This window comes from Streptomyces sp. E11-3 (assembly GCF_046540415.1).
Taxonomy (GTDB): domain Bacteria; phylum Actinomycetota; class Actinomycetes; order Streptomycetales; family Streptomycetaceae; genus Streptomyces.
Window position 1 is genome coordinate 210163 of record NZ_JAZGRL010000002.1, and the last position, 57671, is coordinate 267833.

A 57671-nucleotide genomic window follows, 5' to 3' on the forward strand; every position below is an offset into this window, starting at 1 on the left:
CTGACGTAGCTGGGGTGGCTGGGGGGAGAATCGGGATGTCGACGACGCGCACGGTTTCCGGGGGGTTCGGGGCTCTGCCGAGCGGTGAGGCGCTGCCCTGGTCGCGCAATGACGCGCTGGTCGCGGTCGGGGCGGCGGTGGTGGACCTGATCAGCTTCACGCTCGGCAGCCATGTCGAGCAGGGGTACGTCCCGATGGCCGGGTGCGTGCTGCTGGTGGTGTCCGCGCTGCCGCTGCTCGCCCGGCGCCGCGCCCCAGTGCTGACGCTCGCTGTCGTACTGCTGTTCGTCCTGGTGCTGTGCCTGGTCGTGCCGGTGACGCCGGGCTTCAACGCCACGGCCGTGGTCGCGCTGTACACGGTCGTACGGTTGCGGAGCGCGGCCGTGGCGGCCGTGGCCCTACTCGCGGCCGTGACGGTGCCGCTGGCGGGGGCGCTGTCGTGGCCGAGCCTGGTGGAGGTGCTGGGCAGCGGGTCGGCGGGGGTGCTCGTGGTGGTCGCCGGGGCCGTGGTGAACCACTGGCAACGGGACGCCGAGGCCAACCGTCAGCTGCTCGCCGACCGTGCGGTGGCCGACGAACGGCGGCGCATCGCACGGGAGTTGCACGACATCGTGGCGCACCACATCACGACCATGCAGCTGATGGCCGGGGGCGCCCGGGCCAACCTGGCTCGTGACCCGGAAGTGGCCAGGGACGCGCTGGTCACCCTGGAGGGGTCCGGGCGGATGGCGCTGCGCGAGATGCGACAGCTCCTTGACGTCCTGCGGGCAGGGGACGCGCCAGAGGAGACGGACGCACCGGCCGCGCCGCAGCCCGGGGTCGGGGACCTGGAGCGGATCGTCGCCGAGTCGTGCCGGGCCGGGTTGCCCACCGCACTCGACGTGGGGGGCGAGGAGCGTCCGCTGCCGCCGAGTGTGGGCCTGACCGTGTTCCGGATCGTGCAGGAGGCGCTGACGAACGCGCGCAAGTACGCCGGCGAGGCTCGGGCGTCCGTACGTCTGACGTACGAGCCGGACGGGCTGGCGGTGGAAGTGTCGGATGACGGCGCGGGTTTCGGGTCCGGTTCCGGGTCGGGGTCGGGGTCGGGGTCCGGTTACGGGCTGGTCGGGATGCGCGAGCGGGTCGTGCTGCACGGCGGGACGCTGCAGGTCGGTCCGGTGGACGGGGGCGGGTTCCGGGTGTCGGCCCGGCTGCCGCTGAAGGCCGACGCGGGGGCGCTTCGATGAGTGACGCGAAGGGCGACGCGAAGGGTGACGCAATGCGCGACGCGGAGGGGGACGCGACGGCCGGGCGGGCGATCAGGGTGCTGATCGCGGACGACCAGCCGCTGGTACGGCGCGGGCTCGCGCTGATCCTCGCGCCCGACCCGGCCTTCGATGTGGTCGGCGAGGCGGAGGACGGCGCGGAGGCGGTGGCCCTCGCGCACCAACTGCGGCCCGACGTCGTCGTGATGGACATCCGGATGCCGGTACTGGACGGGGTCGCCGCCACCGGGCAGCTCGCGCGGGAGCTGCCCGGGTGCCGGGTGCTGGCGCTGAGCACCTTCGACATGGACGAGTACGTGGTGGCCGCGCTGCGCGCGGGCGCCTGCGGCTTCCTGCCCAAGGACATCTCACCGGAGGAACTGGTCGCGGCGGTCCGGGTGGTGCACACCGGGGAGGCCGCGGTCGCGCCCCGGCTGCTGACCCGGCTGATCTCCGCGTACGTCAGGGCCCCGCACCGCCGGGAGACGCCCGTCGCGAACACCGGCGAGCTCACACCGCGTGAGCTGGAGGTGTGGCGGCTGATGGCCACGGGGCTCGACAACGGGGAGATCGCGGAGGCGATGGACATCAGTGTGTCGACCGTGAAGAACCACATCACCAGCGTCTTCGGGAAGCTCAGCGTCCGCGACCGGGCTCAGGCGGTGATCGCCGCGTACGAGTCGGGGCTGGTCGAGGTGGGCGGGCAGAGGTAGCGGTGCCTACGCCCAGCGGCGGCGCGTACGCCCGGCGGCGGGGACGCAGACGACATGAGCGACCGGGCGGCATGGGCGACCGGGCGACATGGGTGACCGGGCGGCATGGGCGACTGGGCGACATGGGCGACTGGGCGACATGGGTCAGGCCCGGAACGCCCCCGGCCGCTCTGGGGAGGCCGCGGCCAGGGCGTCGGTGACCTCCGCGACGCCTGCCCGCAGACCGTAGACGGGGGTGTCGGGCTGCTGGCGCCACGAGTCGTCGATGCCGCCCGCGTCGACCGAGTCGAAGCCGAGCTCGTCGATCAGGTCGCGAACCGTCTTCTTGGCGGCGGCATCGTCACCGGCCACGGGCAGGGCGATGCGCTCCGGGTCGCCCTGGGGGCGCGGCCTTTCCAGGATGTCCTGGGCGTAGGTGCCGTTGAACGCCTTGATGACCGGGTGGCCGATGTGCTGCTCGGTCCAGCGGCTCTCGGTCAGGCCGTCCTCGATGGCGGCGATCCTTCCGTCCCGCTCCTTCGGGTAGTAGTTGCCGGTGTCGATCACGACAAAGCCATCCGCGGCCTCGTCGAAGAGTCCGGAGGGCAGGTCGGGGACGTTCTTCAGCGGGATGGTCACCACGACGACCTCGGCGCCGCGCGCCGCATCGGCCACGGTGACGGCGGTGGCGCCGGTCTCATCGGCGAGCGCGGTCAGGGTGTGGGGGCCGCGCGAGTTGGCGACGGACACCTGGTGTCCCAGGGCGGTGAGGCGTCGGGTGAGGTTGCCGCCGATGTTGCCCGCGCCGATGATGCCGATCTTCATGGGGTGCCCTCCTGGTTCTGTGCGGCCGGGTGCCGCCTGCTGGCTGCAACCAACAGTCCGGCAGGGCTATTTCCCGAGGATGCGCCAACCGGGTGGCGCGCCGCGGTCTGTACGACCGCTCCGTGAGCGGATCAGCGCGGGGGCAGCAGACCGGCCAGGGTGACCGCGACCAGGCGGTGGACGGAGGCTTCGGAGGGCAGGTCGCCGGCCGCGGTGAGGGCGTGCAGGCAGTAGCGCGCGAGCTCTTCGGGGGCGACGTCGTCCCGTAGGCCTCCGGCAGCGGCGACCTCGGCCAGCAGGTCCCGGAACAGGTCGATGAGCTGCTGCTGTGCCTGGGCGACATGCTCGCCCCGGTGCAGGAGCGCCGAGAGTTCCTCGGTGCCGTGGCGCGCGCGGTGGTGGCAGATGAGGGCGTAGCGCTCAAGGACCGCTTCGAGCCTGGCTGCGGGGTCGCCTGGCTGGTCCCGGAGTTCGGTGAGGTGTGCGAGGTGGCGGGTGACGTGGCGTTCGTGATGGGCGGCCAGGATCGCTTCGACGTCCGGGAAGTACTTGTAGAGCGTCGCGCGTCCGATGCCGGCCCGCTCGGCGATCTGCGTCATCGTCACGGACATCAGCCCGTGTTCACGCACCAGCGCCCAGGTGGTTTCCAGGATCGCCTCGCGCACCGCGTGACGGTGCGCCTCGATGGTCTCGTCCCACAGTTTCGGCACCCCAGTAGTATACGTGACGTATGACACTGTGACACTTTGATTCCCTCCAGACAGAGTGTCTCGTAAACTGGTGGTGGTCGGTGTGACCCGTCGACCGCGTACCACCGCAGAGAGGAGGAACCTCATGACCGAGCCGCCGAAGGCGCCGCGCTGGGTGAAGGTGTCCGGACTCGTGGTCGGCACCCTGATCCTGCTGGTCCTGGTCCTGAAGCTCACCGGTCTGGGCGGCGATCACGGCCCCGGTAGGCACTCCGGTTCCGGCGGTACGCGGCAGATCGGCGTCACGGCGTTCCCGGCGCCCGCACCCGCGGCGCCCGCACCTGTACCCGCGCCCGGGGACGGCAACTGGTGATCATGCCCCCTCGCCTCCGCAAGACCGTGCTGACCACGCACATCGCCACCTCGGTCGGCTGGCTCGGCGCGCTCGTCGGCTATCTCGCGCTCGATGTCACCGCGGTGACCAGCCAGGACACAGCGACCGTGCGCGGCGCGTACGCGGCGATGGAGGTGCTGGTCCAGGTGGTCATCGTTCCGCTGGCCCTCGCCTCGGCGCTGGTCGGGATCGTCAACGCGCTGGGCACCCCTTGGGGCCTTTTCCGCTACTACTGGGTGCTGGTGAAGCTGCTGCTCACCGTCTTCGCCGCGACCATCCTGCTGATCGAGGCACAGACCGTGAGTCGCCTGGCGGACAGGGCGGTATCGGCCGCCGATCCCCGCGAGCTGCCCGGCACGCTGGCGCACTCCATAGGCGGTCTGCTGGTGCTGCTTCTCGTCGTCGCCCTGTCGGTGTTCAAGCCCCGGGGCATGACCCGGTACGGGTGGCGCCGCAAGACGCTGGCACAGTGAGCCACATGTCTGCTGAGCACACCGAGAACACCGACCACTCCACCCCCGGGCCGGACTTCTGGCAGGAGCGCCGCACCTGCTTCCTCACCACCCCGCGCCCTGACGGCACCCCGCACCTCGTGCCCGTCGGCGTCACCTACGACCCGACCACGCGTATCGCCCGCGTCATCAGCAGCGCGAGCAGCAAGAAGGTCCGCAACCTGCGTGCCGCTGCTCCCGGTACGGTCGTCGCCGTGAGCCAGGTCGAGGGGCGCCGATGGTCCACGCTGGAGGGCACCGCCGTCGTCAAGGACGACCCGGAGTCCGTGGCCGACGCCGAACAGCGCTACACCCAGCGGTACAAGCCCCCGCGCCCCAACCCGGAGCGGGTCGTCATCGAGATCACGGTCACCAGGGCGATGGGCACGGCGAAGCCGTCCGGTTGGTGAGGGCGGGCGGTGGTTCGCCGGGAAGTGATTGTTCGCCGACGGGTGATTGTTCGCCGGGGGTGATTGGCCGTGGCACCGTCGGCGCGACACAAGCTGTCGGTGATGTTCGCAGTTCTTGGGCCGTTGGAAGTACGCGATGCCGAGGGAAGGGCGCTCGACACCGGTGGGCCGCGGCAACGCGCCCTGCTCGGGCTGCTGTTGGCGAAGCCGGGGCGGGTGGTGAGCACCGAGCGGCTCCTGGACGGAATCTACGGCGAGGACCCTCCCACGGGTGCGCCCAGCGCTTCGAACGACTGGCTCTGGAAGGGCGGCAGGCGCTGGTGCCCGAGGTGGAGCAGCTGGTCGGCGAGCATCCACTGGGGGAGCGGCTGTGCGGGCAGTTGATGCGTGCCCTGCACGGCAGCGGGCGGCAGGCCGAGGCCCTGGCCGCGTACGCGCGGACGCGGACACTCCTCGCCGATGAGCTGGGGGTCGACCCTGCGGCCGATCTCGCGGAGATCCACCTGGCCCTGCTGCGGGCGGAGTCCTCACCCGCCGAGGCCGTGCCCCCGCGGCGTACCCACGCCGTTCACCAGCTTCGTGGGCCGGGGCAGCGAGTTGGAGCGGGTCGCCACGCCGCTCTCGCGTACGAGGCTGGCCACCCTCACCGGACCCGGAGGCGTGGGCAAGACCCGGCTCGCGGTCGAAGCGGCCGCCCGGCACGGCGGCGGCGTGTGCTTCGTGGAGCTGACGGGCGAGGCGCTTGTTCCGCTGCCGCCACGGCTTGGAGCTGGCCGCGGCCCGGTTGCGCGCCCTGTCGGCCGAGGAGGTGGCCGACCGGCTGGACGACCGGTTCCGGCTGCTCTCGCGCGGCGACCGTACGGCGGCCCCGCGCCACCGGCCGCTGCGCGCGGTGATCGACTGGAGCTGGGAGCTGCTCGACGAGGAGGAGCAGGCCCTGGCCCGGCGGCTGACGGTGTTCTCCGGTGGCGCGACGCTGGCGGCGGCCGAGGCGGTGTGCGTACTGTCCGGCACGGCGGAGCTCCTTGACTCGCTGGTGAGCAAGTCGCTGGTCGAATCCCGAGACGGGCGCGTGAAGATGTCCGGGACGGTCCGTGTGTACGGTGCGCGGCGGCTCGCGGACGCCGGCGGACAGGAGCGCTTCCGCCGCGCCCACGCCGAGTACTTCCTGGCCCTGGCCGAGGAGGCGGAACCGGATCCGCGCCGCGCCGCGCAGCGGCGGATCACCGAGCTCGGCAGCAGCCTCGGCCCGCTCTTCGCTCAGCTCGCCGAGTGGGCCACCGACCACCTCGGCAGCGTCGAGCGGGCCCGGCACGAGTACGACAACGTCGCCGCCCCGCCTGAGAGCCTGTTTCTGAACCCCGTCGTCCACGCGGGGCGCAGTCGGGGGGTCAGAAGCAGACCCTGAGGTCGGGTTCGGCGCGCTCAGTCCTTACAGGCGTGGCCTGGGGCGCAGCACCCCTTGCCCTGCCAGGCCGCGCGGCCTTCCTTGACCGCGATGGCGGCGATGACGAGGGCGGCGGCCGGGTCGGCCCAGGACCAGCCGAGGGCCAGGTTGGCCAGCAGGCCGAGCAGGAGGACCGCGGAGAGGTAGGTGCACAGCAGGGTCTGGCGGGAGTCCGCGACGGCGGAGGCGGAGCCGAGTTCGCGCCCGGCTCGGCGCTGGGCGGCGGACAGGAACGGCATGATCGCCAGCGAGAGGGCGGCGAGTACGACGCCCGGCACCGAGTGGTCGGCGGCTCCGGTGCCGGTCAGGGCGCGTACGGAGTCGACCGTGACGTAGAGCGCCAGGGCGTAGAAGGAGACGGCGACGATCCGCAGCGTGCGCTGCTCGCGGGCTTCGCGTACGGCGTGGTCACGGGCGGAGAACTGCCAGGCGACGGCCGCGGCCGAGAGGACCTCGACCAGGGAGTCGAGCCCGAAGCCGATCAGGGCTCGGGAGGAGGCCATGGCACCCGCGGTGAGGGCGACGACCGCCTCGATGACGTTGTAGGTGATGGTCGCGGCGACCAGCAGGCGTATGCGCCGGGCCAGCGCGTCACGGCGGGCCGGGCTGGGGCCGATGGACAGTGCAGCCATGTCAGCAGCAGTCCTTCTGGTCGGCGTCGGAGCAGTTGCGGTCCGCCTCGACGGCGACCACCGCGGTGCGCAGACTGTCCAGCGCGTGCCCGAAGCGCGCGTCGGCGAGTTCGTAGCGCGTACGTCGGCCGTCGGGCACGGTGACCACCAGGCCGCAGTCGCGCAGGCACGCCAGGTGGTTCGACAGCCGGGTGCGCGAGACTCCCAGGGCGTCGGCGAGGTCGGCGGGGTACGCCGGCGCCTCGCGCAGGGTGAGCAGGATGCGGCAGCGTATGGGGTCGGCGAGCGCGCGCCCGAACCGCGCCAGCACCTCGATGTCAGTGGCCAGAGTCAGCATGCTTCGAGAGTACACGGTATCCTGAATTCAGGAAATTGTGAATCCAGTGGTTCGTGTACTGGATCCATGCCCTACGAGCAGAGTCGAGCCAGGGAGGATCGGTGGACGAACAGCACTGGCGGCGCTTTCTCCGGCACTACCACGACACCCAGCCCGGCATCACGGAACGGCTCTTCCGGCTGGCCGACGCCTCACCGCACGCCTGGCTGGCCGAACCCCTGCGCGGTGTGCGGGGGCCGGTGCTGGATCTGGCCTGTGGTTCGGCGCCCACCCGTGCGCTGTTCCCGGACACGGAGTGGCTCGGCGTCGACTCCTCCGCGGGGGAGCTGGCCGAAGCGGCCCGGCGTGGCCGGGTGCCGCTGGTGCGGGCGTCCGCGGAGGCGCTGCCCGTGCGCTCCGGGTCCGTCGGGGCCGTCTGCGCGTCGATGTGCCTGCCGGTTCTCACCCCGCTGCCGCAGGTTCTCGGCGAGATCCAGCGGGTGCTTCGCCCCGGTGGGATGCTCGCGGCCCTGGTACCCGCCCAGTCAGGGCTCTCGCGGTCCGGCGTGTTCGGCTGGGTCCGGGTGATGGCCGCACTGCGGTCCGTACGTCAGCCCTGGCCCAACCCGGAAGCCCGCGACGGGGCGGCCGCGCTGCTGCGCGAGTCGGGGTTCGTGGTGCGCGGCGACGAGCGGCGCGTCTTCACGCTCGCCCTGGAGTCGCCCGAGGCCGCGGCCCTCCTGGTGGACGCCCTCTATCTGCCCGGCCTCACCCCGCACCGCGCACAGGCCGCGCGACGGGCGCTCGCGGACTGGGCACGCCCCGGCCGGCGCGTCGAACTGCCGCTGCGCCGGGTCGTGGCCGTACGCCCGCCGCCAAACCCGTGACGACCGGACTCGTCACGGGGGAATGGTCCCTCGGCACAACGGGTTCCCGTCGCGCGAGGCGCGGCGTTGGCCCGCCACCCGGCGCCCACAGAAGGCCCGCGCACGCGCCCAGAGAAGGCCCCCGCAAAGGAGACAGATGACCGTCGACGTGTCTGCCTCGTCCGTCAACGAGGCGGTCAGGGACTACTACAGCAGGGTGCTGTCCTCGTCCAAGGATCTGCAGACCTCGGCCTGCTGTAGCGCCGAGGCGCCGCCCCCGCACATCGCCGCCGCGCTCGCGCGGGTGCACGACGAGGTCAAGGACCGTTTCTACGGCTGCGGTTCGCCGATTCCGGCCGCGCTGGAGGGCAGCACCGTCTTGGACCTGGGCTGCGGCAGCGGACGCGACGCGTATGTGCTCGCGCAGCTCGTCGGGCCCACCGGGCGGGTGATCGGGGTCGACATGACCGAGGAGCAGCTGGCCGTGGCACGCCGCCACCAGGGCTGGCACGCACGGCGGTTCGGCTACGCCAACACGGACTTCCGGCACGGCTACATCGAGGACCTGGCCACGGCCGGCGTCCCGGACGCGTCCGTTGACCTGGTGGTCTCCAACTGCGTGGTGAACCTGTCCCCCGACAAGCCGCGCGTCTTCGCGGAGATCTTCCGGGTACTGAAGCCCGGTGGCGAGCTGTACTTCTCCGACGTCTTCGCCGACCGCCGTATCCCCGCCGCGCTCCTTGACGACCCGGTGCTGGTCGGCGAGTGCCTGGCCGGGGCCCTCTACACGGAGGACTTCCGCCGCCTGATGGCCGACTCCGGCTGCGCGGACGCCCGTACGGTCGCCACCGCGTCCATCGCCCTGGGCAGCCCGGACATCGAGCGCAAGATCGGCTTCGCCGCGTTCACGTCCCGTACGGTCCGCGCCTTCAAGTTGGAACTGGAGGACCGCTGCGAGGACTTCGGGCAGGTCGCCGTCTACCGGGGCACACTCGCCGAGCACCCGCACGCCTTCGACCTGGACGATCACCACCGCTTCCACACCCGCAGGCCGATGCTGGTGTGCGGCAACACCGCCGACATGCTGAGCGCCACGCGTTACGCCGCGCACTTCACCGTCACCGGTGACCAGTCCACCCACTTCGGCCCGTTCCCGTGCGCGCCGGTCGGTACGGCCGCGTCCGTGGACGACTCGGGTGCCGCCTGCTGCTGACGCCGCTGGGGGATGGTGTTCCACCATTCGGCTGACCGGGCCCGCTGCCCCGGATGCGGCAGACGGCCGCATGGCGTGTTCTCACCTCTATGACATTGTTTCGCAGACAGCTCTACGGAATAACCGCCATCGCCGTCGGGACCGCGTGCGTCCTGACGGCGCCCCCGGGTGCCGTAGCCGAATCCGCCAGCAGCTGGACCAGCCCGATCACCGTCCGCGCCAAGATCTCCGCGCCGTACGGGGGCCGCAGCGGCGGGTACGCCGGTCGCCACACCGGTGTCGACTTCGCCGTACGCACCGGGACGCCCGTTCGCGCCGTCGGACCCGGCAGGGTGGTGCTCGCCGCCCGGTCCGGGAACTACGGCAAGGCCGTGACCATCCGCATGACGGACGGCCGCTACACCCTCTACACCCATCTGTCGCGCATCTCCGTCCGGGTCGGCCAGCGGGTACGGGCCAAGACCCGCGTCGGGCGCAGCGGGGCCACCGGTCGGGTGACCGGCCCTCATCTGCACTTCGAGGTGCGCGCCCGGCGGGGCTACGGCTCGGACATCAACCCCTTGTCCTACCTGGCCCGGCACGGCGTGCGTGTGTCGACGCGCGCGATGCCCCTGGACCCGGCGTCCGTGGCGGGTTCCTGAAGACCCCGACTTGGGACCGACTCCCGCGCGCCCACGCCCCGTGTTCCGCATCGGGCGGACCTGATCCAGACTTACCGGGTACGGCAATGTCTGGGTGGCAGGAGTGGAAGCAGTGGGTGCACGTACCGTGTCCGGAGCCGAGTCCCAGGTCCCGTTGAGCAGGGAGCGGGTGCTCCGCGCCGCCGTCGGCGTGGCCGACGCGGGTGGGATCGAGTCACTCACCATGCGCCATCTCGCGGAGGCACTCGGCGTCGAGGCGATGTCGCTGTACCACCACGTGGCCAACAAGGAAGCGATCCTGGACGGGGTCGTCGACGTCATCATGAGCGAGATCGACACGGCCGTGAAAGCCACCGCCGCGCCGTCGGCCGATGAGGACTGGAAGACGGCGCTGCGACAGCGGATCCTCGCGGCGCGCGGGGTCCTGCTGCGCCACCCCTGGGCGCCTGGCGTCTTCGAGACGCGCACCACCACCAGCCTCGCGGTGGTGCGCTACTACGACGCCGTGGTCGGGGTGTTCCGGCGCGGCGGCTTCGGCTACGACCTGACCCATCACGCGCTGCACGCCCTGGGGAGCCGGGCCTTGGGCTTCAACCAGGAGCTCTTCGAGCCGGACAACAAGGAGAGCGGCGACAAGGCGGCCGCTGAGATGCTGGAGCAGATGGCGGACCAGCTCCCCTACCTGGTGGAGATGGTGGCAGAGGTCTCCCACAGCGACCCGGAATCGACGCTGGGGTGGTGCGACGACCAGGCCGAGTTCGAGTTCGGGCTCGATCTGATCCTGGACGGTCTGGAGCGGCTCCACGAGCGCAGCCTTACGAGGTAAGGGTTGACGCCTTACAGCGTAAGACCTAGCTTGCACCCTAAGCCTTACAACGTAAGACTTCTCGGTGGGGCATGGAGGTGCGATGAAGGCGATCGTCCAGTACCAGTACGGGGCGCCGGAGCAGGTGCTCAAGCTCGACGAGGTGGACCGGCCCGCGGTCGGTGACAACGACGTACTGGTTCAGGTGCGGGCCACCAGCGTGAACACCCCGGACTGGATCACGGTGGCCGGAGTCCCGTATGTCCTGCGCCTGAAGTCCGGGCTGCGGAAACCGTCGAACCCGGTGCGGGGCACGGATGTCGCCGGGATCGTGGCGGCCGTCGGCGGGAAGGTGACCGAACTCGGGCCCGGCGACGAGGTGTTCGGGTCGCTGTGGGACGGCACGCTCACCACCAGCGGCACCTTCGCCGAGTTCGCGGTCGCTCCGGCGTCCCAGCTCGTCAGGAAGCCCGTCGGCCTATCCTTCGAAGAGGCCGCGGCATCCGTCATGTCGGGGCTCAGCGCGCTGATCGCCCTCCGCGACGTGGGCGGGGTCGGGCCGGGGACGCGGGTGCTGATCAACGGCGCGTCAGGAGGCGTCGGGACACTTGCCGTGCAGATCGCCAAGGCACTCGGCGCGGATGACGTCACGGGCGTATGCGGCACCCGGAACCTCGAACTGGTCCGGTCACTCGGCGCGGACCACGTCATCGACTACACGCGGGAGAACTTCACCCGCGGCAAACAGCGATACGACGTCATCCTCGACAACGTCATGAACCACTCCCCCACCCCGACGGCCCGTGTCCTGACCCCGACCGGGATCCTCATCCCCAACAGCGTGGGGAACACCGGGGGTTTCTTCGCGGGCCTGCCGAGGACGGCGCGGGCGGCCCTGCTGGGGCGCGGCTCGACCGACGTACGGTTCGCCACCTGTGTGGTGAACCGCGAGAACCTGGACGCCCTCGCCGCACTCCTCGCGTCCGGCGACGTCAAGGTGGCCCTCGACTCGGTCCACACGCTCAGCGAGGCCGGGACCGCGGTCGCCCGCATGCTGGGGCACCACGCCCGGGGACAGGTCGTCGTCACGGTGTGAGGCCCAGCCCGCTCGACACGTATCCGCGCAATCACGTATCCGCGCAATGAGGGGAAACGCTCGATGAAGGCCATCGTCCAGGACGCATACGGTTCAGCGGATGCCCTGGAGCTCAGGGAGATCGACCAGCCGGTGGTCGGAGAGTACGAGGTGCTGGTACGGGTGCACGCGGCTTCCGTCCATCCGGATGTCTGGCATGTGGTGCGCGGTCTGCCGTATGTCCTGCGCCTCATGGGGGCGGGGTTGCGCAGGCCGAAGAACCCGGTTCCGGGCACGGACGTGGCGGGACGCGTCGAGGCGGTGGGCAAGCGGGTGACGCGGTTCGCGCCGGGTGACGAGGTGTTCGGTGAGAGCGTCACGGGCTACTCCTGGGCCAACGGCGGCGCCTTCGCCGAGTACGCCGCCGTCGCGCAGGACAGCTTGGCGCCGAAGCCCGGGAACGTCACCTTCGAGCAGGCCGCCGCGGTCCCCAGCTCCGGGTTCATCGTCCTGCAGAACCTCCGTGCCGCAGGCCAGGTGAAGGCGGGGCAGCGGGTGTTGGTGAACGGCGCGGGCGGCGGTGTGGGCACCCTCGCGGTGCAGCTCGCCAAGGCGTATGGCGCGGAGGTGACGGGCGTGGACAGCACGACGAAGCTGGACGCCATCCGCTCGCTCGGCACCGACCATGTCATCGACTACACCCAGGAGGACTTCACCCGAGGCGGCGAGCGCTACGACCTCGTCTTCGACGTTCCGGGGAACCACTCGTTCTCGGCCTGCCGGCGTGCCCTCACCCCGCAGGGCACGTATCTGCTGATCGGGCACGATCACTTCGGAGAACGGGGCCACCGCCTGCTGGGCAGCCTGCCTCGCTTCCTGAGGCTGGCCGTGCTCTCGCCGTTCGTGCGTCAGCTGCCGAGACCGAGCCTCTCGATCCTGACCAAGAAGGAGGCCATGTCCGTCCTCAGCGGCTTCCTCGAATCCGGAGAACTCACGCCCCTCGTCGATCGGACGTTCCCGCTCAGCGAGGTCCCCGAGGCCATCCGGTATCTGGGAGAGGGCCAGGCGTGCGGCAAGGTCGTCGTCACCATGTGAGCGTCCGGCGTCAGAAACAGGCTCTCAGCAGTGCGCGGTGAGCGCGGCCCCCAGGGTCTTGCACAGCTGCTCCTGGTGGGAGTGGAAGAAGAAGTGGTCTCCGGGTACGACATGGAGCGTGAACGGCTCGGTGGTGTGCCGGGCCCACCCGGCCACGTCCGCGACCGCGAACAGCGGGTCGTCCGCACCGGCGAAGGCCGCGACGGGGCAGCCGAGCGGCGGCCCCGAGCGGTGCCCGTAGGTGTCAGCGATCCGAAGATCGGCCCTGATGACCGGGAGCGCCATCGCCATGAAGGCGTCGTTGTCGAGGAGTTCGCGCGGGGTACCGCCCAACTTCCCCACGACCGCGCGGAACTCCGCGTCGGGCAGGGACGCCCGTGACGTCGCGGGCGGCGCGGCGGCCGGGGAGCGGAACGCGGCCACCGTCAGGGAGACCGGGGGCCGCCCGACGGCCTCAAGGCGGAGCGCCGCCTCGTACGCCGCCACCGACCCGAAGCTGTAGCCGAACAGCGCGAACGGCAGGTCGCTCCGTTGCTGCGCGTCCTGTACGGCGGCCACCACATCGTCGACCAGGGGTTCGAGCCGCTCGTACGGGGGCTCGCCGAACCGGCTGCCGCGGCCGGGCAGTTCCAAAGGCCACACCTCTACGGTGTCGGGCAGTGCCTGCTGCCACTGCTGGTACAGCCGTGCGGAACCGCCCGCGTAGGGCAGGCAGAAGAGCCGGATGCGATGCTCGCTCATGATCGGCCTCCGGGAGTACGGCGGTGACCGGTCCGTCCGCGGCCCCGTCCTCGGGGCGTTGCCGTCCCGGCTTCCGTGGCATCGTCTTGTGCGGGGAGCCCGGTGACGTGGTCGGCCAGGCGCCGGACCGTCGGCTGGTCGAACATCACGGTGAGCGGGAAGTCACGGCCGAGCGCGGTCTGCAGGGTGCGGTGCAGCCTGACCATGGTCACCGAGTCCACGCCGAGATCGAAGAGATGGTCGTCGACGGTGATGCCGTCCAGGCTCAGCTCGGTGCGGAGCACGGCCAGGATGCTCGCCTCCGTCGCGGTCCCGGCGCCGCCGTCCGTGTCGCCGGACCCCGCTTGGGTCGCCTCTTCGGCCAGGGTCCGCAGCGCCTCGCGGTCCAGCTTGCCGCGGGCCGTCAGCGGCAGCCGGTCCACCTCGGTGAACGTGGCCGGGACGAGATAGCCGGGCAGTACGGCGCCGAGCCGCTGCCGGAGCAACTCCCCGAGTGAGTCCGGGGCCGTGGCCGTAGCGGCCGTCGTGGTCGCCCTCGCGGTCGCCGTCGTAGTCGCCGTCGTGGCGCCGCCTCGGTCGGTGTCGTCCAGAGAGCCGCCAAGCAGGCCGTGCAGCAGCTCGCTGTCCTCGCCCAGGGCCAGCGCACGGCGCAGTTCGTCCGACACCCGGATGACGCCCACCTGGCAGAGGCCGATGCCGCTGGCGGGCCCCGCGTCGTCCAGGAGCTGGGTCATCAGGCCCGTCTCCAGCAGGCAGAAGTCGCGCGCCCGCGTCCCGTACATCGGCTCGACGGCTCCGCGCCGCGCGACGAAGAAGACGGAGAACGCCGCGCCCTCGAACATCGCCTGGTTGTCGGGGACATGGAGCGCGGTGTCCAGGTGCGCGTCCGCAAGCACCGTCACCAACTGGTGATGGCGCGGGTCGTAGTAGTAGGTGCCGCCCTCAAGGCCGTCGACCCGTCCAGGGGCGATGTGCAGGTAGGTCTGTACGGGGTACAGGCCACCGGCCGAGCCGTAGCGGCGGGGCGACGCGTCACCGTCCGCGCCCGGGGCTGCGCTCGGGGCTGCGCTCGCGTCCGCGCGCAGTGGCTCCAGCAGGCGGGCGAGCGCGGTCAGCGGTACCGGCGCCGCGCCGTAGGTCCGGCGGCTCGCTCTCCTCGGCACCTCAGGTGTCGCCGCGGCGGCCGGGAGTTGGCGGGTGGCGCCTTCTAGATCCGTACGCAGGCCCAAACGGCGCGAGGTGAAGGCGAGCCGCTCCATCGGGTCCGTCAGTACGTCTCCGAATGCCTCCCGGTAACCACGGTCATCGTCCACGGCCGCCTCATCAAGAGTCCCGGCGTCAGGAGTCCCCGCGTCGGAGGTCGCCCCCTCGGGGGTCGCTCCCGTCTGCGGTACGACGACCGCGGCCAGGCGGCGGCCCTCACGGGCACCGCCGATGACCGTGACCGCGGCCGCGCGGACCTCGTCCTGCCGTAGCAACGCCGCCTCGATCTCGCCGAGTTCGATGCGGTGCCCGCGGATCTTCACCTGGAAGTCCTCGCGGCCGATGATCTCGATCTCGCCGTCCGGCAGCCACCGGCCGAGGTCGCCGGTCCGGTACAGCCGTCGCCCGCTGCGCGGGTGCGTGACGAAGGACTCGGCGGTGCGCTCGGGGTCCCGCCAGTAGCCGTCGGCCAGTGAGCCGCCGCCGACGCAGATCTCGCCGGTGACGCCCACGGGGCAGGGTTCCAGGCGGTCGTTGAGTACGTCCATGGTCTGGTTGCGCAGGGCCGTGCCGTACGGGATCGAGGGCCGGGCCGCGTCGGCGTCGGTGACCTCGTGGGCCACCGACCAGATCCCTGCCTCGGTGGCCCCGCCCGCGGCGGTGATCCGGGCGCCGGGGGCGGCGGCGCGGATCCGGCCCGGCAGGTCGACGGGTATCCAGTCGCCGGACAGCCAGACCTCCCGGAGACCGGCCAGGGCAGTGTCGTCCGCCGCGTCGCCCAGGTACTCGATGAGCATCTGCAGCAGGGCGGGCACCGAGTTCCACAGGGTGACGCGGTGCTCGGCCATGAGCTCCAGCCAGCGGGCCGGGTCCGCGGTGGCGGCGGGTTCCGGGAGCACCAGGGCGCCGCCGCTGCCGAGTACGGCGAAGACGTCGGCGACGGACAGGTCGAAGCCGAGGGCGGAGAGGCCGAGGACGCGGTCGTCGGGGGTCAGCGCGCAGCGATCGGCGAAGTCGGCGAGGGTGTTGAGGGCCGCCCGGTGCGAGACGGCGACGCCCTTCGGGGTGCCGGTGGACCCGGAGGTGTAGAGCACGTAGGCGAGGTCGGTGGGCTGTTGTACGGGGGTGAGCGGGCCGGTGTCGCCGTCGGTCGCGGTCAGGTCGACCGGGAGCGCGGTGACGTCGGTGGGCCAGTCGCGCGCCGGGGTGTCCCCGGCCGGGGTGAGGACCAGGGCGGCGCCGGAGTGCTGGAGCATCCAGTCCTGCCGGGCCTGCGGCAGGCCCGGGTCGAGCGGCAGATAGGCGGCGCCGGACAGGTGGACGGCGAGGACCGCGGCGATCTGCTCGACGCTCTTGTCCAGGGCTACGGCGACGAGTTGGTTCGGCCCCGCCCCGAGGGCGCGCAGCCGCCGGGCGAGTCGGCAGGCGTGCCCGTACAGGTCTCCGTAGCCGATGCTGCCGGTCGGGGTGACAACGGCCGTACGGCCCGGGTGTGCCGCGGCCTGTGCGGTGAACGCGGTGCACAGCAGCCCGTCGGGGAGTTCACCCGCGGTGTCGTTGGCCTGGTCGATGAGTTGCCGCTGCGCCTCGGGGAGTACCTGGACGCCGTCCGGTCCCCAGGCTGCCTCGTCGCGCGCGAGGGTGTGCAGCAGGCGGCTGTAGGCGCCGAACATCTCGTCCAGGACGTCGGGCTGGAACGCCGCCTCGACGGCGTCCCACTTGAAGGTGAGGGCGCCGCGGTCCTCGTAGACCTGGTGGTCGAGCCGTACCTGCGGGGTCTGAGAGACCGCGTACACCGTCTCGCCCAGCCAGTTCGCGCCCACGTCGCCCTGGGTGAACTCCTGGTCGCGGCCCTGCTCGCGGGCGCTGGCGAAGACGGTGGCCGAGTAGGCCGCGGCGGGCAGGCCGCGTTCGCGGGCGATCTCCCGGACGACCTCGACGCCGCTGAAGAAGCGGTGGTCCAGGTCCTGCCACAGCCGGCGCTGGATCCGCTCGGCCAGGGCGGTGAGGCCGCCGCCGGGGCGCAGGTCGACCTCCAGGAGGGTCACCGAGGTGAAGTCGCCGATGATCTGGTCGATGTCCGGGTGCAGGGGATGCCGGTTGAAGAGGGGGACGTTGAGGGTGAAGTGACCGGTGCGGCTCCAGGTGCCGAGTACGGTCGCGTACGCGGCGAGCTGGACGGCCGACGGGGTGAGTCCCCGGGCCGCCGCCCACTTCTTGACCCGCGCCCAGTCGGGGGCGTCCAGGCGGTCCTGGCGGCGCCTGCGCAGTCCGGCCGTGCCGGGGGCAGGGGCTGCCGCGGATGACGGCAGGTGCGGGTTCGGGGGCAGCGTGTCGATTCGGTCGAGCCAGTACGCCCGTGACGTCTCGTAGGCGCTGGTCTCGGTCAGCTGCCGGGCCGCGAGCACGTAGTCGCGGAACGAGACCTGGAGCGCGGGCAGTTCGGCGTCCGGGGCGGCGTAGAGGTCGCCGAGTTCCAGGAAGAACAGCCGGATGCTGGCCACATCGGCGACCAGCAGGTCGATGCCGATGTGGACACGGGCACTTGGTCCTCCCGGCCCGGCGTCGTCGAGCCAGGTGATGCGGAGGTCGAACATCGGCCAGGTGTCCAGCGGGAGCACCTGGTGGCTGAGCTGGTCGCGGAGGTCGTTGAGGTGGGTGTCGCGGCGGGCCCGGTCGGCGCCGCGGAGGTCGTACTCGGGGATCGGGATCTCGCCGACATCGGGCAGGATGCGCTGGGTGCCGTCGCCTGCGACCACGGCCCGGAGCATCTCGTGCCGCCGCACCAGCGCGTTCAGCGCCCGCCGCAGCCGCAGCGGGTCCAACTCGGCGCAGTCGTACTCGGTGTAGAGGTGCACCGAGGTGTCACCGAGCTCGTACGCGGAGCTCCGGCCGACGAGATAGGCGTGTTGGATCTCGGTCAGCGGGAAGGGCTCGTGGCGGCGGGCCGGGTCGGCGGTCAGCGCGGGCCAGGCGACGTCCTCGTACGCGGCCCCCGATCCGTCGCCGTCCCGGTCACCGTCTCGGTCGCCGTCGAGCCCGGACAGCAGCAGCGCCGCCACGTCGGTGACACCACCGCGCAGGAATCCGGCCATCGGCAGGGCGACCCGGAAGTCGCGGGCCAGTCCGTGCCGGAGTTCGACCGTACGCAGCGACTCCAGGCCCAGGCCGATCAACGGACGGTCGGCGGGCACGGCGCTGGCGGCCACACCCAGCAGTGCGGCGATCCGCCGGGTCACCTCCGCGGTCAGGACCTGGCCGCGCAGCTCGGCGGGCAGCGCCAGGACCATGTCCCGTAGCGGGGTGGCCGCTTGGGGCGTGGCGGCGGCCGGGCGTTCCGACGGGGGCGGGGTGCCGGCGGACGTGGTGCGCAGCGTGGTGAGCGTGCCGTCGAGCCACGCCTGCCGACAGGCCGTACGGCGGATCTTGCCGCTCCCGGTCATCGGCAGGTCGGCGGGCCGGACGAACACCACGGCGTACGGCTCCACTTCCTGCTCCGCGGCGACGGCGGCGCGCACCTCGGCGCCCAGCGCGGCGAGGTCGAGGTCGTCGGAGTGCTCGACGGACTGGACCAGCACCAGCCGCTCGCCGCCCGGCGCGTCGACGGAGAACGCGGCGGCCGGGGCTGCCGCCAGCGCCGGATGGGCGCGTCGGGCGGCGGCCTCCACGTCCTGGGGGTGGATGTTGCGCCCCCGGATGATGATCAGTTCCTTGAGGCGGCCGCACACGACGATCTCCTCGCCGTGGCGGAAGGCGAGGTCGCCAGAGCGCAGGAAGGGACCCTGCCCGTCGGCCAGGCGTCCGGCGAAGGCCTCATCGGTCTGGTCGGGGCGCCGCCAGTAGCCCTGGTTGACCACGGCGGAGCTGATCCAGATCTCGCCGACCTCGCCGGGGCCGCACTCCGTACGGGACGCCGGGTCGACGATGAGCATCCGCACCCGCGGATGCGGCACACCGCAGCCGACCAACTCGACGACGCGGGCCGGTGTGTCGGGGGCGGTGGCGTCGGACTCGGTGACCTTGCCCCGCTCCAGGTCGGCCGCGTCGACGGTGAGGGACAGCGGGTCCGGGCCGCGGCGACCGCTGATGCCGAGGGTGACCTCGGTGAGTCCGTACCCGGGAAACCAGGCCTCGCGGCGGAAGCCGTGCGGCGCGAAGGTGCGGGTGAACGCCTCGATGGTCTGGTGCTGGACGCGTTCGGCGGCGTTGAACGCGCTGTGCCAGCCGCTGAGGTCGAGCCGGGCCCGCTGCTCGGGGGTGACGCGCTCCACGCAGCGGTCGTAGGCGAAGTTGGGCCCGCAGCTGAACACCGGGCCCGGGGCGTCGGATATCGCTTTCAGCCAGCGGAACGGCTCGGCGACGAAGTCGTCGGGTGTCAGGAGGGTGCAGCGGCCGCCGATGAACTGCGACAGCAGGACCGTCCCGGCGATGCCCAGCGCGTGGTAGACCGGCATCCAGGTGACCACGTCGGCGCCGTCGGGGAGTTCGGCCAGATCGCGGAAGACACGGAGCTGCTCCAGCAGGGCCTCGTACGAGACCATGACGCCCTTGGGGGCTCCGGTCGATCCGGACGTGTACTGCATCAGGGCGAGGTCGCCGCCGTCGACCGTGGGCGGGACCCACAGGTCCGCGGCCTCGCTGTCACGCGCGCCAACGCCGCCGATGTCTCCGCTGCCGCCGATACCGTCGATCTCGATCCAGGCCGCCGCCGGGGCGCCTCCGTCCGCCCACGCGCTGTGCAGCTCCGCCGCGCCCTCCCGGTGCGTGATCACCGCGGCGACCTCGGCGTCCCCGCCGATCTGCACAAACCGATCCGCGATCTGGGCACGTGATCCGGCCACGGGCGGCGCGCAGGCGACCGCGCAGGCCCCCGCGTACAGGCACCCGAACAGTCCCGCGACGAAGTCCGTGCCGGGCCGCATCAGCAGCAGGACCCGTCCGCCGCCCGCGCCCCGCGCCTGCAGTTCCGCCGCCACCGCCCGTGCTCTGGTGTCGAGTTGACTCCGGGTCAGCCGGATGGCGGGCCGCTCGTCGCCGGTGCGCTCGTCAAACGACAGGAAGGTGAAGGCCGTTTCCTCCGGCTCGTGTTCCGCCCGCTGCCGCAGGATGTCGAGCAGGCTCTCGGAGGCAAGCGGGGCGTCGGAGGGGAGCGGGGCGCCGTGCGGAGCGTGCGGGGTCATGTCCTGTCATCCCATCTCGAGCGGCCGGAAATCACACCTCGGTCCAGCAGCTCCCACCGCTCCCGATGCCCGCCCTGACACGACGTCACCAGCGCCTTTCCCCAAGGGCAAAGGAGACCGGCCCGTATCATACGGACCTTGTTTCGTGGCCCGAACACCAGTCTCACCACCCGACAGAAGAGGACCACCGCCGTGCCCACCGAGCCCACGACGCCCTCCGAGCCGGGGTCCTTCGTCACCCCCGAGCAGATCATCGACGACCTGTGGGCCCCGCGCGCCACCCAAGTCCTGTTGACCGCCGTCGAGTTGGACCTGTTCTCGCACCTCGCGGCCGGGGCCCGTACCGCCGAGCAGACCGCCGCCGCGGCCGGTACGGCACCGCGCGGCACCCGGCACGTCCTGGACGCGCTCACCGCGCTCGGCTATCTGGAGAAGCGGGACGGCGGATACGAGCTCACCCTCGCGTCCCGCCGCTACCTGGTCCGGGACTCCCCCGGCTACCTCGGCGACATGTGCCATGAGACGCGTGCCCTGTGGCAGCAGTGGCCCCACCTGACCGAGGTCGTACGCACCGGAGAGCCGACGGCGCGCTGGGAGGAGGAGGCCACCGGGCGTGAGCAGTTCCCCGCGCTGGTCTCCGCCTGGTTCCCGCTCAGCTTCGCCGCGGCACGCGCCGCGGTCGCCGCCCTGCCCGAGGACACCCGCGCCGGTATCCACCGCATCCTCGACGTGGCGGCGGGCAGCGGTGCCTGGTCGATCGCCTTCGCCCTCGACCTGCCGCAGGCCCGGGTGACCACCATCGACCATCCCGAAGTCACGGACGTCACCCGCTCCTTCACCGAGCGATACGGCGTCGCCGAGCGCTATCGGCACATCGGCGGAAACATTCGCACGACCGAATTCGGCACCGGATACGACCTGGTCACGCTCGGCTACATCGTGCACACCGAAGGACCCCACTGGGGGCCCGAACTCATCAGGAAGGCGTACGCGGCGCTCCGCCCAGGCGGCACCCTCCTCATCGCCGACATGATCCCCGACAACTCCCGCACCGGACCGCACATCCCGCTCACCTTCGCCGCCACCGACCTGCTGCTTTTCACCCAGGACGGCGACACCTACACCCAGCGCGAATACGAGGCCTGGCTCACCGAGGCCGGCTTCCACACCGTCACCACGCACGACATCCTCGCCCCGTCCCCGCTGATCACCGCCACCAGATAGAAGATTCTTCAGACGGCAAAGGGCCTGGCCAGAGCGGCTGTTGTCGCTGCGTACAGCGTTGTATACAACCTGTGGAGGCATACGAGCCCCCAGTCTGGATAGCGATGCGCACAGACCTCGCGGCTCCCGAGGCCCGGGGCCACGCCGCCCCGGGCTGCCGCGGCAAGGGCACGATCCGTCACGACTGAAGGGTTCTTCATCACCGTGCAGCCGGCCCAGGAATTCGGAGACAACCCCGTCGACGTACGGGAAACCGGCCACTACACCGAGGAGTATGTACCCAGCTTCGTGGAGAAATGGGATTCACTGATCGACTGGGAGAAGAGGGCAGAGAGCGAGGGAAACTTCTTCATCGACCTGCTGCGCAAGTGGGGGGTGAAAAGCGTCCTCGACGTCGCGACCGGAACCGGGTTCCACTCGGTACGGCTGCTGTCCGCCGGATTCGAGACCGTCAGCGCCGACGGCAGTGCGGACATGCTCGCGATGGCCTTCAAGAACGGTATGAAGAAGGGCGACCACATCCTGCGCGTCGTCCAGGCGGACTGGCGCTACCTCAACCGGGACGTGCACGGCGAGTACGACGCGATCGTCTGCCTCGGCAACTCGTTCACGCACCTGTTCTCCGAGCGCGACCGGCGCAAGGCGCTCGCCGAGTTCTACGCGATGCTCAAGCACGACGGCATCCTCGTCCTGGACCAGCGCAACTACGACGCGATCCTCGACGACGGGTACACCAGCAAGCACACGTACTACTACTGCGGTGAGGACGTCACCGTGGAGCCGGAGTACGTGGACGAGGGGCTGTGCCGGATGCGGTACAGCTTCGCCGACAAGTCGGTGTACCACCTCAACATGTTCCCACTGCGGAAGGACTACACCCGCAGACTGATGTCCGACGTGGGCTTCCAGCGCATCCAGACCTACGGGGACTTCCAGCACACCTACCGCGGCGAGCAGCCCGACTTCTTCGTCCATGTCGCGGAGAAGGAGTACCTGCCGAGCGACGACGCGTCGGGACCGTACTCGGGCGCGACCAGCACCGCCCGCAGCTACTACAACTCCGCCGACGCCGACAGCTTCTACGCCGCCGTCTGGGGTGGCGAGGACATCCACATCGGCCTGTACGAGCACCCGGCCGAGCCCATCGCCGACGCGAGCCGCCGTACCGTTGAGCACATGGCCGCCAAGCTGGGGCTCACCGAGGACTCGGTGGTCCTCGACCTCGGCTCCGGGTACGGCGGTTCGGCGCGCTACCTCGCCGAGACCTACGGCTGCCGGGTCCTGGCGCTCAATCTCAGCGAGGTGGAGAACCAGCGCCACCGGGAGCTCAACGCGGCCCGCGGACTGACCGACCGGATCGAGGTCGTGGACGGCTCGTTCGAGGACATCCCCTACCCGGACGGGCAGGTCGACGTCGTCTGGTCGCAGGACGCCTTCCTGCACAGCGGCGACCGCCCCAAGGTCCTCAAGGAGGTCGCCCGGGTGCTGCGTCCCGGCGGCCAGCTGATCTTCACCGACCCGATGGCGGCCGACGACTGCCCCAGCGGGGTGCTGCAGCCCATCCTGGACCGCATCCACCTCGACACCATGGGCTCGCCCGGCTTCTACACCGGCGAGCTGGCCGAGCTCGGGTTCACCGCCGTTGGGGACGGCTTCGAGGAGCACCGCGAGCAGCTGGTCGCCCACTACACGCGGGTGCTTGAGGAGACCGAGCGGCAGGAGGCCGACGGGCTCGCCAGGCAGGTCAGCCACGACTACCTGGCCCAGATGAAGAAGGGCCTCGGCCACTGGGTCGACGGCGGCAACCACGGCCACCTCACCTGGGGCACGTTCCACTACACGTGGACCGCGGCGCAGCCCGAGGCCGAGCAGCCGTAACCATCCATCCCGGGGGCGGGCGGAACCCGCCCCCGGCGCGCGACGCCGGATCAGCGCGACGCCGGGTCAGTGCTCTGCCGTGGAGGCGGTAACCTGCAGGTCGGCCGGGCCTTCCGGGTGCCGGCCGTGGCATCGGACAGTTCGCGATTCGGCTTGGAGGACGGGTGGCGCTTCAGCGGATCACGACCCGCAATGCCCGCTTCCAGCAGTGGCAGGCCCTGCTCGGCAACCGCAACAAGCGGCAGCGGGCCCAGGAATTCCTGGTCCAGGGCGTACGGCCGATCACGCTCGCGGCCGAGCACGGCTGGCCGATCCACGCCCTGCTCTACGACGCGGACCGCCCGCTGTCCCGCTGGGCCGAGGACCTGCTGCGCGCCACCAGCGCCGACCGGGTCGCCATGGCACCGGCGCTGCTGGCCGAGCTGAGCGAGAAGACCGACGGCGCGCCCGAGGTGCTCGCCGTCGTCGGGATGCCACCGGACGAGCTGTCCCGGATCAGCGTCCATCCGGCGTTTCTGGGTGTCCTCTTCGACCGCCCCACCAGCCCCGGGAACATCGGCACCCTGATCCGCTCGGCCGACTCCTTCGGCGCCGACGGTCTGATCGTCACCGGGCACGCGGCCGATGTGTACGACCCCAAGACGGTCCGCGCCACCACCGGGTCACTGTTCGCGCTGCCGACCGTCCGCACCCGGTCGCACCACGAGGTCGTCGAGTGGCTGGCGAAGGAGCGGGCCCAGGGGCGTGGGGTGACGCTGGTGGGAACGGACGAGCACGGCGAGGCCGACGTCTCGGACTTCGACCTGACCGGGCCCGTGCTGCTCCTGATCGGAAACGAGACCTCCGGGCTCAGCACCGCCTGGCGCGACCTGTGCGACCACACGGTCAGCATCCCGATGACCGGCACCGCCAGCTCCCTCAACGCGGCCAACGCCGCGACCGTGGTGCTCTACGAGGCCGCCCGCCAGCGCCGGGCGGCGGGCCGGGCCCACCAGGCCTGAGCAGTCTCCCCGAGGCCGCTCGGCGCCCCACTGGCCGCGTGCGGGGACCGCGAGGATGATCCCCGTATGGGCACCACCGCTCCCCCACCGGCCGCTCCCGGCACGTTGCGGACCACGTCCCCGGCCGGTCGCTGGGTCCTGCTGACGACCGTGCTCGGCTCCAGCATGGCGCTACTGGACTCCACGGTCGTCAATGTGGCGCTGCGCCGGATCGGCGCGGATCTCGACGCGGACCTGGCGGCCCTGCAGTGGACGGTCAACGCGTACATGCTGGCCCTGGCGGGGCTGATCCTGCTCGGCGGTGCGCTCGGTGACCGGTTCGGGCGCCGCCGGGTCTTCCTGGTCGGGGTGCTGTGGTTCGCCGGGGCCTCGCTGCTGTGCGGGCTCGCCCCGAACGCCGGGGTGCTGATCGCGGCGCGCGCTTTGCAGGGGGTCGGCGGCGCGCTGCTGACGCCCGGTTCGCTCGCCCTGATCCAGGCGTCCTTCCACCCCGACGACCGGGCCAGGGCGGTCGGCGTGTGGTCGGGGCTCGGCGGGGTGGGTGCGGCGATCGGCCCGTTCCTCGGCGGGTGGCTGGTCGACGGTCCTGGCTGGCGCTGGGTGTTCCTGCTCAATGTGCCGCTGGCGGCGGTCTGTGTGCCGGTGGCCCTCAAGCACGTACCGGAGTCCAGGGACCCACGGGCGCACGGCCGGTTCGACGTGCTGGGCGCGGTGCTCGGCGCGCTGTCGCTCGGCCTTGTGACCTACGCACTGATCGCCGCCCCCGACCAGGGTGCCTCCGCCACGGTGGTCGCGTCCGGCCTCGCGGGGGTCGGGGCCGGGGTGCTGTTCGGGTACGTGGAGCGGCGGCGGCCGGAACCGATGGTGCCGCCGTCGGTGTTCGCCTCGCGGCAGTTCACCTCCGTGAATGTGGTGACGCTCTGCGTCTACGGGGCCTTCGGCGGCTTCTTCTTCCTCTCCGCGCTCCAGCTCCAGGTCGTCGTGGGCTACTCGGCGCTCGGCGCCGGTACCGCGCTGCTGCCGATCACGGTGCTGATGCTGCTGCTGTCCGCGCGCTCCGGGGAGCTGGGGCAGCGCATCGGCCCCCGTATCCCCCTCACGGTGGGGCCGCTGCTGTGCGCGGCCGGAATGCTGCTGATGCTGCGGGTGGGCGAGGGCGCCTCGTATCTGTCCGGTGTGCTGCCCGCGGTGCTGGTGCTCGGGTTGGGCATGGTGACGCTGGTCGCGCCGCTGACCGCGACCGTGCTGGCCTCCGTGGAGACCGCGCGGGCGGGTCTGGCCAGCGGCATCAACAACGCGGCCGCCCGCGCGGCCGGTCTGATCGCGGTGGCCGCGCTGCCGCTGCTGGTCGGCATGGGCCCGGACGCGTACCGCTCGGCCGACGCGTTCGGTACGGCCTTCCGGCGCGCGATGCCGCTGTGTGCGGGGGTGCTGGTGCTGGGTGCGGTGATCGCCTGGGCGACCGTACGCATACCCGCGGCCGAGAAGCCCCAACCGCAGTGCCATACGAACTGCGCGGCGGCGGCCCCTCCGCTGGAGCAGCCCGAGCCCCTGGAGCAGCCCGAGCCTCCGCCCCCGGAGCCGCCTTCGCCACCCCGGTAGCGAACGCCTGGCCAGATGCTTTCGTTTCGCGTCTATCTGGCCACTGGTTGCCCCGGGCCCGGCCGCGCAGGATCGAGGGCATGAGAATTCTTTGGATCTTCGCGCACCCCGACCGGAACTCCCTCAACGGCTCACTGCTCACCGAGGGCCTGAGCACGCTCGAGGAGCTGGGGCACGAGCACCAGGTGTCCGACCTGTACGCGATGAACTTCAAGGCCGTACTGGACGCCGACGACGTGCACGGCGCCGACCCAGAGCGGCTGCTGGTGGGCTCCGAGCAGGAACGCGCCTTCCGCGGCGGGCAGTTGAGCCAGGACATCCTGGCCGAGCAGGCGAAGATCGCCTGGGCCGATGTGCTGGTCCTGCAGTTCCCGCTGTGGTGGTTCGGGCCGCCCGCGATCCTCAAGGGCTGGTTCGACCGGGTCCTGGTCCAGGGCTTCGCCTTCGGCCTCAAGGACGCCGAAGGACGCACCCCGCGTTACGGGGACGGGGGTCTGGCGGGCAAGCGCGCGCTCATCGTCACCTCGGTCGGCGCACGGGAGTCCAGCTTCGGGCCGCGCGGCATTCACGGGCAGCTGGACGAGGTGCTCTTCCCGGTGCTGCACGGCGTGTCCTGGTACACGGGCATGGCGGCCCTGCCGCCGTTCGCGGTGTACGGCGCGGACCGGCTCACCGACGCGGACTATCCGCGCACCACCGAGGCGCTGCGCGAGCGGCTGCGCACGCTGCGGAGCACCGCTCCCCTGCCGTACCGGCACGAGAACGGCGGCGACTACGACGAGAACCTGGTGCTGCGGCCCGAGGTCGCGCCGGGCCGCAGCGGCATCGCGGCCCAGCGCGCGGACGACCCGAGCAGGCCGGTACGCCCGTACACCGTGGTGGCGTGACAGGGGCGCGGTCAGCGCGGTCCGGCGGCTGTGATGCAATGCCGTAAGGGTGCCTGCCAAGCTACGGATGGAGCAGCACATGGAGAGCCGGAGCCGTACCGCGCTGGTCGAAGAGCTGATGGAGCGCTTCGCTCACGTGCCCCGCGAGGCCGTGATCAAGGAGGACCTGCTGCGCGGCGGCATGGCCTTCGACGAGTCGGCGCTCAGCGGCACCACGGAAGGCGCGTCCGGCGAGGGCGATATCAAGCCCAAGTCGTACTTCATCTTCTCCTTTGACCACCGCACCCTGCCGGAGCTGGGCGCCGCGGCGCTGAACCGGCCGCCCGAGGAGATCGTCCTCACCGGGGGCCCGTACGACCTGCGCCGCACGGTCGTGTCCGTACGCGTGAATCCGGAGTCGCCGTACCGGGTGCGGGCCGCGGAGGACGGGGCGCTGGGGCTGTACCTGGACGGCGCGCGCATCGCGGACGTGGGGCTGCCGCCGATGCCGGAGTACTACCGCCACAAGCTGTCCAACGGCAAGTCGGTGATGGAGGTCGCGCCGACGATCCAGTGGGGCTACCTCGTCTATCTGACGGTGTTCCGGGTGTGCCAGTACTTCGGCGCCAAGGAGGAGTGCCAGTACTGCGACATCAACCACAACTGGCGCCAGCACAAGGCGGCGGGGCGTCCGTACACCGGCGTGAAGCCCTCCGACGAGGTTCTGGAGGCGCTGGACATCATCAACCGGTACGACACCGAGGGCGTGTCGCAGGCCTACACGCTCACCGGCGGCTCCATCACCTCGCACGTCGGCGGCCGCGACGAGGCGGACTTCTACGGCAGTTACGCCAAGGCCATCGAGGAGACCTTCCCCGGCCGCTGGACCGGCAAGGTCGTCGCCCAGGCACTCCCTCGGGACGACGTCCAGCGCTTCCACGACTACGGCATCAAGATCTACCACCCCAACTTCGAGGTGTGGGACCGCCGTCTGTTCGAGCTGTACTGCCCCGGCAAGGAGCGCTATGTCGGCCGGGACGAGTGGCACCGGCGGATCCTGGACTCCACCGAGGTCTTCGGCGCACGCAATGTGATCCCCAACTTCGTGGCGGGCGTGGAGATGGCCGAGCCGTTCGGCTTCACGACGGTGAAGGAGGCGATCGACTCGACCGCCGAGGGGCTGCGGTACTTCATGTCCCACGGCGTGGTGCCCCGGTTCACCACCTGGTGCCCAGAGCCCACGACCCCGCTGGGCAAGGCCAATCCACAGGGCGCGCCGCTGGAGTACCACATCCGGCTGCTGGAGACCTACCGCGCGACGCTGGACGAGTACGGGCTGACGTCGCCGCCGGGGTACGGGCCCGCGGGGCCGGGGCGGGCCGTGTTCTCGGTCAGCTCGTTCATGGACAGCCTTCCGGCGCAGGAGGACTGACGGCGACGACGCCCGCGTCCGCCTTCAGATGCGCGCGGGTGCGGTGACGCGCAGGTCGAGGAGCTGCTGCGTGTGCACCGGTACGTGGTCGTCGGCGAGGCCGTCGATGAGCCCGGCGAGCGGGACGGGCTGGTCCAGCACGAGTGCACCGTTGGACAGGATGAACGTCGGCACCAGGACCGAGGCGGCTTGCTCGTTGAGCTGATCGGCGATGTCGCACAGGACGGTGGCCTGGCCGCGGACATGGTCGGTCAGGTCCGCCCGGCCTGAGTGCTCGGCGATGATGCGGTCGAGGTTCCAGGTGTCGAGCGAGATCCGGTTGTCGAAGGTGGGGCGTGAGCCCGAGACGACACCCAGGGCGACCGCCGCGATCGCGGCGTCGACGCTGAGGAGATGCGCCAGGATCTGGTCGGCGTTCCATCCTCCGTCGCCCGCATCGCCGAGGTCGGGGCCGGCCGCCGCGTCGAGCAGCCTGTCGTAGGCGCCGCGCAGTGCTGTCGTGTCCATCAGGCACTTCCTTTCAGTCGGGTGGTGGTTGCGCGCGCTGATCCCGCTCCGCCGCCTCCGCGACGCACTTGATGCGCGCCAGCCGCCGATCCCAGTCGGTCGCGAGCGTGGCCATCCACCGCGCCGTCGCGTCCAGCGGCGCGGGTCGTACCGCGTACCGCACCTCGCGTCCGACCCGGCTGCCGGACACCAGCCCGGCGGCGTCCAGGACAGCAAGGTGCTTGACCACGGCCTGCCGCGAGACGGGAAGCCGTGCGGCGAGCGTCGTGGCGGTGGCCTCGCCCTGGTCGGCGAGCAGGTCGAGCAGCTGACGCCGGGTCGGGTCGGCCAGCGCGGCAAGGACACTGTCGACCGCCTCGCCGGTGTCGCGGGGTTCGTCGCCGGCGTCGCGGGGTTCGTCCGTCACGCGGAGGGTTGTTCGGCGCGCTTCTTGAGCGCGTCGAGCACCTGGGGCCAGCCGCCGCTGTTGTCCTCCACCGCCTTGCCGCGCAGCTCTTCGGACCCGGCCAGCGCCGCGAACCCGCTCTCGACGACGCGCAGCCGTGTCGTGTCGCCTTCCGGGGTCAGCGTGAACTCCACGAGCGTGCTGTTGTCGTCGCGCAGCTCCTGTCCAGGGAAGGCACTGGCCCAGCGGTACGCCAGATACGTCGGCGGCTGGACCTTCTCCACCCGCACCGGGAAGTCGCCGTACTCGGCGTTCCGAGCCACCATCGACTCGCCTTCCCTGGCCACGGTGCCGGGCAGGCTCTCCGGGTCGCCCACCCAGAACCCCGGTTCGGCCACCAGCGACCAGACCCGATCCAAGGGTGCCTCGATCAGGGTTTCGCGTTCAATCCGGTCCTCGCTCATCAGGGGACTCCTTCAGCGCCGCCATCGAATGCCGCTCTGTGCAACTCCAGAGTTGCACGTCGACCCCTCAGGCGCAACCCTGAGGTTGCGCCTGAGGGCGCGCCTGAAGGTGCGACCTCTCAGCGGGCGACAGCACCCTCGGCGAGCTCCCCCATCCACGCCTCGATGGCGTCCGGCGTACGCGGCAGCGCTCCCGACATCAGCTGGGCGCCCTCGGGGGTGATCACCAGGTCGTCCTCGATGCGGACGCCGATGCCGCGCAGTTCGGGCGGGAGCGTCTCGTCGTCGGGCTGCAGATACAGACCCGGCTCCACCGTGAGGACCTGGCCTTCCTCCAGGACGCCGTCGAGGTAGACGTCCGCCCGCGCCTGGGCGCAGTCGTGAACGTCCAGGCCGAGCATGTGGCCGCTGCTGCACAGCGTGTAGCGCCGGTGCGAGTCGCCCTCCGCGTTCGCCAGGACCCCCCATTCCGTGAGGCCCTCGGCGATGACCCGCATCGCGGCGCGGTGGAAGTCCCGGAAGCTCGCGCCTGGTTTGAGGGCGCCGATCCCGGCCTCCTGGGCCGCCAGGACGAGTTCGTACACCTGCCGCTGGACCGAGGTGAACCGTCCGGACAGCGGCAGGGTGCGGGTGATGTCGGCGGTGTAGAGGCTGTCCGTCTCGACGCCCGCGTCCAGGAGCAGCAGGTGACCGGGGTCCAGCGGCCCGTCGTTGCGTATCCAGTGCAGGACGCAGGCGTGGGCGCCGGATGCCGCGATGGTCTCGTAGCCGGTGCCGTTGCCCTCGGCGCGGGCGCGCAGCCCGAAGACGCCCTCGATCCACCGCTCACCGCGTGGGTGCGCGAGGGCGCGGGGCAGCGCGCGGACGACATCCTCGAACCCCGCGGTGGTGTGGTCCACGGCGAGCTGGAGCTGACCGACCTCCCAGGCGTCCTTCACCATCCGCAACTCGCTCAGTGCGGTGGCGAGTTCGGTGTCGGTGGAGGCGCTACGACCCTCGGGCGGCAGGTCGTCCAGGTGCGCACAGCGGATACCGGTCATCCGCTCGGCCTCGGGGAGGTCGGCGCGACGGCCGACCCAGAACTCGCCGTAGCGCCGGTCCCGATAAAACGCGCCGTCCGTACGCGGCGAGCGCGGCCTCACGTACAGCACGGCCTCATGCCGGACCGGGCCGTCGGGCTCCAGCACGAGTACATGGCCGGCCTGGTCCTCTCCGGTCAGGCCGGTGAGCCAGGCATACGCGCTGTGCGGCCTGAAGCGGTGGTCGCAGTCGTTGGAGCGGACCCGCAACTCCCCTGCCGGGACGATCAGTCGCTCACCGGGGAAGCGTGCGGAGAGCCGGGCGCGGCGCGCGGGGGTCAGCCGCGCGACAGGCAGCCGGATGTCGTCGGGCAGCGGGGTCGCGGCCCAGCCGCCCGCCATGAACGCCTCGAACTCCCCCGAAACGGGCAGGTCATGGCTGACGACGCGGGGTGCGGTGGTCCGTGGTTCCGGCACGAGCGGTCCTCCTTGGTCCGTAGTCGCCCCTTGGACACAGATGGGTAACGGGGCGGACGACGCCTTGTCAGTGCAATTTCACATTACTACGTTACGCATCACATGGCGTCGCCCTGGACCCGCAAGTACCGCACACCGCAGGGCCGGTGACGCCTTCGCCACTTCCCCCACGGAGTCTCTGGTGTTCCTTTCGAGAACCCTGCTCAGATCCCTGGTCACGGTGACGGCATCGGTGACGCTCTGCGCCACGGCCGTCTCGTCGTCCTCGGCCCTGGTCCCGTCCGCCGCACCACCCTCGCCCGCGCCCACTTCGGCTTCAGCGGTACGGGGTCCATCGGCACCCGACCCCACCGAGGAGGTCGACCGGCTGGCCAAGGCCCCGAAACCCGGCAGTTGGAGGCTACCGGCGCCCGACGGCCTGACGAACGGCCGCGTGCCCGGCCCGCCCACCGACGCACCGAAGGGCAAGGCGAAGGCCACGGGCAAGGCCCAGCGTGCGGCGGTCGCGCCCTGCACCCTCGACGGCGTCACCGGCCTGTCCCCCGAGCAGTTCGCCGACTTCCTCGCCGATCAGGCCGTCACCGCCGACGGATGTCTGCGCGAGCTGATCTGGACCTGGGACCAGCGCCTGGCCCCCGTCATGTCGAAGGCACACGTCCAGGCCGTCGCGCAGCGCGTCTCCCAGCTCGCCGACGCCCACGACGGCAAGAACGGCAGCAACCTGCTGGAGATGTTCACCTACCTCCACGCCGTCGCGTACCACGACTTCTCGCGCGACGAGATCGACCTCACCGACCCGCGGACCGTGGCCGCCCTGCGCGGCGCCATCGACGCGTTCGGCTCGGCCGCCCGCACCTTCGACGTCACCAAGACCAACGCCGAGACCCTCCGCGAGGCCCTCTACACCGGCAGCATGCCGGGGCTGCGCCAGCACCAGCTCCCGCTGGTCATACGGGTCCTGGCGACCATGGACGCCACGCATCCGGACACCGCCCTGGACGCGTCCTGGGCCGGGAGCGCACTCGCCGCCCTCTCGCTCAACTACCTGGGCATCTACCCCGGCAACCGGGACACCGCCTTCCACGCCGCGGTGGCGGCCGACGCCTCCTACCGCGCCGCCTTCAAGGCCTTCGCCGACCACACCCACCTCAAGGACACGGCCAACGCCTGGGTGGTGCGCGACGCGCTGAGCGAGTACGGCCGGATGGGCCAGATCGACGGGCTCAGCAGCGAGATCATCGCGGGCCTCGGCGGGCTCCTGGACACCACGACCCGCAACTTCGGCGAGGGCAGCGCCCCTTGGGCGAAGGTCGCCACCTGGCTGGGCTTCTTCGACGCCTGCGCACAGTACAACGTGTGCAAGGACGACATCGAGCGTCGCATCTTCCCGCACACCTACACGTACGACAACGGCGGCATCAAGGTGCGCACCGCGCTCGACCGGGACACCGTCGACCAGCTCTACTACGCGAGCAAGCAGGTCAAGGCGCAGTTCCACCGCGTCATCGGCACCCAGAAGCCGCTCGCGGGCGACCCCAACTCCACCCTCACCACCGTGCTGTACGCGTCCCGCGCCGACTACGAGAACTACCACCCGCTGCTGACCGGAATGGACACCAACAACGGCGGCATCTACATCGAGCGCGGCGCGACCTTCTACACCTACCAGCGCCGGGTCCCGCAGGACTCCCGGCTGACGCTGGAGGAGCTGTTCCGGCACGAGTACACGCACTACCTCAACGGCCGGTGGGCGGTGCCCGGGTTCTTCGGTGAGGGCGCCTGGTACGAGGGCGACCGGACCACGGCGATGGACGAGGGCACCGCGGAGTTCTTCGACGGCGCCACCCGCGGCGAGGGCATCAAGGTCCGCAAGTCCCTGGTCGACAGCATCATCGCCGACACGGCGGACGGCGGGCCGCGGATGACCGTGAACCAGCTGCTGCACGCCACCTACGAGGGGGACGGCTTCCGCTTCTACTCCTACGCGGGCACGTTCTTCGAGTTCCTGTGGGGTGAGCGCCCCTCGCTGATCCAGGAGATGTACGGCTATCTGCGGGCCGACGACCCGGCGGGCTTCGACGCCTGGCGCGCCCGGCTCGGCAAGGACGCCGGACTGCAGCGCGCGTACGACGCCTTCCTGGACGAGCAGATCGCGAACGCGGACGACCTGTTCGTCCCCGACACCACGTACACGCCCGTCGCGCAGCTGCGCGACTCCACGGCCGCCCAGGTCCGTGACTCCTTCGTCGAGACGACCAGCAGCAGGCCCAACTGCCGCTCCACCAAGGCTCCGCAGCGTCCGCGGTTCGTCTGCACCGGGCGGATCACCGCGCGCCTGAGCGACGCGGGCAACGCCGACGCCGTCTTCAAGGACATGTCCGATACGGTCGACTACTTCCTCCTCGAACGAGCCGCGAAGGGCAGCAACAACCTCGCCGACATGAACTGCTCGTTCGGCACGGTGGACATCTGGTCCTCCGGACAGGGCGGGACATCGGACTATCGCTGCGAGGGACCGCTGCGTAACTGACCCCGGCACGCGATCCGCAGACCAGCAGCTGGTGCCTCCGCCCGCCCGGGCGGGGGCACCTTGCCCCGTAAGGACTCTGTCATATGCCATAAGCACCACCGGATCGTGTGTTGCCAAATCCCTTACAGGGCTCCGCAGGCTGTGCAACAGTCGTAACCGGTCCTCCGTCAGACCATGCCTAGCTGGTCGTGCCGCGCCTGTATCGGAGTACGTCATGCCGTCCCCCCGTTTCGCGGAGCCCCCCGCACCCCAGCCGCCGGAGCGCGGCACGGTCGACGCGCTCATCTCGCAGACCCGGCAGCTACGCGGCGGCGTCGACGCCGTACGCCAGGACGCCGTGGTGGACGACAGTGACCCGCAGGTCCGGTGGCAGCGCGCCCTATGCGAGCTGGCGATGCATCAGCTCGACGACCTGGACGACCACCTCGGCCAGCTGCGCGAGGGACTTCCCCCGCAGCACACCCAGGCCGAGCCCCCCGCCAGGACCCGGCCCGCCGCCGTGAGCGAGCAGCAGCGCGGATCGCTGCTCAGCCGGGTGGGCAGCGCGGACTGGAACCTGCTCACGGACGAGGCCAGCTGGTCGGCCGAGCTCTACCAGATATTCGGACGGGACCCCGAGAGCGCGGCGCCGACACTGGACGAGCTGCCCGCCCTGATCGTCCCCGAAGACCAGCCTTTACTCACCACGATGGTGACGGACTGCCTGATCGACGGCAGACCCATCGACGGGGAGTTCCGCCTCGTACGCCCCGACGGCACCGTGCGTACGGTGCACATGATGGGCGAGCCCGTGCTCGACGCCGACGGTGCCACCGCCTCGATGTGGGCGGTCCTGCGGGACGTCAGCGAACTGCGTCGCAGCCAACTGGCGGTGCGCGAGAGCCGTGACTCGCTGCAGCAGCAGCGGCATGTCGCGCAGACCGAGCACCGGCTCGCGGTCGAGCTGCAGGAGGCCGTGCTGCCTCCGTGGCGCGGCTCCCTGCGGTTCCCGCACGGCGGTCCGCACGCCCTGGACCTGGCCGCGCACTACCTCCCCTCCTCCAGCAGCGCGCTCATCGGCGGCGACTGGTACGACGCGCTGGAACTGCCGGACGGCGAGTCACTGTTGAGCGTCGGCGATCTGACCGGGCACGGCGTGACCGCGACATCCGGGATGGCGATGCTGCTCGGTGCGCTGCGCGGGATGGCCGTCGCAGGTGCCCGGCCAGGACCGCTGCTCGGGTGGCTCAACCAACTCCTCGACGCCTCGGTGCAGCCCGCGCTCGGCAGCGCGGTGTGCTGCCGCTACAACCCCAAGGACCACACGCTGACCTGGGCGCAGGCGGGACACCCCGTCCCGCTGCTGTTCCGCGGCGGGACGGGGCGCGCGCTGACGCCGCCGGACGGCGTGCTGCTCGGGGCGACCTCGGGGGCCAGCTACGGCCAGGCCATTGAGCAACTGGAGCCCGGCGACCTGCTGTTGCTGCACACCGACGGTCTGGTGCCCGGGCGTGCCGGAGGCAGCACCGCGGGCCGACTGCTCGCGCTCGCTCCCCGGTTCGCCGAGGCCCGGTCCGCGCAGGACTGTGTGCGCACGGTGGTCGAGGAGTTCGGAGAGGCCGAGCGTGAGGACGACGCCTGTGTGCTGATCGCGAGGATCGGCTCGTAGGCCTCGCAGGTGTGGCCGGCAGATATGCAGCAGACAGGTGTGATCTAGAGATATGCGGCAGGTAGGTGTGATCTAGCAGGTCCAGGAGGCTGTACGTGAGGTGCTCACGTACAGCCTGCGTCAGGTACGGCGGTCTCGGTCATGCCTTGGCCGTCCCTCCCCTCCCCCGGGACGGGGCCTTGGGCAGCGCGAGTTGGATCTCCTCGCGCAGGTCCTGAATCCGGGGATAGCCCGCGTACTGTCCGGTGAGCCGGTACATCTCGCGCAGCCGGTCCCAGGTGCGGTGCGAGGAGGTCTCCCCCATCGACACCAGTGCCAGGCGTGCGTACCGGTCGGCCTGCTCCGGATCGTCGGCGATGAAGCACGCCGACGCCAGCGACAGGTAGTCGAAGATCTTCGACCGCTGGCGTCCCTGCTCCCGCAGGGCGAGGGCCTCCTTGGCATGCCGCTGGGCGGTGGCCGCCGCCGCGGGCTCGTGGTCGGCGAGGGTGCGGTAGGCCAGGGCCTGCATCCCGTGCAGATCGGCCTCGTCGAACATCTGCATCCAACTGGGCGGCGGGATATCTCCCTTGTCCGATACGAACAGGTCCTCCGCCTCGCCGAGGGTGCGCCGCATGGCCTGGCCCTTGCCCATCGACGCCTGTGCCCAGGCCTCGATGGTGTGCAGCATGGCCTGGGTGCGTGGCAGCACCTGTTCCCCCGAACCGGACTTGGCGAGCTTCATCAGGTCCAGCGCGTCGTCGGGCTTGCCGAGGTGGACCATCTGCCGGGCGGCCCGGGACAGTGCCTCGCCGGCCCGAGGGCGGTCGCCGCCCTCGCGTGCGGCGTGTGCGGCGATGACGAAGTACTTCTGTGCCGTGGGCTCGAGGCCGACGTCGTGGGACATCCACCCGGCGAGTACGGCGAGGTTGGCGGCGACGCCCCACAGGCGCCGCTGGAGATGGACAGGGTGTCGGTAGGCGAGCATGCCGCCCACTTCGTTGAGTTGGCCGACCACTGCCTTGCGTTGCAGCCCGCCACCGCGGGACGCGTCCCAGGCGCGGAACACCTCGACCGAACGCTCCAGCTCCTCGATCTCCTGGGACCCGATGGGGGCGGCCTCATAACGGTCGAACCCAGCGGGGTCGGCGTGCAGGGGATCGTCGATGCGGGGGGCGTCGGCCGTCAGGGCCGGATCGGAGTGCAGCCAGTCGTGCATGGCGCTGGTGAGTGCGGTTCCCGCGGCAAGCGCGGCACCCGCGCCCACCAAGCCGCGTCGGTTGAGCATGAGATCCATTCCCGTGAATTCGGTGAGGACCGCAGCGGTCCGACCGGGCGCCCACGGCAGGGAATCAGGGTTGTCGAGCTCCCCACTGCGCTGCCGTTTCCCCGTGCGCCCGTGCCGGACCAGACCGAGATCCTCGATGGTCACGACACGGCCGAGTCGCTCGGTGAACAGCGCCGCCAACACCTGAGGCACCGGATCGCGCGGGATCTCTCCCATGTCGATCCAACGCCGCACCCGCGAGGTGTCGGTCGCCAGCTGGGGGTGGCCCATGGCCGCCGCCTGCCGGTTCACGAGTCTCGCGAGTTCGCCCTTGGACCAGCCGGCCAGGCCGAACAGATCTTGTAGGCGGGTGTTGGGTTCATTGCTCACGTCAAGCCCCCAGGTTCTCGGCTGTGTTGACAGTAACCCCCTGTCAGTTGCTGAGCGACTATTCGCCAGGGTTCGCCAGGGTGCGCCAGATGGTGTGCCACGCGCGCCCGGGTGTCAGGTAGGAATGCGCCACCCCGACCCGGTAGCCGAACGGCATTCCCCAGGGTGCTCCAGCGGCCACCGGGCCGGGAGGGCGCACGCAACTTGTCGGCGCACGAAGGGATCTGTACCGCCCATGTACGCAGCATCGTCCTCCGTGTCCGCCCCGCCCCGGCCGCTGCACCCGCGTCAGGGCAGCGGCCCGTACCTCGACCCCAACCGCCCGGCGTCCACCCCGCTCGGTACCGGTCGGACGCGGCGCGTTCCGGGGCTCGGCACACCGTCCCTCAGCGGGAGACTCGACTTGTCCGGCCCTCAGGGCGCCCAACTGCGCACCGCCATCGCCTCGGTGCAGCGGATCTGCCCGGAGTTCCAACCGGTGCAGGTACTGCGACGCAGCGGCCGCCATGTGCTGCTGGTCGGCACCACAGGCCGCACCACCGCGGTGGCCAAGTGTTTACTGGACCACTCCCCCGTGTGGACCGAGCGGCTGCGGAACGAAATAGCGGCCTACCGCTCGTTCGTCCGGCACCGGCCGCCGGTCCGGGTGCCCCGGCTGATCGCGGCCGACCCGGACAACGGCACCCTGATCGTGGAGCGGATGCCGGGCCGGGTCGCGGCCCTGCAGCGCCACCCGACCGACGCACCGCCGCGCGCGGATGTACGGGCCGCTCTCAGCGCGATCTGCCGCCTCAACACCTGGCGGCCGCCGACCGGCATGTTCGACGCCCCGCTGGACTACGCCTCGCGTATCTCCCGCTACCACGAGCTGGGCCTGCTCACCGACCGGGACCTGGGCGACCTGCAGAAGCTGCTGCACGGCATCGCGCACGCCTCGGGGCGCGGCGGGATGGGCCAGTTCTGCCACGGGGACGCCCTGCTGTCGAACATCCTGCTGTCACCGGCCGGCCCGGTGCTCGTGGACTGGGAGCACGCGGGCTGGTATCTGCCCGGCTATGACCTGGCGACCCTGTGGTCGGTGCTGGGTGAGTCGCCGGTGGCGCGGCGGCAGATCAGTCAGCTGGCGCAGGCGGCGGGTCCGACCGCCCGTGACGCCTTCCTGGTCAACCTGATGCTCGTACTGACCCGGGAGATCCGGACGTACGAGATGGCCGTGCAGCGCACCATGCACGATACGGCCCCGGCGGCACCGGACCCGGCCCCTCCCGGTGTCGCGCCGTCCGGCGAGGAGCAGCGGCTGCTGTTGCGGCGGCTGCACGACGACTGCGCACTGGCCCGCAGGGCCCTGCGTGCGGCGGTCGGCACTCGCTGACGGGGACGGGGGGGGGGGGGGCCCCCCGCGGGGNGGGCCGTGGCAGGCCCGCAGCTTCGCCCGGTCGGGGCCGGCGAGGAAGGCGATGGCCGCGCGGGCGATGGCGGCGGTCAGCTGGGCGTGGGCGGGGGCCGGGGCACGGCCGGAGGGTTCGTGGCGTACGGCGGGGTCGGCTCCGGTGGGCCAGCTCAGGACCGGGACGGCGGGGGCGAGCGCGGCGGCCGCGTTCAGCCGGGCGACGGCCTCGTCGTCGGGCAGCAGCCGTCCGGCGTCGGCGGGGCTGGGCTCGCCGGGTCGTACGGCACGGGCGAACAGGGCGCGGACAGCGGCCCGCAGTTCGCGTACGGCGGTCAGGGTCGCGGGGTCGGCCGTGAAGTCCTCGGTGCCGGGCAGCGCGGACTGCCGCTCGCCCACCCAGGCGGTGAGCCCCTCGGGTTCGGCGAGGTCGTCGGCGACCCCGCCGTGGCCGTCGTGGCGGAGGGTGACGGCGAGGTCGATGACGAGCTGCGCTTCCGACATGGGCTAATGATAGCGTCGCGCGCATCCATTAGCTCGTGGCCATCAGCCGGCGGAGGGGGTTCCATGACGGAACTGGTCTGCCCGTGACCCGTATCGACTACTGGCGCAAGGGGCTGCGCGAGGTCCCGGACCAGGTGTGGGAGCAGCGGGACACCGAAGTGCTGCTGCTCGCCGACAACGCGCTGACCCGGCTGTCGGCCCGGATCGGCACCCTGCCCCGGCTGCACACACTCGACCTCGGCCACAACCAGCTCACCGAGGTGCCCGACGAGCTGGGCGCGCTCACCGGACTGTCCGGCTTCCTGTATCTCCACGACAACCGCCTCACCGCGCTCCCCGACTCCCTGGGGCACCTGACCCGGCTCGGCTATCTCAACGTCGGCGAGAACCAGCTCACCGCACTGCCCACCGCACTCGGGTCCATGGCGTCGCTGGTGGAGCTCAGGGCGCAGCACAACCTGCTCTCCGCGCTGCCCGAGTCCCTGGGGCACCTGACCGCGCTGCGCGAGCTGTGGCTGCGCGGCAACCACCTGACCTCGCTGCCCGCCTCCGCGTCGCGGCTACGGGAGCTGCGCGAGGTCGAGCTCCGCGAGAACCACCTGGAGACGGTGCCCGCAGCACTGCGCGGCCTGCCGCTGCTGCGCAGGCTCGACCTGCGCGCCAACCGGATCCGGGAACTCCCCGACTGGGTCGCGGAGTTGCCCGCCCTGGAGAAGCTGGACCTGCGCTGGAACCCGGCCCGGCCAGCACGCGGCGTGCTGCGGGAGCTGGCGCGGCGCGGGTGCGTGGTGCTGCGCTGAGCCGCCAGGTCCGTACGGTCGCTGAGTGCGGAGTGCTGAGTGCTTGGTACTCAGTGCTGAGTCAGGTCAGGTCGAACTCGCCGTCCCGCGCTCCCAGGACGAACGCGCGCCACTCGGCTGGGGTGAAGATCAGGGACGGTTTCTGTGGACTGCCGCCGTTGCGCATCGCGATAAAGCCCTCCACGAAGGCGATCTGCACATCGCCGTGTCCCTGACTACTGGACTGCCAGTTCGCGTTGCTGAGGTCCAGCTCGGGCTTGTCCCAGCCCATAGGCGGCTGCTGGGCGGTGGTGCTCTCGGCCACGTCCTGCTCCTCCCGGTTCGTCGTCCGTGGCCAGACTAGCGATCGCCGCCGGTGCCCGACAGGCCCCGGCGCGCCCCGGAGCGCGCCCGGGTGCTGTCGGGCAGCTTGCGAGTGATGTCGGCCAGCTCGTGGGTGGTGTCGGTCAGGTCGCGGGCGGCTCGGCGCCGACCAGCCACATGGAGAAGAACTGCGCGCCGCCACCGTAGGCGTGCCCGAGTGCGGTGCGGGCGCCGTCCACCTGGTGCTCGCCCGCCTGCCCGCGTACCTGGAGCGCTGCCTCGGCGAAGCGGATCATGCCGGAGGCGCCGATGGGGTTGGTGGAGAGCACCCCGCCCGAGGGGTTCACGGGCAGGTCGCCGTCGAGTTCCGTGACACCGGACTCGGTGAGCTTCCAGCCCTCGCCCTCGGCGGCGAAGCCCAGATTCTCCAGCCACATCGGCTCGTACCAGGAGAACGGGACGTACATCTCGACGGCGTCGATCTGGCGCCGCGGGTCGGTGATCCCGCCCTGCCGGTAGACATCGGCCGCGCAGTCCTTCCCGGCCTGCGGCGAGACGAAGTCCTTGCCCGCGAAGAGGGTCGGCTCGCTGCGCATCGCGCCGCCGTGCATCCAGGCGGGCGGGTGCGGTGAACGGGCCGCGCCCGCCCGGTCGGTGAGGATCATCGCGCAGGCGCCGTCGGAGGACGGGCAGGTCTCCGAGTAGCGGACGGGGTCCCACAGCATCGGGGACGCCTGCACCTTCTCCAGGGTGATGTCGTGCTCGTGCAGATGCGCGTACGGGTTCTTCAGAGCGTTGCGGCGGTCCTTGTACGCGACCAGGGAGCCGATGGTGTCGGGGGCGCCGGTACGCCGCATGTAGGCGCGGATGTGCGGGGCGAAGAAGCCGCCCGCGCCCGCGAGGAGCGGCTGCTGGAAGGGGACGGGCAGGGACAGGCCCCACATGGCGTTGGACTCGGACTGTTTCTCGAAGGCGAGGGTGAGCACCGTGGAGTGGACGCGGGATGCCACCAGGTTGGCGGCGACCAGCGCGGTCGAGCCGCCGACCGAGCCCGCGGTATGCACGCGCAGCATGGGTTTGCCGACGGCGCCGAGCGCGTCCGCGAGGTACAGCTCCGGCATCATCAGGCCCTCGAAGAAGTCGGGGGCCTTGCCGATAACGACGGCGTCGATGTCCGCCCAGGTCAGCCCGGCGTCGTCCAAGGCTCGTCGGGCGGCCTCGCGGACCAGGCCCGCGAGGGAGACGTCACGGCGGGCGGAGACGTGCTTGGTCTGTCCGATGCCGGTGACGGCGACGGGTTCCTTGGTCATCGCGCGTCTCCTTCGCGTACGGCGGCCCTCATCGCGTCTCTCCTTCGAGTACGGCGACCAGGTTCTGCTGCAGGCACGGCCCCGAGGTCGCGTGGGCCAGGGCCCGGTCGGACGCGCCGCGGTGGATACGGGCCGCGGCCTCGCCGATCCGGATCAGCCCCGCGGCCATCACCGGGTTGGCGGCCAGCGCCCCGCCCGAGGGGTTGACCTCCACGGAGCCGTCCAGCCGGAGCGCCTTGCGCAGGACGACCTCCTGGGAGGTGAAGGGCGCATGCAGTTCGGCGGTGTCGACGGAGCGTTCGAAGACTCCGGCGCGCTCGGCGGCCAGCCGCGTCGACGGCGAGTCGGTGAGGTCCCGTACGCCGAGGCTGTGGGCTTCGACCCGATGGTCCATACCGCGAATCCAGGCGGGCCGGTCGCACAGTTCGCGGGCCCGGTCACCGGCGGCGAGTACCACCGCCGCCGCGCCGTCGCCGACGGGCGGGCAGTCGCCGGTGCGCAACGGCTGGACCACGTAGTCGCCCTGGGGGCGCGCGCCGCGCAGTTGGGCGTGCGGGTTGGTCTCGGCGGCGGTGCGGCTGCGGGTGGCGACCTGGGCGAGTGCGCTCTCGTCGGTGTCGCCCGCATCGATGACCGCCTGTGCCTGGAGTGCGGCGAGCGCGACCGAGTCGGGCCACAGGGGCGCGACGTAGTACGGGTCCAACTGGCGGGTGAGGACGTCCCGTACGGAACCGGGCGACGACTTGCCGTAGGCGTAGACGAGCGCGGTGTCCACCTCGCCGGTGAGGATCTTCACCCAGGCCTCGTACAGCGCCCAGGCCCCGTCCATCTCCACATGGGACTCGGAGATCGGCGGCCAGGCCCCTACGCCGTCGAGCGCCATGGTGAAGGAGAAGGCGCGGCCCGCGAGGTAGTCGGACGATCCGGAGCAGGTGAATCCGATGTCACCGGCTTTGAGGCCGGTCTGGCGCTGTACGTCGTGCAGCACCGGCATCAGCATCTCGACTTCGGAGAGCTCGTCGGTGGTGCGCCGGTGGTCGCTCTGCGCGAACGCGACGACGGCCACATCCCTGGCTTCCCTGACGCCCCTGACATCCCCGGCTTCCCTGGCATCCCTCAACGGCCGCATCAGAGCAGCTCCTTGTACGCGTCGTAGTCGGCGTCCGGCTCGCCGGTGGGCCGGTAGTGGTCGGGATAGCGGCCGCCCTCGGTCCAGACGGGCTCCACCCTCAGGCCCATCCGCACCTGGTCGTACGGAATGCCGCCGATTCGGCCGTGCAGAGCGAGGTCGGCGCCGTCGAGGGCGATGTGCCCGTAGACGTAGGGCACTTCGATGTCCAGGTTCTTCGCCTTGATGTTGACGATGCAGTACGTGGTGACCGTGCCGCGCGGGCCGACCTCGACCTGCTCGTCGGTGGCGACGCCGCAGGTGGGGCAGGCGCCGCGGGGCGGGACGTACACCTTGCGGCAGGAGGGGCAGCGTTCGCCGACGGTCTTCCGTTCGGCGAGGGCGTTGATGTAGGCGGACTGGGCGCGGCCCGGAGAGTAGGTGTAGTCGAGGCGGGCGGGGGCGACGATGCCGGTGACGGCGTTCGCGAAGTCGCCGCTGTGGTCGCGGGCCTCGCCGCTGTCCGGTCCCTCGTACAGCCCTTCCCGCGGCCCTTCGTACGGCTCGAAGCAGGCGATGTCGGTGATGGCGCCCGTGCGTTCGGCGGCCCAGCGGACGCGAACCCGCAGGCCGGTGCGTACGGCGTCGGCGCTTGGCGCGTCCAGGGCGTGCAGCAGTGCGGTGTCGGCGCCGTCGAGCCGTACGAGGACCCAGGCGAAGGGGGTGTCCAGGGGCTGGCCGCGGCGGGGCGCGGGGTTCCAGGCCCAGGTGGTGACGGTGCCGGTGGCTCCGACCTCGACGAGGTCGCGTATCTCGTCGGCGGTGACGGGGTCGTACTCGACGGGTGGTACGAGCACCCGGCCGTCGGTGGTCTTGACGCCCAGTACGGTGCGCTCGCGCAGGCCGGTGAGGAAGGCGCTCTGCACCGGGCCCAGGGAGCGGGTGAAGGGGAACTCGACGACGAGGGGGGCTTTGAGGAGTTCGGGCACGGGCTTCTCCTAGGGGTCCTTGGATCGGGCGCGTAGAGCTGGCCCCTTGGGTCAGGCGCGCCGGTAGACGGGCGGACGCTTCTCGGCGAACGCCTTGGCGCCTTCCTTGGCGTCGTCGGTGGCGAAGACCGGCCAGCCGCGCTCCAGTTCGGACTTCAGACCGTCGGTCTCGGTCATCTCGGCGGTGTCGTACACCGAGGCCTTGACCGCCTCGACGGCGAGCGGCCCGCAGGCGTTGATCTGCTCGGCGACGGCGAGGGCATGGTCCAACGCGGTGCCGTCGGGGACGACCTGGCCGATCAGCCCGATGGCCTGCGCCTCGGCGGCCGTATAGGGGCGGCCGGTGAGCAGCATCTCCAGGGCGTGGGTGCGCGGGATCTGGCGCTGCAGCCGGACCGTGGAGCCGCCGATCGGGAACAGGCCGCGCTTGACCTCGAAGAGGCCGAAGGTAGCGGACTCGCCCGCGACGCGGATGTCGGTGCCCTGGAGGATCTCGGTGCCGCCCGCGACGCAGTAGCCCTCGACCGCGGCGATCACCGGTTTGCGCGGGCGGTGGTGGCGCAGCATCGCCTTCCAGTGCAGATCGGGATCGGCCTTGAGCCGGTCCCGATAGGTCTCGCCCTCCATGCCCTTGCCCGCGAGGGCCTTGAGGTCCATGCCCGCGCAAAAGTCGCCGCCCGCGCCGGTGAGCACGATCGAGCGGATCGCGTCGTCCGCGTCGGCCTCCAGCCAGCCGTCGTAGAGCCCTACCAGCAGCGGCAGCGAGAGAGCGTTCTTCGCCTCCGGCCTGTTCAACGTCAGCACCAGTGTGGCGCCTTCGCGCTGCACGGTGAGGTGTTCCGTCCCAGGTTCCGTCCCACCCATTGCCGTCCTCCCGTCTTGAGACCTAGAACAGGTTGCAGTAGCAGGGACCCCAGTTCAATAGTTTTCTGACAGACAGTCAGATTTCTTCGCGGCGCCCCTTCCCAGTTGGGTCGGGCGGCGCTCTAATGACCGCCAAGTCAGCAGACGGCAGCGTGCAACGTGCGGCGTCAGGAGGAGCGGTGGAGTACAACCTTGCCGACCTGTTCGAGTCGGTCGTCGACGTGGTTCCCGGCCGCGAGGCCCTGGTGTACGTCGACCATCCGGGCACCGGCGCCGAACGCCGTCTGACCTACGCCGAACTGGACGCGGCGGCCAACCGGATCGCCCACCACCTGGTCGACAGCGGGATCAGGCCGGGCGAGCACCTGGGCCTGCACCTCTACAACGGCGTCGAGTACCTCCAGACCGTACTGGCCTGCCTCAAGGCACGCATCGTGCCCGTGAACGTCAACTACCGCTATGTGGAAGAGGAACTGGTCTACCTCTACCGGGACGCGGATCTGGTGGCTCTCGTCTTCGACGCGGAGTTCACCGAGCGGGTCGCCGCCGCCCTGCCGCAGACGGAGAAGCTGCGGCATCTGGTACGGGTCGGCGCGCCACCCGAGGGCGCGCCCGAACTCACCGTGACGGCTTTCGCCGACGCCGAGGCGTCGGGGTCGCCTGAGCGGGGGTTCGGGCCGCGTTCCGCGGACGACCTGTTCATCATCTACACCGGCGGCACCACGGGCATGCCCAAGGGTGTGATGTGGCGCCAGGAGGACCTGTTCTTCGCGGGGCTGTTCGGCGGCGAACCGTCGGGCGAACCGGTGAAGCGCCCCGAGGAGCTGGCCGAGCGGGTCGCAGCGGGCGGCGCGGGGCTCACCTTCTTCCCCACTCCCCCGCTGATGCACGGCACCTCGACGCTGACCTCGTTCGTCGCCTTCAACTACGGCCAGCGGATCGTCATCCACCGCAAGTACGTGCCGGAGGAAGTGCTGCGCACGATCGAGAAGGAGAAGGTCTCCAGCGTGTCGCTGGTGGGCGACGCGATGCTCAGGCCGCTGGTCGACGCGCTGCACGGCCCACTCAAGGGCACCGACCTGTCCTCGCTGTTCAGCGTCTCCTCGTCCGGGGCGATCATGTCGGACACGGTGCGCGCCCAGTTCCAGGAACTGGTACCGAACGTCCTGCTGCTCAACAACTTCGGCTCATCCGAGTCCGGTTCCAACGGCCGGGCGACGGACGACTCGGGCCCGGAGAAGGGCTTCCGGCTGCTGGTCAACGACCGTACGCAGGTGGTGGACCCGGCGACACACGAACCCGTACCCGTGGGCGAGCCGGGCCGTATCGCCCAACGCGGCCACGTACCGCTCGGCTACTACAACGACCCGTCCAAGACCGCCGAGACCTTCTTCCAACGGGACGGCGAACGCTGGGTCCTGCTCGGCGACATGGCGACCGTCGACGAGGAGGGCATCGTGACGGTGCTCGGGCGCGGCTCGCAGTGCATCAACACCGGTGGCGAGAAGGTCTATCCGGAGGAGGTAGAGCAGGCCCTCAAGTCCCACCCGGACGTCTACGACGCACTGGTGGCAGGCGTCCCGGACACCAAGTGGGGCAACCACGTGGCAGCCGTGGTGCAACTGCGCCCCGGCGCCGCCGAGCCCTCACTCGACACCATCCAGACCCACTGCCGCACCCGGCTCGCGGGCTACAAGATCCCCCGCCAGCTGGTCCTCACCGACACCATCCAGCGCTCCCCCAGCGGCAAGGCGGACTACCGGTGGGCACGGTCGGTGGCGGCGGACGCGGCGGGCATCGGCTGAGGGGGCGGGGAGAGACCGCCGCCTCCAGGCGAGCTCGGCCTGGTCAAGCCGGCTGCTCGGAACCCCGGCGATGACCAGCGCCGGCGCGCCGAGACCGCCGAGGTCCCCGTAGTAGGCGGAGTCCCGCATCGGCCCGCCCGGCAGGCAGATCAGCGGCTCGCCCGCTCCCCGTAGGTGGTAGGTGCGTTCGGTCCCGTCGTACGCACTGAACGTCGGGATGCCGTGATCATCACAGCCGGGTCGGCACCGGAACAACGAAGGCAAGGAGGTGTACCCACTCCTTGCCACTTTCAACTTATAGCGCACTGGGGGGCTTGCGGCAAGGCCCGGGGCGTGGGACAGAATCGCGGGCCGAAGTCAGAACCTGCAGAAACAGGAGATCCACCAAGGCATGCACTCCTTGACCGCAAGCGCGTTCAACCTTCCCGACCGCCTCTCACCCAAGGCCGACCCGGCGCTGATCGACGGCGACGAGCGGCACTTCGCGGCCATCGCGGAGAGTCTCGAGCAGACCATCGCCGAACTGTCCGACCGCCTTGAGGCCGCGCGCAGGGCTCCCGGCGGCGTCGGCCGGGAGGCGATGGACCGGGACACGGAGATCCACCGGCTGACCGGTCGCCTGCGTACCCTGCGTCGCTTCGGTGTGGACCTGTGCCTGGGACACATCGTCAGTGCGGACCACCCCGAGCCCGTGTACATCGGACGCCTTGGCCTGACCGACAGCACGGGGCGTCGACTGCTGCTCGACTGGCGCTCCCCCGCGGCCGAGCCGTTCTTCGCGGCGACCCACGCCAACCCGATGGGCCTGGCAAGCCGCCGCAGGTATCGCTGGACCGGCGGCCGGATCAGCGACTACTGGGACGAGGTGTTCACCGCTGACGGGCTCGAAGGGCACGCCGCGCTCGACGACCAGTCCGCGTTCATCGCCAGCCTCGGCAGCAACCGGTCGGCCCGGATGCGCGACGTACTCGGCACCATCCAGGCCGACCAGGACGCCGTCATCCGGGCGGGATCCCGCGGCGCTCTCGTCGTCGACGGTGGTCCGGGTACGGGCAAGACCGTCGTCGCTCTGCACCGCGCCGCCCACCTCCTCTACTCCGACCCGCGCCTCGGTCACCGTCGGGGCGGCGTGCTCTTCGTCGGTCCGAGCCGGCCCTATCTGGCCTACGTGGCCGACGTCCTGCCCAGCCTGGGCGAGGAGGGCGTACAGACGTGCACCGTGCGGGACCTCGTCGCCGAGGGAGCCGGAGCGGCGATCGAGAGCGACCCGGCCGTGGCCCGGCTGAAGGCGTCCGTGGACCTGGTGCAGGCGATCGAGCCGGCCGTCGGTATCTACGAGGAGCCGCCCACCAAGGGGATGACGGTTTCGACGCACTGGTCCGACATCTGGCTGAGCGCCGACGACTGGGCGGCGGCCTTCGAGGCCGTGGAACCAGGTACCCCGCACAACGAGGCGCGTGACCAGATCCGGGAGGAGCTGTTCACGATCCTGATAGACAAGGACGACAGCGAGGCCTCGCCCGAGCTGCTCCGGAGGTCACTGCTGCAGAACAGAGAGCTCATCGGGACCCTCAACCGTGCGTGGCCGATGCTTGAGGCGAGTGACCTCGTCGGAGATCTGTGGTCGGTGCCCGCCTATCTGCGCAAGTGCGCTCCCCGGCTCAGCCGTGATGACGTGCGCAAGCTGCAGCGCGCGGACGCTCAGGCCTGGACGGTGTCCGACCTGCCGCTCCTGGACGCGGCACGGCAGCGACTGGGCGACCCAGAGGCGTCCGTACGCAAGCGTCGGCACGAGGCCGCTGTCGCCGCCGAACGCGCGCGCAGGGCCGACGTCATCGACAACGTGATCGCGGCCGACGCCGACGGCGAAGGTGCGGTGACCATGCTGCGCGGACAGGACCTGCAGGACAGCCTGATCGACGAGAGCGCACTGCCCGGCGCCGAACCTGACCTGCTCGCGGGTCCGTTCGCCCACATCGTCGTGGACGAGGCGCAAGAACTGACCGACGCGGAGTGGCAGATGCTGCTGCTGCGCTGCCCGTCCCGGAGCTTCACCATCGTCGGGGACCGCGCCCAGGCCAGGCACGGTTTCACGGAGTCGTGGCAGGAACGGCTTGAGCGGATCGGGCTCGACCGGATCAACGTGGCGTCCCTGAGCATCAACTACCGCACGCCGGAAGAGGTCATGGCGGAAGCCGAGCTGGTCATCCGGGCCGAGCTCCCGGACGCCAATGTGCCGACCTCGATCCGTAGCAGCGGCATCCCCGTCGTCCACGGGTCTGTCGCGGATCTCGACGCGATCCTCGACACCTGGCTGGCCGCTCATGCCGACGGGGTCGCCTGCGTCATCGGCACGGGTGGCAGCGGCGAGGGCACGTTCCGGGCGAGGCCCCGCGTCCGGTCGTTGACCCCGGAGCTGTCGAAGGGGCTCGAGTTCGACCTGGCCGTCCTCGTCGACCCGGAGGCGTTCGGCAAGGGCGTGGAAGGAGCGGTCGACCGCTATGTCGCGATGACCCGAGCGACCCAGCAACTCGTCATCCTCACGGACAGGAGCCTTGACGCCGACGCGGATGCCCTGGATTACTGAACCCCACCACCTCAACCGAATGATCGGTCGCCCGATCCGTACGGGACCGGAACGGGAGAGTCCCCATGGAATCCATGGCACCCATGCTGGACGCGGCGGAGCGGCTCGACCGGGAGGAGCTGGCGGCGCTGCAACTGGAGCGGCTGCGCGCCACCTTGCGGCACGCGTACGACAATGTGCCGTTCTATCGGGAGTCCTTCGACAAGGCCGGGGTGCGGCCCGATGACTGCCGCTCGCTCGCCGACCTGGCCCGCTTTCCGTTCACCACCAAGGCCGACCTGCGCGACAACTACCCGTTCGGGATGTTCGCCGTCGCGCGGGACCAGGTGCGCCGTATTCACGCTTCGAGCGGGACCACGGGACGCCCCACGGTGGTCGGATACACCGAACACGATCTGGACATGTGGGCCGACGTGGTGGCCCGCTCCCTGCGCGCGGCGGGCGCGCGGCCCGGTCAGGTGGTCCATGTGGCGTACGGCTACGGGCTGTTCACCGGCGGGCTCGGCGCGCACTACGGCGCGGAGCGGCTCGGCTGCACCGTCGTGCCCGCCTCCGGTGGCATGACGGCACGCCAGGTGCAACTGATCCAGGACTTCCGGCCCGAGGTCATCATGGTGACGCCGTCGTACATGCTCACCCTGCTCGACGAGTTCGAGCGACAGGACGTCGATCCGCGGTCGACGTCGCTGCGGGTGGGCGTCTTCGGCGCGGAGCCGTGGACCGAGCGGATGCGGCACGAGATCGAGGAGCGGTTCGCGATCGACGCGGTCGACATCTACGGGCTGTCGGAGGTGATCGGCCCCGGTGTGGCGCAGGAGTGCCTGGAGACCAAGGACGGGCTGCATGTGTGGGAGGACCACTTCCTGCCGGAGGTCGTCGACCCGGTCACGGGTGAGGTGTTGCCGGACGGTGAGCGCGGTGAGTTGGTGTTCACCTCGCTCACCAAGGAGGCGATGCCCGTCGTGCGCTACCGGACGCGCGATCTGACGCGGCTGCTGCCGGGCACGGCTCGGGTGTTCCGGCGGATGGAGAAGGTCACCGGGCGCTGCGACGACATGGTGATCCTGCGCGGGGTGAACCTCTTCCCCACCCAGATCGAGGAGATCGTGCTGCGCACTCCGGGGGTGGCGCCGCACTTCCAGTTGCGGCTGACCCGCGAGGGGCGGTTGGACGCGCTGACCGTACGGGCCGAGGCGCGGGCGGAGGCGACGCCCGGGGAACGGGCCGGGGCGGGACGGGAGATCGCGGCGGCCGTCAAGGACGGGGTCGGGGTGTCGGTCGGGGTCGAGATCGTCGACCCCGGGACACTGGAGCGGTCGGTCGGGAAGATCAAGCGGATTGTGGACGAGCGGGAGCGCGGGTGAGGTGGCGCTTCGGAGTTAGGCCTGCCCTGGGCATCAGGCCTGCCCTGGGCATCAGGCCTGCCCTGGGCATCAGGCCGACCTCCTAGGCGCGGGTGACGGCCTGGTCGAGTGCTGTGGTGATGCGCGCTACCAGGGCGTCGGCGTCGAGGTCGGCGTGCTGGGCGGCCAGGGCTGTGGCGAGTTCACCGAGAGTCGCGCGCAAGGCCGAGGTCTCGCACTGGAGGGCGCGCAGCCGGGCGCCGTTGTCGACGAGGATGGACTTGGCCATCCATGCCGGGTTGTCCTCCGTGCCCCACGGGACCTCGATGAAGTGGTCCTTCTCCCAGACGCGTTGGGCGATCTTCTCGATGTCGTCGTTGGAAAGGGGCATGTCGTCCTCCGGGGTCCAGTCGGCGGGGTGGCGTAGGCGTTCGGCCACGGCTGTGCGGAACGCGTTCATGTCGAAGCTGGGGTCGATCTTGCGGCGGGTGCCTTCCTTGTGGCCGATCACGGAGTGCTCGTTCCAGCCGTGGGCGCGGCAGATCGCCGCCGCCCAGCGGACCGCCTGGTCGTACTGGACGGCCGGGTACGGGTCGCGGCCGTTGCCGAGGTTCTCGATCTCGATGCCGTACATGTGCCGGTTGCCGTCGATCGGCTCCGACGCGTCGGGGCGGGGGTGGTGGGAGGATTCGGCGACCATCGCGTCGTAGGCGTTGCGGGCCATCGTGCCGTAGTGGTTGGCCCGCCCCGCGCTGGTCATCGTGGCGGTGCCGTTCTTGGCCAGGTGGGTGTGGGCCAGCGGGCCCGGCAGGCCGGCGGTCCCCGACCACACCAGCTCCAGGCTGTTCGTCCCGGCCGTGTGGTGGATGGCGACACCGTTCACACCGCCCCACCGGCCCTTGTGGTTGCGGTTGTGCGTACGCCAGCCGGTGCGTTCCACCGCGCGTACGCCCTCGGATCTGAGGGCGGCGAGTAGTGCGGCAGCGCTGAGCGGAGTGGCCATCGGTCGTCCTCCAGCCATGAGTGCGTCCCTCGGTGAATCCCTGGGCACCTTGGGACCGTTGTACCCACGTCAGACCGTGTGGCCCACCTCAGGAAGGGAGTTCTCGCAGGACCTTCTCAAGCAGGTCGTGGATCAGGTAGTCGCCCGGTGGGCAATTCGCCTTGAGGCGGGGCAAGTCGCCTGGCCCGAACCAGGCGTACCCGGAGTGCTTGGACCACTCCAGGGCGGGGGCGTCCAGGTTCCCGTCCACCTCGACGAGGTAGTCGGCCTCGTGTCGTACGCCGGCGCCGTCATCGCCGGTCCAGGTGACCGTGCCGAGGAAGCGGCGCACCCGTGCGAGGCGCCAGCCCGTCTCCTCCTCGACTTCGCGGGCCAGGGCTTCCAGGAGGGTCTCGCCGGGCTCGACGTGGCCTCCGACGATGTCCCATGCGTCGGGGAACAGCCGCCGGTCCGGGCCGCGCCGCTGGGCGAAGGCCTCGCCGCGCGGGTTGAGGATGACCGCGCCGACGGCCCAGACCTCGCCGTCTCCGGGCGCCGGTACCTCGACTCCGTCATCCACGATGACCGCCTGCCGGGGTGCGGGCCGTTCCGCCTCTTCGGGCAAGAGTGATCCTTTTCGGTCGGCTGCGGCTAGGTTGGTAGGCGCACGCCTGAGCGACGTTTCCAGGAGGTTCCCGTGACCGACCGTGACCCCAGTAGCGAAGCCGCGACGATACGCGCGCGGATCGACACCAGCAAGCCGCACTCCGCGCGCTTCTGGAACTACTTCGTGGGCGGCAAGGACCACTACGAGGTGGACCGCGAGACCGGGGACCACATCAAGCAGATCTTCCCGGGTCTGGTCGACGTGGCCCGCACCAGTCGGCAGTTCCTGGGGCGCGCGGTCGAGTACCTGGCCGGAGAGCAGGGCGTCAGGCAGTTCCTGGACATCGGCACCGGCCTGCCGACCGCCGACAACACCCACGAGGTGGCCCAGCGGGTGGCACCGGAATCCCGGATCGTCTACGTCGACAACGACCCGCTGGTGCTCACCCACGCCCGCGCCCTGCTCACCAGCACACCCGAGGGCGAGACGGCGTATCTGGACTCCGACCTGCACGACCCGGAGGCCATCCTGCGGGACGCCGCGGACACGCTGGACCTCTCGCAGCCGGTCGCGCTGATGATCCTGAACACCCTCGGCCATGTCGCCGAGTACGAGCGGGCCAGGGATCTGGTGACCCGGCTGATGGCCGGTCTGGCGCCCGGCAGCTATCTGGTGATCAGCGACAGCACCTCCACCAGCGCGGGCATGATCGCCGCGTCGGAGGCGTACAACGCGAGCGGAGCGGTCCCGTACTACGTACGCAGTGTCGCGGAGATCGCCGGACTGTTCGACGGGCTCGAACTGGTCGAGCCCGGGGTCACCCCGGTCACGCAGTGGCGCCCGGCGCCCGGTGGCCCGGCTGACGGCCCCGCGGCCGTCGACGCGTACGGCGGCGTGGGCCGCAAGCGCTGAGAGCCTGCCTTTGAACCCCCCTCGCGTGAGGTGCCGTCACAGCGGCACCTCAACAGGGGATCATGAACTCGATAGGGTGGCAGCGGACGCCACCGGGCCGGTCAGGGCGTATCCCCTGGTCGTACCAGCTCGTCGGCGCCTCACACTGCCAGAACAAGTGCCGCGAGACAGGGGACCGTTGTGCCCGCTTCACGTCTGAGCCGGACACCGCTGCCGGGGATCGGCGTCCGCTACGACCTCACCACCCGTGACCGCCGCAACCTCTCGGTGATCGCACAGCTGGACGGTGGGCGCATCCTCAACGCCTATCGCGAGGACGACCCGGACGCCTGCGCGGTCTCGCTGCGGCTGACCGCGGGCGAGTCGGCCGCGCTGATCGACGCGCTGATGCCCGCGCACCACAGCCCGAACCTGCTGCACACCACGGACCTGGGCCTGGTTGCCGAACGCGTCGAGCTGGCGGCCACCTCGCACTGGAACGGGCGCGTCCTGGGCGAGACCCGGATGCGCACCGAGACGGGTGTCTCCGTCGTTGCGGTGCTGCGGCGCGCCGAGGCGATCCCGTCCCCCGGTCCGGACTTCCGGCTCGCGGGCGGCGACACGCTCATCGTGATCGGCACCCAGGAGGGCGCGGAGGCGGCCGCGGACATCCTGGGACGGGAGTAGCCCGGTGGATTCCGCGGTCTTCCTCATCGAGTTCGGGGCGATCATCCTCGCGCTCGGTCTGCTCGGCCGGTTCGCCGGGCGGTTCCGGCTCTCGCCCATTCCGCTGTATCTGCTGGCCGGGCTCGCGTTCGGCGAGGGCGGGGTACTGCCGCTGGCCACCAGCGAGGAGTTCGTCGAGATCGGCGCCGAGATCGGTGTCGTCCTCCTGCTGCTGATGCTCGGCCTGGAGTACACCGCGACCGACCTGGTCACCAATCTCCGCACGCACTATGCCGCGGGTCTGCTCGACGCCGCCCTGAACGCCCTGCCGGGGGCCGCGTTGGCGCTGCTGCTCGGCTGGGGTCCGGTGGCCGCCGTCGTGCTGGCCGGGGTCACCTGGATCTCGTCGTCCGGGGTGATCGCGAAGGTCCTCGCGGACCTGGGGCGGCTCGGTAACCGGGAGACCCCGGTGATCCTGAGCATCCTGGTCCTTGAGGACCTGGCCATGGCCGCCTATCTGCCCATCATCACCACCCTGCTCGCCGGGGCCGGCCTGGCGGCGGGCAGCATCACGCTGGCGATCGCCCTCGGGGTGGCCGGCCTGGTGCTGTTCCTGGCGCTCCGGTACGGGCGGATCATCTCCCGGTTCGTCTCCAGCGACGACCCGGAGAAGCTGCTGCTCGTGGTGCTCGGCCTGACCTTGCTGGTCGCCGGGATCGCCCAGCAGCTGCAGGTGTCCGCCGCGGTGGGCGCGTTCCTCGTCGGGATCGCCCTGTCCGGTGAGGTCGCCGAGGGGGCCCATGCGCTGCTGAGCCCGCTGCGGGATCTGTTCGCCGCGGTGTTCTTCGTCTTCTTCGGGCTGCACACCGACCCGGCCAGCATCCCTCCGGTGCTGCTGCCCGCGCTGGCGCTGGCCGCCGTCACCGCCGTCACGAAGATCGCCACCGGCTACTGGGCGGCCCGGCGCGCCGGGATCTCGGTGCGGGGCCGGTGGCGCGCGGGTGGTGCCCTGGTCGCCCGTGGCGAGTTCTCGATCGTCATCGCGGGGCTCGCCGTCAGTGCCGGTATCGAGCCGTCGCTCGGTCCGCTGGCGACGGCGTACGTCCTGATCCTGGTGATCGTCGGCCCCCTCACCGCCCGTTACACCGAGCCCCTGGCCACCGCGATCAGCCGTCGGCGCGGGACGGCTCCACCGGACTCCCACGAGTCCCTGCCGGGCGGCCCGACGCCCGCGGCGCGCTGAGAGCCTGTTTCTGAATCCCCACCGGCGCCCCGACGCCCGGCACACGCACCCTCGCCGCATGGGGGCACAGCCGACGAAGGGCCGCCACCGCGTCACCCGCCCTGGCTGCTGTCCGGGTCGCCGGTGAACCGGTCGCGCAGAGTGCGCTTCAGGATCTTGCCGCTGGCGTTGCGCGGGAGTTCGGACACGAACAGGACCCGCTTGGGGGCCTTGAAGGGAGCCAGCCGCTCGCGTGCGTGGGCGATGAGGTCGGCCTCGGTGACCTCGCCGCGCGGGACGACCACAGCGGTGACCGCCTCGATCCAGCGGTCGTCCGGGAGCCCGATCACCGCGGCCTCGGCGACCTCGGGGTGGGTGTACAGCGCGTCCTCGACCTGGCGTGAGGCGACCAGCACTCCCCCGGAGTTGATCACGTCCTTCACGCGGTCGACGACGGTGAGGTACCCCTCGCCGTCGCGCACGGCGAGATCGCCGGAGCGGAACCAGCCGCCGCTGAAGGCCTCCGCTGTCTCCTGCGGCTTGTCCCAGTAGCCCTCGCACAGCTGCGGTGAGCGGTAGACGACCTCGCCGGGCGTGCCGTCGGGCACGTCCTTGCCGCTCTCGTCGACGACCCGGGCCTCGACGAACAGCACGGGCCGCCCGCAGGACTCCAGGCGGCCGTCGTGCTCGTCGGGTCCCAGGACGGTGGCCAGCGGGCCGATCTCGCTCTGCCCGAAGCAGTTGTAGAAGCCGAGCCCCGGCAGCCGGGTACGCAGGCGTTCCAGGACGGGTACCGGCATGATCGACGCGCCGTAGTACGCCTTGCGGAGGGCGCTCAGGTCGCGGGTGGCGAAGTCGGGGTGCTGGGAGAGGCCGATCCACACCGTGGGCGGGGCGAACAGGCTGTCGTGGCCCGCCGCTACGAGGTCGAAGATCCGGGCGGCGTCCGGTCCGTCCACGATGGTGTTCTCGGCGCCGACCGCCAGGTAGGGCAGCAGGAACACATGCATCTGGGCCGAGTGGTAGAGCGGCAGTGAGTGGATCGGCCGGTCGGTGGCGGTGAGGTCCAGGGCGTGGATCGCGCTGACGTACTCGTGGACGAGCGCCCGGTGCGTCATCATCGCGCCCCGGGGAGCCGCGGTGGTGCCCGAGGTGTAGAGCAGCTGGGCGAGGTCTTCGGCCTGTGGCATCGGGCCGTCGTACGGTGCGCTGGCCGCGAGCCGGGTGAGCAGCGAGTCGTCCGCGTCGCGCAGGGCCAGGGCGGGCACGCCGTCGGGGAGCCGCTCGGTCAGGTCCGGGTCGGCGAGTACCAGTGCGCAGCCGGACTGGCGGACGATGTACGCGAGGTCGTCGCCGGTGAGTTGGTGGTTGACCGGGACGTGGATCAGGCCCGCGCGGCAGGAGCCGAGGAAGCCGATCAGATACGCGTCGGAGTTGTGGCCGTAGGCGCCGACCCGGTCGCCGGGCCGCAGGCCCTGCTCGCGCAGCGCCGTGGCCGCGCGGGAGACCGCCGCGTCGAGTTCGGCGTAGGTCCAACCGCGGTCGGCGTAGTGGACCGCGGTGCGGTCCGGGGTGCGCCGGGCACTGCGGCGGAGCATTCCGTCGACCGTGTTGCTGCGTACTCCCGTCATGGCGTGATCCTGTGCCGTGGGCCCGACGGGGGTCAAGACGTGTGCGTGGGCCGTGAACCGGACCTGGAAGAAAGGGCTGTCCTGGACCTCGGATAATTGACATACCGCTTGGTACGCTCAACCGCCCCTTCCGCCACGCCAGTTGGGAGGCTCCTTTGCGTACCCGTACTTCGCCCGCGCGACGGCCACGACGCTCGCGTCCGCTGACGCGGCTGAGACGGTTCGCCGTCGCCGCGACCGTCCTGCTCACCGCCGCCGCCTCGCTCGCGCCGTCCGCGGCGGCGGACGGCGCCTCCCGGCGCGATCGGCCGTCCGACGGCAAGTTGTCGGCCGTGATCCGCTACACCGAGTACGGCATCCCGCACATCGTGGGCAGGAACTACGCGCAGCTGGGCTTCGGTACCGGATGGGCGCAGGCCGCCGACCAGGTGTGTGTGCTCGCCGACGGCTTTGTGACCGTACGCGGCGAACGCTCGCGGTACTTCGGGGCCGACGGCGCGCCCGACAACGCGCTGTCCTCGGCGAGCACGAACGTCTCCAGCGACCTGTTCTTCCGTGGCGTGCGCGACGCGGGCACTGTGGAGGACCTGCTGGACGTGCCGCCGCCGCAGGGGCCCGGGTCCGAGGTACGGGAGATGATGCGGGGCTGGGCGGCCGGTTACAACGCGTGGCTGAAGCAGAACCGGGTCACCGATCCCGCCTGCCGGGGCGCGTCGTGGGTGCGTCCGGTGACGACCCTGGACGTGGCCGCGCGCGGCTTCGCCATCTCCGTGCTCGGCGGACAGGGCCGCACCGTCGACGGGATCACCGCGGCCCAGCCACCGGCCGCCACGGCCGGGGCGGGCCAGGACTCCAGACCCAAGCCCGCCGACGCCGGGAAGGCCGCCCGCGCGCTGCTGAACACCCAGGACGCCGACATGGGGTCCAACGCCGTGGCGTTCGACGGCTCCACGACGGCGAACGGGCGCGGACTGCTGCTCGGCAATCCGCACTACCCGTGGCACGGCGGACGCCGCTTCTGGCAGTCGCAGCAGACCATCCCCGGTGAACTCAACGTGGCGGGCGGCTCGTTGCTCGGTACGACCACCATCTCGATCGGCTACAACGCCAAGGTGGCGTGGAGCCACACCGTCGCCACCGGCGTGCCGCTCAATCTGCACGAGCTGACCCTCGACCCGGCCGATCCGACGGCGTATCTGGTCGACGGCAAGCGCGAGCGGATGACTCGGCGCACGGTCACCATCGACGTCTTGGGCGGCGATCCGGTGACCCGCACCCAGTGGTGGACGCGGTACGGCCCGGTGGTCACCTCGCTCGGCAGCCAGCTGCCGCTGCCCTGGACGACCACGACGGCGTACGCGCTCAACGACCCCAACGCGGTGAACATGCGCGCAGCCGACACCGCGCTCGGCTTCAGCAAGTCCCGCAGCACCGACGAAATGGCGGCCACGCTCCGGCGCACCCAGGGCCTCCCGTGGGTCAACACGATCGCGGCCGACGCCGACGGGAACGCGCTGTTCACCCAGTCCCAGGTACTGCCGCGCATCACCGACGAGTTGGCTGAGAGCTGCTCGACGCCGCTCGGCCGGGCGACCTACCCGGCCGCGGGACTGGCGGTCCTGGACGGTTCGCGCACCGAGTGCGCGCTCGGCTCCGACCCCGACGCCGTACAGGCCGGGGTCTTCGGTCCCGCGAGGATGCCGACCCTGGACAATGCTCCGTATGTGGAGAACTCCAACGACAGCGCGTGGCTGACCAACGCCGACCAGCGCCTGACCGGGTACGAGCGGATCTTCGGCACGGTCGGTACGGAGCGCTCGATGCGGACCCGTGGGGCGATCGAGGACGTCGCGGGGATGGCGGAGCGGGGCGGGCTGACGGTCAAGGACCTCCAGCGGCAGCAGTTCGCCAACCGGGCGCCCGCGGGCGACCTGGCGTCGGCCGACGTGGCCCGCGCGTGCGCCGCACTGCCCGGTGGCACGGCAACGGGCAGCGACGGCAAGGCCGTTGATGTGTCGCAGGCATGCGAGGTGATCAAGCGCTG

General features: G+C 71.2%; 48 protein-coding genes and 2 pseudogenes (1 of these 50 running past the window's edge). 30 read left to right on the forward strand and 20 right to left on the reverse strand.

Going from position 1 to position 57671, the window contains the following annotated elements; translation table 11 throughout:
* Positions 1–35 precede the first annotated feature (35 nt).
* Together U9R90_RS19725 and U9R90_RS19730 are read left to right on the forward strand one after the other, a co-directional pair.
* A complete protein-coding gene (locus U9R90_RS19725; RefSeq protein ID WP_411057965.1) occupies positions 36–1226 on the forward strand; it encodes a sensor histidine kinase in 1191 nt (396 codons plus the stop codon).
* Positions 1227–1258: 32 nt separating this feature from the next.
* Entirely contained in the window at positions 1259–1957 is a 699-nt protein-coding gene (locus U9R90_RS19730; protein WP_411059745.1) for a response regulator, read from the forward strand.
* A gap of 144 nt (positions 1958–2101) precedes the next feature.
* On the opposite strand, the gene U9R90_RS19735 is transcribed toward U9R90_RS19730, so the two are convergent.
* Positions 2102–2761 (reverse strand): NADPH-dependent F420 reductase, encoded by a 660-nt coding sequence (locus tag U9R90_RS19735; protein ID WP_411057966.1) that lies wholly within the window; start codon positions 2759–2761, stop codon positions 2102–2104.
* 131 nt (positions 2762–2892) lie between these two features.
* Positions 2893–3471 carry a TetR/AcrR family transcriptional regulator gene (locus tag U9R90_RS19740; RefSeq protein ID WP_411057967.1) on the reverse strand — a complete coding sequence of 193 codons (579 nt, stop codon included), beginning with the start codon at positions 3469–3471 and terminating at the stop codon, positions 2893–2895.
* Between the two features lie 124 nt (positions 3472–3595).
* On the opposite strand from U9R90_RS19740, the gene U9R90_RS19745 reads away from it, so the two are divergent.
* The 5 genes and pseudogenes from U9R90_RS19745 to U9R90_RS19765 all read left to right on the forward strand — a co-directional run bounded on the left by U9R90_RS19745 (position 3596) and on the right by U9R90_RS19765 (position 6153).
* The gene (locus tag U9R90_RS19745; RefSeq protein ID WP_411057968.1) at positions 3596–3823 is read left to right on the forward strand and encodes a hypothetical protein; all 228 of its coding nucleotides are present in this window, start codon (positions 3596–3598) and stop codon (positions 3821–3823) included.
* Positions 3824–3825: 2 nt separating this feature from the next.
* Positions 3826–4317: a hypothetical protein gene (locus U9R90_RS19750; RefSeq protein WP_411057969.1), complete on the forward strand. Its 492-nt coding sequence runs from the start codon at positions 3826–3828 to the stop codon at positions 4315–4317.
* 5 nt (positions 4318–4322) lie between these two features.
* Entirely contained in the window at positions 4323–4745 is a 423-nt protein-coding gene (locus U9R90_RS19755) for a PPOX class F420-dependent oxidoreductase (protein ID WP_411057970.1), read from the forward strand.
* A 59-nt stretch (positions 4746–4804) separates the two neighbouring features.
* Positions 4805–5200, forward strand: a pseudogene (locus U9R90_RS19760) (BTAD domain-containing putative transcriptional regulator); the annotation flags it as partial.
* Between the two features lie 287 nt (positions 5201–5487).
* Entirely contained in the window at positions 5488–6153 is a 666-nt protein-coding gene (locus U9R90_RS19765; RefSeq protein ID WP_411059842.1) for a hypothetical protein, read from the forward strand.
* A 17-nt stretch (positions 6154–6170) separates the two neighbouring features.
* Here the strand turns inward: U9R90_RS19765 and U9R90_RS19770 are convergent, their stop codons facing one another.
* Positions 6171–6824 (reverse strand): cation transporter, encoded by a 654-nt coding sequence (locus tag U9R90_RS19770; protein WP_411057971.1) that lies wholly within the window; start codon positions 6822–6824, stop codon positions 6171–6173.
* A gap of 1 nt (position 6825) precedes the next feature.
* On the reverse strand, positions 6826–7161 hold the full coding sequence (locus U9R90_RS19775; protein ID WP_411057972.1) for an ArsR/SmtB family transcription factor: 336 nt from the start codon (positions 7159–7161) through the stop codon (positions 6826–6828).
* A gap of 101 nt (positions 7162–7262) precedes the next feature.
* Between U9R90_RS19775 and U9R90_RS19780 the strand changes: the two genes are divergently transcribed.
* The 6 genes from U9R90_RS19780 to U9R90_RS19805 all read left to right on the forward strand — a co-directional run bounded on the left by U9R90_RS19780 (position 7263) and on the right by U9R90_RS19805 (position 12835).
* Positions 7263–8027, forward strand: a complete 765-nt coding sequence (locus U9R90_RS19780; RefSeq protein ID WP_411057973.1) for a class I SAM-dependent methyltransferase — start codon at positions 7263–7265, stop codon at positions 8025–8027.
* A gap of 136 nt (positions 8028–8163) precedes the next feature.
* A complete protein-coding gene (locus U9R90_RS19785; RefSeq protein ID WP_411057974.1) occupies positions 8164–9219 on the forward strand; it encodes a methyltransferase domain-containing protein in 1056 nt (351 codons plus the stop codon).
* Positions 9220–9308: 89 nt separating this feature from the next.
* Entirely contained in the window at positions 9309–9860 is a 552-nt protein-coding gene (locus U9R90_RS19790; RefSeq protein ID WP_411057975.1) for a M23 family metallopeptidase, read from the forward strand.
* A 112-nt stretch (positions 9861–9972) separates the two neighbouring features.
* Positions 9973–10686 (forward strand): TetR/AcrR family transcriptional regulator C-terminal domain-containing protein, encoded by a 714-nt coding sequence (locus tag U9R90_RS19795; RefSeq protein WP_411057976.1) that lies wholly within the window; start codon positions 9973–9975, stop codon positions 10684–10686.
* A gap of 82 nt (positions 10687–10768) precedes the next feature.
* Positions 10769–11761, forward strand: coding sequence for an NAD(P)-dependent alcohol dehydrogenase (locus tag U9R90_RS19800; protein WP_411057977.1), 993 nt, complete (start codon positions 10769–10771; stop codon positions 11759–11761).
* A 63-nt stretch (positions 11762–11824) separates the two neighbouring features.
* On the forward strand, positions 11825–12835 hold the full coding sequence (locus U9R90_RS19805) for an NAD(P)-dependent alcohol dehydrogenase (protein ID WP_411057978.1): 1011 nt from the start codon (positions 11825–11827) through the stop codon (positions 12833–12835).
* Between the two features lie 24 nt (positions 12836–12859).
* On the opposite strand, the gene U9R90_RS19810 is transcribed toward U9R90_RS19805, so the two are convergent.
* Together U9R90_RS19810 and U9R90_RS19815 are read right to left on the reverse strand one after the other, a co-directional pair.
* A complete protein-coding gene (locus tag U9R90_RS19810) occupies positions 12860–13576 on the reverse strand; it encodes a thioesterase II family protein (protein WP_411057979.1) in 717 nt (238 codons plus the stop codon).
* Positions 13573–19959, reverse strand: a complete 6387-nt coding sequence (locus U9R90_RS19815; RefSeq protein ID WP_411057980.1) for an amino acid adenylation domain-containing protein — start codon at positions 19957–19959, stop codon at positions 13573–13575. The genes U9R90_RS19810 and U9R90_RS19815 overlap by 4 nt, the downstream gene beginning before the upstream one ends.
* Positions 19960–20151: 192 nt before the next feature.
* On the opposite strand from U9R90_RS19815, the gene U9R90_RS19820 reads away from it, so the two are divergent.
* The 6 genes from U9R90_RS19820 (at position 20152) to U9R90_RS19845 (ending at position 27962) form a co-directional block, all read left to right on the forward strand.
* Entirely contained in the window at positions 20152–21183 is a 1032-nt protein-coding gene (locus U9R90_RS19820; RefSeq protein WP_411057981.1) for a methyltransferase, read from the forward strand.
* A 204-nt stretch (positions 21184–21387) separates the two neighbouring features.
* The gene (locus tag U9R90_RS19825; protein WP_411057982.1) at positions 21388–23061 is read left to right on the forward strand and encodes a methyltransferase domain-containing protein; all 1674 of its coding nucleotides are present in this window, start codon (positions 21388–21390) and stop codon (positions 23059–23061) included.
* A 164-nt stretch (positions 23062–23225) separates the two neighbouring features.
* Complete coding sequence (locus U9R90_RS19830; RefSeq protein WP_411057983.1) at positions 23226–24062, forward strand: TrmH family RNA methyltransferase; 837 nt, start codon at positions 23226–23228, stop codon at positions 24060–24062.
* Between the two features lie 66 nt (positions 24063–24128).
* Entirely contained in the window at positions 24129–25664 is a 1536-nt protein-coding gene (locus U9R90_RS19835) for an MFS transporter (protein WP_411057984.1), read from the forward strand.
* An 80-nt stretch (positions 25665–25744) separates the two neighbouring features.
* Entirely contained in the window at positions 25745–26551 is an 807-nt protein-coding gene (locus U9R90_RS19840) for an NAD(P)H-dependent oxidoreductase (RefSeq protein WP_411057985.1), read from the forward strand.
* Between the two features lie 79 nt (positions 26552–26630).
* Entirely contained in the window at positions 26631–27962 is a 1332-nt protein-coding gene (locus U9R90_RS19845; protein ID WP_411057986.1) for a radical SAM protein, read from the forward strand.
* Between the two features lie 24 nt (positions 27963–27986).
* Here U9R90_RS19845 and U9R90_RS19850 read toward each other — a convergent pair whose 3' ends face one another.
* The 4 genes from U9R90_RS19850 to U9R90_RS19865 all read right to left on the reverse strand — a co-directional run bounded on the left by U9R90_RS19850 (position 27987) and on the right by U9R90_RS19865 (position 30814).
* A complete protein-coding gene (locus U9R90_RS19850) occupies positions 27987–28469 on the reverse strand; it encodes a hypothetical protein (RefSeq protein ID WP_411057987.1) in 483 nt (160 codons plus the stop codon).
* Between the two features lie 13 nt (positions 28470–28482).
* Positions 28483–28875: an ArsR/SmtB family transcription factor gene (locus U9R90_RS19855; RefSeq protein ID WP_411057988.1), complete on the reverse strand. Its 393-nt coding sequence runs from the start codon at positions 28873–28875 to the stop codon at positions 28483–28485.
* On the reverse strand, positions 28872–29318 hold the full coding sequence (locus tag U9R90_RS19860) for an SRPBCC domain-containing protein (RefSeq protein WP_411057989.1): 447 nt from the start codon (positions 29316–29318) through the stop codon (positions 28872–28874). Before U9R90_RS19860 ends, U9R90_RS19855 begins: the two co-directional genes overlap by 4 nt.
* Before the next feature lie 119 nt (positions 29319–29437).
* Positions 29438–30814 (reverse strand): aminopeptidase P family protein, encoded by a 1377-nt coding sequence (locus U9R90_RS19865; RefSeq protein WP_411057990.1) that lies wholly within the window; start codon positions 30812–30814, stop codon positions 29438–29440.
* A 181-nt stretch (positions 30815–30995) separates the two neighbouring features.
* Here U9R90_RS19865 and U9R90_RS19870 point away from each other — a divergent pair, with 181 nt between their 5' ends.
* Together U9R90_RS19870 and U9R90_RS19875 are read left to right on the forward strand one after the other, a co-directional pair.
* Entirely contained in the window at positions 30996–33344 is a 2349-nt protein-coding gene (locus tag U9R90_RS19870) for a collagenase (protein WP_411057991.1), read from the forward strand.
* Between the two features lie 214 nt (positions 33345–33558).
* The gene (locus U9R90_RS19875) at positions 33559–34992 is read left to right on the forward strand and encodes a PP2C family protein-serine/threonine phosphatase (RefSeq protein WP_411057992.1); all 1434 of its coding nucleotides are present in this window, start codon (positions 33559–33561) and stop codon (positions 34990–34992) included.
* A 139-nt stretch (positions 34993–35131) separates the two neighbouring features.
* Here the strand turns inward: U9R90_RS19875 and U9R90_RS19880 are convergent, their stop codons facing one another.
* Positions 35132–36628 carry a hypothetical protein gene (locus U9R90_RS19880; RefSeq protein ID WP_411057993.1) on the reverse strand — a complete coding sequence of 499 codons (1497 nt, stop codon included), beginning with the start codon at positions 36626–36628 and terminating at the stop codon, positions 35132–35134.
* A 235-nt stretch (positions 36629–36863) separates the two neighbouring features.
* Here U9R90_RS19880 and U9R90_RS19885 point away from each other — a divergent pair, with 235 nt between their 5' ends.
* Positions 36864–38000: an aminoglycoside phosphotransferase family protein gene (locus U9R90_RS19885; protein ID WP_411057994.1), complete on the forward strand. Its 1137-nt coding sequence runs from the start codon at positions 36864–36866 to the stop codon at positions 37998–38000.
* Between the two features lie 126 nt (positions 38001–38126).
* On the opposite strand, the pseudogene U9R90_RS19890 reads toward U9R90_RS19885, so the two are convergent.
* Positions 38127–38519: pseudogene (locus U9R90_RS19890) on the reverse strand (ABATE domain-containing protein); the annotation flags it as partial.
* A gap of 92 nt (positions 38520–38611) precedes the next feature.
* Between U9R90_RS19890 and U9R90_RS19895 the strand changes: the two are divergent.
* The gene (locus U9R90_RS19895) at positions 38612–39319 is read left to right on the forward strand and encodes a leucine-rich repeat domain-containing protein (RefSeq protein WP_411059746.1); all 708 of its coding nucleotides are present in this window, start codon (positions 38612–38614) and stop codon (positions 39317–39319) included.
* Between the two features lie 61 nt (positions 39320–39380).
* Here U9R90_RS19895 and U9R90_RS19900 read toward each other — a convergent pair whose 3' ends face one another.
* The 5 genes from U9R90_RS19900 to U9R90_RS19920 all read right to left on the reverse strand — a co-directional run bounded on the left by U9R90_RS19900 (position 39381) and on the right by U9R90_RS19920 (position 43893).
* Positions 39381–39623 (reverse strand): DUF397 domain-containing protein, encoded by a 243-nt coding sequence (locus U9R90_RS19900; protein ID WP_411057995.1) that lies wholly within the window; start codon positions 39621–39623, stop codon positions 39381–39383.
* A 142-nt stretch (positions 39624–39765) separates the two neighbouring features.
* Positions 39766–40932 carry a thiolase domain-containing protein gene (locus tag U9R90_RS19905; RefSeq protein WP_411057996.1) on the reverse strand — a complete coding sequence of 389 codons (1167 nt, stop codon included), beginning with the start codon at positions 40930–40932 and terminating at the stop codon, positions 39766–39768.
* A gap of 28 nt (positions 40933–40960) precedes the next feature.
* The gene (locus U9R90_RS19910; protein ID WP_411057997.1) at positions 40961–42061 is read right to left on the reverse strand and encodes a thiolase domain-containing protein; all 1101 of its coding nucleotides are present in this window, start codon (positions 42059–42061) and stop codon (positions 40961–40963) included.
* Complete coding sequence (locus tag U9R90_RS19915) at positions 42061–43029, reverse strand: Zn-ribbon domain-containing OB-fold protein (protein ID WP_411057998.1); 969 nt, start codon at positions 43027–43029, stop codon at positions 42061–42063. The genes U9R90_RS19910 and U9R90_RS19915 overlap by 1 nt, the downstream gene beginning before the upstream one ends.
* Before the next feature lie 51 nt (positions 43030–43080).
* Entirely contained in the window at positions 43081–43893 is an 813-nt protein-coding gene (locus U9R90_RS19920) for a crotonase/enoyl-CoA hydratase family protein (protein ID WP_411057999.1), read from the reverse strand.
* Between the two features lie 179 nt (positions 43894–44072).
* Here U9R90_RS19920 and U9R90_RS19925 point away from each other — a divergent pair, with 179 nt between their 5' ends.
* The 3 genes from U9R90_RS19925 (at position 44073) to paaK (ending at position 49649) form a co-directional block, all read left to right on the forward strand.
* Positions 44073–45698 (forward strand): acyl-CoA synthetase, encoded by a 1626-nt coding sequence (locus U9R90_RS19925; protein ID WP_411058000.1) that lies wholly within the window; start codon positions 44073–44075, stop codon positions 45696–45698.
* Positions 45699–46089: 391 nt separating this feature from the next.
* The gene (gene helR / locus U9R90_RS19930; RefSeq protein WP_411058001.1) at positions 46090–48285 is read left to right on the forward strand and encodes an RNA polymerase recycling motor ATPase HelR; all 2196 of its coding nucleotides are present in this window, start codon (positions 46090–46092) and stop codon (positions 48283–48285) included.
* Between the two features lie 74 nt (positions 48286–48359).
* On the forward strand, positions 48360–49649 hold the full coding sequence (paaK, locus tag U9R90_RS19935) for a phenylacetate--CoA ligase PaaK (protein WP_411059747.1): 1290 nt from the start codon (positions 48360–48362) through the stop codon (positions 49647–49649).
* Between the two features lie 82 nt (positions 49650–49731).
* On the opposite strand, the gene U9R90_RS19940 is transcribed toward paaK, so the two are convergent.
* Together U9R90_RS19940 and U9R90_RS19945 are read right to left on the reverse strand one after the other, a co-directional pair.
* Positions 49732–50631, reverse strand: a complete 900-nt coding sequence (locus U9R90_RS19940) for an N-acetylmuramoyl-L-alanine amidase (protein ID WP_411058002.1) — start codon at positions 50629–50631, stop codon at positions 49732–49734.
* 88 nt (positions 50632–50719) lie between these two features.
* Positions 50720–51235 carry an NUDIX hydrolase gene (locus U9R90_RS19945; protein WP_411058003.1) on the reverse strand — a complete coding sequence of 172 codons (516 nt, stop codon included), beginning with the start codon at positions 51233–51235 and terminating at the stop codon, positions 50720–50722.
* Between the two features lie 72 nt (positions 51236–51307).
* Between U9R90_RS19945 and U9R90_RS19950 the strand changes: the two genes are divergently transcribed.
* From U9R90_RS19950 to U9R90_RS19960, 3 genes are all read left to right on the forward strand, one after another.
* Positions 51308–52129 (forward strand): SAM-dependent methyltransferase, encoded by an 822-nt coding sequence (locus tag U9R90_RS19950; RefSeq protein ID WP_411058004.1) that lies wholly within the window; start codon positions 51308–51310, stop codon positions 52127–52129.
* Positions 52130–52309: 180 nt separating this feature from the next.
* Positions 52310–52795, forward strand: a complete 486-nt coding sequence (locus tag U9R90_RS19955) for a cation:proton antiporter regulatory subunit (RefSeq protein WP_411058005.1) — start codon at positions 52310–52312, stop codon at positions 52793–52795.
* 4 nt (positions 52796–52799) lie between these two features.
* Complete coding sequence (locus U9R90_RS19960; protein WP_411058006.1) at positions 52800–54017, forward strand: cation:proton antiporter; 1218 nt, start codon at positions 52800–52802, stop codon at positions 54015–54017.
* Between the two features lie 92 nt (positions 54018–54109).
* On the opposite strand, the gene U9R90_RS19965 is transcribed toward U9R90_RS19960, so the two are convergent.
* A complete protein-coding gene (locus tag U9R90_RS19965; RefSeq protein WP_411058007.1) occupies positions 54110–55627 on the reverse strand; it encodes an acyl-CoA synthetase in 1518 nt (505 codons plus the stop codon).
* A 155-nt stretch (positions 55628–55782) separates the two neighbouring features.
* Here U9R90_RS19965 and U9R90_RS19970 point away from each other — a divergent pair, with 155 nt between their 5' ends.
* On the forward strand, positions 55783–57671 hold the 5' portion of the coding sequence (locus tag U9R90_RS19970; protein ID WP_411058008.1) for a penicillin acylase family protein. Its footprint extends 577 nt past the window's final position; the window shows 1889 of its 2466 coding nt (coding positions 1–1889); it begins with the start codon at positions 55783–55785; the stop codon falls past the right edge of the window.

What these genes read in the sequence shown, in the direction of transcription:
- U9R90_RS19755 (WP_411057970.1), top strand. Translation starts at nt 4,323, where the DNA reads ATGTCTGCTGAGCACACCGAGAACACCGACCACTCCACCCCCGGGCCG.
- U9R90_RS19725 (WP_411057965.1), top strand. Translation starts at nt 36, where the DNA reads ATGTCGACGACGCGCACGGTTTCCGGGGGGTTCGGGGCTCTGCCGAGC.
- U9R90_RS19805 (WP_411057978.1), top strand. Translation starts at nt 11,825, where the DNA reads ATGAAGGCCATCGTCCAGGACGCATACGGTTCAGCGGATGCCCTGGAG.
- U9R90_RS19875 (WP_411057992.1), top strand. Translation starts at nt 33,559, where the DNA reads ATGCCGTCCCCCCGTTTCGCGGAGCCCCCCGCACCCCAGCCGCCGGAG.
- U9R90_RS19840 (WP_411057985.1), top strand. Translation starts at nt 25,745, where the DNA reads ATGAGAATTCTTTGGATCTTCGCGCACCCCGACCGGAACTCCCTCAAC.
- U9R90_RS19835 (WP_411057984.1), top strand. Translation starts at nt 24,129, where the DNA reads ATGGGCACCACCGCTCCCCCACCGGCCGCTCCCGGCACGTTGCGGACC.
- U9R90_RS19920 (WP_411057999.1), bottom strand. Translation starts at nt 43,893, where the DNA reads ATGGGTGGGACGGAACCTGGGACGGAACACCTCACCGTGCAGCGCGAA.
- U9R90_RS19745 (WP_411057968.1), top strand. Translation starts at nt 3,596, where the DNA reads ATGACCGAGCCGCCGAAGGCGCCGCGCTGGGTGAAGGTGTCCGGACTC.
- U9R90_RS19905 (WP_411057996.1), bottom strand. Translation starts at nt 40,932, where the DNA reads ATGACCAAGGAACCCGTCGCCGTCACCGGCATCGGACAGACCAAGCAC.
- U9R90_RS19730 (WP_411059745.1), top strand. Translation starts at nt 1,259, where the DNA reads ATGCGCGACGCGGAGGGGGACGCGACGGCCGGGCGGGCGATCAGGGTG.
- U9R90_RS19815 (WP_411057980.1), bottom strand. Translation starts at nt 19,959, where the DNA reads ATGACCCCGCACGCTCCGCACGGCGCCCCGCTCCCCTCCGACGCCCCG.
- U9R90_RS19770 (WP_411057971.1), bottom strand. Translation starts at nt 6,824, where the DNA reads ATGGCTGCACTGTCCATCGGCCCCAGCCCGGCCCGCCGTGACGCGCTG.
- U9R90_RS19940 (WP_411058002.1), bottom strand. Translation starts at nt 50,631, where the DNA reads ATGGCCACTCCGCTCAGCGCTGCCGCACTACTCGCCGCCCTCAGATCC.
- U9R90_RS19790 (WP_411057975.1), top strand. Translation starts at nt 9,309, where the DNA reads ATGACATTGTTTCGCAGACAGCTCTACGGAATAACCGCCATCGCCGTC.
- U9R90_RS19800 (WP_411057977.1), top strand. Translation starts at nt 10,769, where the DNA reads ATGAAGGCGATCGTCCAGTACCAGTACGGGGCGCCGGAGCAGGTGCTC.
- U9R90_RS19785 (WP_411057974.1), top strand. Translation starts at nt 8,164, where the DNA reads ATGACCGTCGACGTGTCTGCCTCGTCCGTCAACGAGGCGGTCAGGGAC.
- U9R90_RS19775 (WP_411057972.1), bottom strand. Translation starts at nt 7,161, where the DNA reads ATGCTGACTCTGGCCACTGACATCGAGGTGCTGGCGCGGTTCGGGCGC.
- U9R90_RS19910 (WP_411057997.1), bottom strand. Translation starts at nt 42,061, where the DNA reads ATGCGGCCGTTGAGGGATGCCAGGGAAGCCGGGGATGTCAGGGGCGTC.
- U9R90_RS19750 (WP_411057969.1), top strand. Translation starts at nt 3,826, where the DNA reads ATGCCCCCTCGCCTCCGCAAGACCGTGCTGACCACGCACATCGCCACC.
- U9R90_RS19965 (WP_411058007.1), bottom strand. Translation starts at nt 55,627, where the DNA reads ATGACGGGAGTACGCAGCAACACGGTCGACGGAATGCTCCGCCGCAGT.
- paaK (WP_411059747.1), top strand. Translation starts at nt 48,360, where the DNA reads ATGGCACCCATGCTGGACGCGGCGGAGCGGCTCGACCGGGAGGAGCTG.
- U9R90_RS19735 (WP_411057966.1), bottom strand. Translation starts at nt 2,761, where the DNA reads ATGAAGATCGGCATCATCGGCGCGGGCAACATCGGCGGCAACCTCACC.
- U9R90_RS19850 (WP_411057987.1), bottom strand. Translation starts at nt 28,469, where the DNA reads ATGGACACGACAGCACTGCGCGGCGCCTACGACAGGCTGCTCGACGCG.
- U9R90_RS19885 (WP_411057994.1), top strand. Translation starts at nt 36,864, where the DNA reads ATGTACGCAGCATCGTCCTCCGTGTCCGCCCCGCCCCGGCCGCTGCAC.
- U9R90_RS19845 (WP_411057986.1), top strand. Translation starts at nt 26,631, where the DNA reads ATGGAGAGCCGGAGCCGTACCGCGCTGGTCGAAGAGCTGATGGAGCGC.
- helR (WP_411058001.1), top strand. Translation starts at nt 46,090, where the DNA reads ATGCACTCCTTGACCGCAAGCGCGTTCAACCTTCCCGACCGCCTCTCA.
- U9R90_RS19810 (WP_411057979.1), bottom strand. Translation starts at nt 13,576, where the DNA reads ATGAGCGAGCATCGCATCCGGCTCTTCTGCCTGCCCTACGCGGGCGGT.
- U9R90_RS19860 (WP_411057989.1), bottom strand. Translation starts at nt 29,318, where the DNA reads ATGAGCGAGGACCGGATTGAACGCGAAACCCTGATCGAGGCACCCTTG.